We start from the raw sequence: 57,671 nt of genomic DNA, 5'->3' as shown, positions 1-57,671 counted from the left end.
GCGCGCGGACCGAGCAGGCGTCGGCCAGCCTGCAGCAGACGGCGGCGTCGATGGAGCAGATGAGCGCCACCGTGCGCAGCAACGCCGACGCGGCGCGCCAGGCCGAAGACCTGGCGCAAGGCGCGAGCGCGGCGGCGGCGCAGGGCGGCGAGGTGGTGCGCAACGTCAACGAGACGATGGTGGGCATCACGACGTCGAGCAAGCGGATCGGCGACATCATCGGCGTCATCGACGGGATCGCGTTCCAGACCAACATCCTGGCGTTGAATGCGGCGGTCGAAGCCGCGCGGGCCGGCGAGCAGGGACGCGGATTCGCGGTGGTCGCGAGTGAAGTGCGATCGCTGGCGCAACGCAGCGCGGCGGCGGCCAAGGAGATCAAGCAATTGATCGGGGAAAGCGTCGAACGCGTGGAGGCCGGCGGACGTCAGGTCGACGAGGCCAGCAAGGCGATGCAGGAGATCGTCGAGCAGGTGCGGCGCGTGTCGGCGCTGATCTCCACGATCGGCAACGCGACGCGCGAGCAGGCGGCAGGGATCTCCCAGGTCAGCCAGGCCGTCAGCGAGCTCGACCGGACGACCCAGCAGAACGCCGCACTGGTGCAGCGGTCCGCCGGGGCGAGCGATTCACTGGAGAAACAGGCCACGCAATTGGTTCAGGCCGTGGCAGTCTTTCGGATGAGCTGAGCGGAGACCGACCGCGGGAAGCCTGGCGCGGGCACTCCACGTCGCAGGGGGCATCCCTCCGGGAACCCCCAGCAACATTCCGGCCCCACCCGCACTCTGTGCCTGCGGGCCTTGGGACTTAGGACTCCGTCAGAAGAATCCCAGCTTCTTCTGCGAGTAGCTCACCAGCAGGTTCTTGGTCTGCTGGTAGTGGTCCAGCATCATCTTGTGGGTCTCGCGACCGATGCCGGATTCCTTGTAGCCGCCGAAGGTCGCGTGCGCCGGATAGGCGTGATAGCAATTGGTCCACACGCGGCCGGCCTTGATGCCCTTGCCCATCCGGAAGGCCGTGTTGATGTCGCGCGACCACACGCCCGCACCCAGCCCGTACGGCGTGTCATTGGCGATGCGCAGCGCCTCCTCTTCGGTCTTGAAGGTCGTCACGGCGAGCACCGGCCCGAAGATCTCCTCGCGGAAGATCCGCATGTCGTTGGTGCCCTTGAACAAGGTCGGCTCGATGTAGTAGCCGCCCGCCAGGTCGCCGCCCAGCTGCGCGCGTCCGCCGCCGATGAGGCACTGCGCACCCTCCTGCTTGCCGATCTCCAGGTAGGACAGGATCTTGTCCAGCTGCATCGACGAGGCCTGCGCGCCCATCATCGTGTCGGTGTCCAGCGGGTTGCCCTGCTTGATGGCCTTCACACGGTCGATCGCACGCGCGATGAACTTGTCGTAGATCGATTCATGGATCAGCGCCCGCGACGGGCAGGTGCAGACCTCGCCCTGGTTGAACGCGAAGAGCACCAGTCCTTCGATCGCCTTGTCGAACAGGTCGTCGTCCTGCGCGGCGATGTCGGGGAAGAAGACGTTCGGACTCTTGCCGCCGAGCTCCAGCGTGGCCGGAATCAGATTCGTCGCCGCCGCCTGCGCGATGACGCGGCCCGTCACGGTCGAGCCCGTGAACGCGATCTTGGCGATGCGCTTGCTCTGCGCCAGCGGCATGCCGGCTTCCTTGCCGTAGCCGTTGACGATGTTGAGCACCCCGGGCGGCAGCAGGTCGGCGATGAGCTCGGCCAGGACCAGGATGCTGACGGGCGTCGATTCGGCCGGCTTGAGCACGACCGCGTTGCCCGCGCCCAGCGCGGGAGCGAGCTTCCACGCCGCCATCAGGATCGGGAAGTTCCACGGAATGATCTGGCCGACGACACCCAGCGGCTCATGGAAGTGATACGCGATGGTGTTGGCGTCGATCTCGCTGAGCGCGCCTTCCTGCGCCCGCAGGCAGCCGGCGAAATAGCGGAAATGGTCGACGGCCAGCGGCAGGTCGGCATTCAGCGTCTCGCGCATCGGCTTGCCGTTGTCGACGGTCTCGGCGTAGGCGAGCAGCTCCAGGTTCTGCTCGAGGCGGTCCGCGATGCGCAGCAGCACGTTGCCGCGCTCGGCCGCCGGCGTGGCGCCCCACTTCTCGGCGGCGGCGTGCGCGGCGTCCAGCGCCAGGTCGATGTCGGCGGCGGTCGAGCGCGCCGCCTGCGTGAAGACCTGCCCGGTGATGGGTGTGATCACGTCGAAGTACTGGCCGTCGCGCGGCGCGACCCAGTGGCCGCCGATGAAGTTGTCGTAGCGCTTCTTGAACTGCAACGGCGCGCCGGCCGCGTTGGGCTTGGCGTAGATCATGGTGTTGTCTCCGTGGTTGTTGAAGGCGATGGACGCCGGGACGCTCGTTGCATGGGCCGTGCCAAGGCGGGCTTCGCGCGCAAGACCCTGCTTGCCGGGCGGAAAGCCTCTTCCCATCGCGATCCGTTTTGGTCAGGATCGGTCCAGCCTGGACCACACGCCTCGACGGCGGGACAGGTGTTCCGCAATGGAACACGCAAGGAGACAACGGCATGGTGAAAACCCCGAGCGGCGGCGCCCTGGCGCCGCGACTGCTGCGCGCGGCGCGGCGCGAGCTGCTGGACACCGGGCGGCTCAGCGTCGAGACGCTAGAGGAAGGCCTGAGCCGCAGTTGGCTGCGCAGCCGCGATTTCGGCCTGAGCCCCGTCGGGCGTCCGCCGGGTGCTCCGCACGCTTCGGGCGCGCAGCTTCAACGCGCGCTGGAGCGCCAGCATGAACTGGTCGCCCACGCGCGGCCGGTGATGGAAGACCTCTTCGAGCAGACCCGCGACGGCGACGGGCTCGTGATCCTGGCCGATGCGCAGGGCTTGCTGCTGGGGGCGCTCGGCGATGGGCGCTTCGTCGACCGCGCGCAGCGCGTGGCGCTGCGACCCGGCGCGATCTGGGACGAGCGCTGGCGAGGCACGAACGCGATCGGCACGGCGCTGGCAGAGCAGCGGCCGGTGGCGGTGCTCGGCGGCGAGCATTTCCTGGAGCGCAACGCTTTCCTCAGCTGCACGGCCGCGCCTATCCGCGATCCGCAAGGGCGGGTGCTGGGCGTGCTCGACATTTCCGGCGAGCAGCGCGGCTTCCAGCGGCACACGCTGGCGCTGGTGCGCTCGGCGGCGCGGATGGTGGAGCACCGGTTGTTCCAGACACGGCACGCGGACGGACTGCGTCTGCAGATCCACGTCCAGCCGGAAGGACTGGGGACGCCGACCGAAGGCCTGCTCGCGCTGAGCGAGGACGGCTGGATCCTCGGCTGCAACGCGGCGGCCCAGGCATGGCTGGGGACGGACGCGGCGCGGCCCAGTCCTCTGGAGGCGGTGCTGCCGGTGCGGTGGACCGAGTTGATGGACTGGGCTCGGCAGGGCGGCGAGGGCGCGCGTCTGCTCCACCGCGACGGCGCGCCCGCGCTGTGGTTGCGGATCGATGCGCCGCGCGGCTGGCGACGACCCGCCGCGCCTGCCGCGTCTGGGGCGCCCGGGGCGAATCCGGGCGCCAGCGCGATGTCCGCGTCCGCGATCATCGATGCCGAACGCGTGGCGCCGGTCGAAGACGCCCTGCAGGCGCTGGACCTCGGCGACGCGGCGATGCATCAGGCGGTGCTGCGCGCGCGTCGTGTGCTCGACAAGCCGATCCCGTTGCTGCTGCAGGGCGAGTCAGGCGTCGGCAAGGACCTGTTCGCGCGCGCGGTGCATGACAGTGGACCGCGGCGGGACCGTCCTTACGTGGCCGTGAACTGCGCCGCGTTGCCGGAGACGTTGATCGAGGCGGAACTTTTCGGCTACCGGCCCGGCGCGTTCACGGGGGCGTCCCGCGAGGGCGCGCAAGGTCGGTTGCGCGAAGCGCACGGCGGAACGCTGTTCCTCGACGAGATCGGCGACATGCCGTTGCCGCTGCAGGCGCGGCTGCTGCGGGTGCTGCAGGACCGGCAGGTGCAGCCGCTGGGCGGCGGGCCGACGGTGCAGGTGGATTTCCAGCTGATCGGCGCGAGCCATCGCCCGCTGCGGCCGCTGGTCGCGCAGGGACTGTTCCGCGAAGACCTGTACTACCGGCTGAACGGACTGACCCTGTGCCTGCCCCCGCTGCGCGCGCGCCAGGACTTGCCCGTGCTGGTGGCCCGCCTGCTGACGGCGCTGGAACCGGCGCGGCGCGTGATGCTCGACCCGTCGCTGGCGCGGGAGCTGAGCGCCTACCGCTGGCCCGGCAACGTGCGCCAGCTGGCGCAGGCGCTGCGCATCGCCTGCGCGCTGATGGAGCCCGGCGAATCGGTGATCCGTCGCGGCCATCTGCCGGACGACCTGGTGGAGGAACTCGACCAGAACGAGCCGATGGCCATCCCGGTGCTCGTGCCGCCCCAGGTCCGGATGCCGGCCTCGACCTCGACCTCGACCTCGGCCGCGGTGTCGAGCCGATCGGGCGGATCGAGCGGATCGTCGCGGCGGGCTGCCGCCGCGGAAGCCGCGCCCGAGATGCTGCGGGACCAGTCCCGGGCGCATGCGCGAAGGGTCCTGGACGAGTGCGACGGCAACCACTCCGCGGCGGCGCGGCGGCTGGGCATCGGACGCAACACGCTGTACCGGTTGCTCAAGTCGACCGGCGCGTGAACGAGGAGCAACGGCGCGCGGAGACAGGGAGGGCCGCGTAGGGCATCGCCTCACGCGCGCCTCAGCGATCCGCCGGATCGCCGATGGGGTGAACCCGCCTTTCGGACCCTCCGGACGCTGCGTATTCTTTCGTTCATGCGGTCCAGGGTTTCTTGGTGGTGGATCCGCAGAGGCGCAAGCCGGACGTCAATGGGTAAGGCGGACATTCGAAAGGATGTCCGCCTTCGTCTTTTGGGCCCGCGCCAGCTGCGGATCACCAGTCGTTCCGGGACATTGGCAATGCGCATCAGTTATTCGTCGTCGTTGGGTCAGGGCACCGACCGATACCTGCAGTGGGCAAGGATCCCTATGTTGTCAGGCGCGCCGCCCGACGTATCGGCGTAGCCTTCAGGCCGTCGACTGGGAAAGACGGCAGGACTGACGGCCAGGGATGGCCAGGAGGCGACCTCATGGATGACGCCGGAAAAGACGCCAGGCAGGAACCCACCTCCGCGGCGGCGGCCGCGATGCTCGGGCAGATGAAGCGGGCGGTCTTCGACGGCTCGCGGATCGCCGTGATCCAGCGGGATCTGGCCAACAACGTCCTCTACGCCAACGACGCCGCGCTGACGATGAGCGGGGTCGGGCATGTCGACCAGCTGCGCCTGGACCGGCTCTTCGCCGGCGAGGCCGGCCGCGTGCTCGACGAGGAGACCCGCGGACGCCGCAACCGCGAGCTCGGCGCCTACCGCGTCACGCTGACCTGCCAGGACGATCCCGGGCGGCAGGTCGCCGTCGAGGTCACCGGTCTGCCGCTGATGGATGACCACGGCACCGTCGTCGGCTCGCTGGGCTTCTTCCGCAGCCTGCAGCATCAGGTGCTGACCGACCAGGTGCGCGCGCTGACCTTGAGCCACGCCGGCCGCGCGGACCTGCTGCCGCTGGTGGCCGAGGCGTTGCGCCGCGAGCTGCCCTTCGACCTGATGCTGGTGTCGCGCGTCGTCGAGGACGACAGCGCCTGGGAGTCGGAGATCGTCTTCAACCATCCGCCGTTCCGGCAGGACGTGCCGACCGCGTGGTACGAGCTGAACGCCGCGCAGCGGGCCTTCATGGAGGGCCAGTGCGGCGGCTTCCATGACTTCGAGACGGTGATGAGCCAGCCGCCGTGGTCCGACATGGTCGAGGAGCCGATGAGCCGGCAGATGCACGCCATGGACCTCAAGTCCAGTATGTGGCGACGCATCACGCGCGGCGAGGGCGAGGACGAGCGGACCGTCGCGATCATGACGCTGCTCAGCCGGAAGCGCGGCGCCTACGGCGAACAGGACCTGGCGCTGTTCAACCAGCTGCCGCTGATCGAGGCGGTGCTGTGCAGCCTGGACCACGACGAACGCAAGCGCGACCGGCGCCAGCTGCGCATGTTCCGGGAGCTCAACCGCTGCGCCGACATCCAGGGCGCCTGCCGCTGCCTGTCCGATGCGCTGGTCGAGATCTTCGGCTGGCAGCACGTGTCGCTGTTCCGGATCGACAGCGCGCGCGACGCGATCGTGCGTGTCGCTTCGGCCCGGCGCGGCGAGGACGGATCCGCCATGGATACCGGCGTGTCCTGGGGCGACTACGCGCAGGGACTCTGCCAGGGCATCCTCGGTCGCGTCGTGCGGACCCAGCAGCCGCAGAAGATCCCCGACGTCACGCGTGACCCCGAATACCTCCGGACGCCCGACGGCGAGCCGATCCGCTCGGAACTGGCGGTGCCGATCGTGTTCTCGGACAGCGAACGGGTGCGCTTCATCGTCAACGTCGACGATCCGCGCGTGAGCGCGTTCTCACGCGAGCACGTGCGGCAGCTCACCGACATCGCCCACGAGGTGGCCGGCGCGATGGAGCGCATCAGCGACCTCACGCTGATGACGGAGTGCGTCAACAACGTGTCCGATCCCATCATCGCGACCGACGCGAAGCTGCGGATCCGCCGCGTCAATCCCGCGGCGGAGACGCTGTTCGGCCTCACGCGCAAGGCGCTGGAAGGCCGCAGCCTGCTGACGCTGTTCCAGAATCCGGAGCCGCTGGCGGCATTGCTCGACGGCACCGAGGCCGGCGACCGCATCGGCGAGATGCGGGTGTGCCGCAGGGGCACCGCCATCGACGAGGCGCCCGACGCTTCCGACGTCTCGCCCGCTGCCGGTTCCGGTTCCGGTCCCGGCTCCGGCTCCGGCTCCGGGGCCGACGCGGGCGGGCTGCCGGTCTTCATCACGCGGCGCGACTTCCCGGGCCAGCTCGGCGGTCACGTCTTCATCGCGCGGGACCTGCGGCCGATCCGGCGCTCGGTGCAGCTGGAGTTCCTGGAAGAGACCGCCTACGAACTGGCGGTCGAGACCCAGGCGCCGCTGGGCATGGCGATGTCCTGCCTGGAGGACCAGCTCGAAGCCGCGTTCAGCTCCGAGACGGCTCGAGAGCAGGCGCGCGGCCGCGAGTTGCAGACCGTGCTCCGCCAGCTCGGTCGCGTGAAGCACGCCTTCACGCGGCTGGCCATGTACAACCGTGAGGCCCGCGTCTCCGCGCGCGTCGCCAGCACGATCCGGCTCGACGGCGAGATCGATGCGCTGCTCGCCAGTCTCGCGGCGTCGGAGCGCCGCAAGGTGGTGTTCGAGACGGCAGGCCGCAAGGTCGAGGTCGAGGCCGACCACATGCAGCTGCACATCGTCGTGGAGAGCCTGCTGTCCGTCCTGCTGCGCGCGGCGCCGGCGACGGCGATCGTGCGACTCACCCTGGTGCCCGACGACGAACTCGTGTTCCTGCGCCTGCGCGGTCGCCTGCCGCCGGCGCGCCGGCACGGCGAGCGCTTCGCCGCGCCCGAAGCCGCCCAGGCGGACCTGCGCCTGGCCAATCCGCTGCTCTGCAAGCTGATGAAGAACCAGGGCGGCGCGCTCAAGGCCAGCGTGCTGCCGGACGGCGACACCGAGTTCGTGCTGAGCTTCCCGCGCCGGAGGTCCCATGGCTGACATCCTCCTCATGCTCAGCCCCCAGCAGCAGGGCAGTCTCGGCCCGCAGATCAAGAAGCAGCTGCGGCAGCTCGGCCGTCACACCATCCAGGAGGAGACCAACCGGGAGACCGGACTGGAGCTGCTCACCGGTCAGCCCTTCGACTACATCATCGTGGGCAGCCAGCTGGCCGACGACGCGGGCGCGGTCGTCGCCGAGGATGGCGGCCTGGCGTTCTGCCGCGAGGTGCGCGTGCTCGGCAACACGCCGATGATGCTGCTGGCGCCGGCGATGACCACCGAACTGAACATGGCCTGCATCCGGCTGCGGGTCACGCTGCATGCGGACCCGGCGTCGGCGGGCAGCTTCGCGCTGGAGCTGCTCGGTCTGGAATCGCCGGACGCAGACGATGCCGTGGCGGGCGGCCCGGGCAACGACGCGCCGATGAGCCGCGGCGGCCGGGCGCGCGCGGCCGTGGTGAACCCGTGCCTGGACATCCGCGTCTCCGCCATCGCCGACAACTGGCGCTTCGAGATGCACGGCATCGATTTCCAGTTCCAGGGCGCGGGTCCGTTGACGGTGAGCAAGTCGGCGCGGCTCGACTGGCAGGCGCAGTACATGCACGAGCCGGACTGGTACAAGGAGTTCTCCCGCATCGGCAAGAGCATCCGCATCGCGCTGTGCGAGGACCAGGAGAGCTTCCGCCTGCAGCGCGAGAACGCGCGGCTCAAGGCCTTCCAGCAGCTCGGCGATGCGGGCAGGGAGGTGACGGACCGCATCACCTTCGAGGTCTCGGAGGACTGCTATCCGCTGCTGCTCGAAGCGATGTTCGAGCCCTCGCAGGAAGTGCCGTGGCTGGCGAAGGCGGCCTCGATGTCGCGTCGGCTCGCGGCCTCGAAGGAGAGCCAGAGCAGCCTGTTCGCCGGCCCGGTGGCGGCTCGCCGCGCGCTGCTGATCTGCGCCGACACGCACGGCACGGCCTACGACGACCAGCTCAAGGGCGGCGCGCTGCAACTGGCGCCGCTGACGGCGGTGCGGCGCGAATGCGCCCGGGTGAAGAAGCTGCTCACCCGGCCGGACCCGCGCAGCGGGCAGCCGCTCTTCCACGAGCGCAACGTCGCCGTGATCGGACTCGACGGGCCGCTCAGCCGCGAGAGCCTGGTGGCGGCGCTGGGCGACGGCGGCTGGGACCTGATCCACTTCGCCGGCCACACCTGTTTCCAGCCGGCCGGCGCGCGGCAATTGGGCGGCACGGGTTTCCTGTTCGTCGGGCCGAAGGACGAGCCGCAGTGCGTCGACTTCGGCGACATCCTCGGCTATCTGCGCGACACGCGTTTCGTCTACCTGAGCAGCTGCGAGAGCGGCAACTCCGGCTTCGCGACGCTGGCCGCGGAGGCCGGCATCCATGCCGTGCTCGGTTATCGGTGCCGGGTGAACGACCGCACGGCGGCGGTGCAGGCGCTGCTGTTCTATCGCATGCTGCAGCGCAGCCGCTCGCTGGACGCCGCCTTCGGTCACGCGCGGCGGCGTCTCTATCGCCGCTACGAAGGCCAGGACAACGCCTGGGCCTCGGCGATGCTGGTCACGTCGGGTGTCCAGTCATGAGGTCGAGCGACATTCCCGCCGCGGCGTCGGTCGGGTAGAAGGCCTGGTGGCCGTGCGCGGCGCGCAGGGCGGGCTCGTCCCACGGCGCCGTGCGCGCCGACCGGTAGTTGAAGAGCAGCCGGGCGCCCGGCACGTGCCGCACGACGGTGTGAAGCGCCTCGTCGTCGGGGTGGTTGAAGATGCTGCCGTCGGTCGAGATCAGCCAGGTCGCGCAGTCGATCCGGCTCAGGAAGTCCTCGCTCAGGTTGGCGGCCGACCCGTGATGCGCCATCTTGACCGCGTCGAGCCGCAGGCGCGGTTCGCCCGCGGCGCCCGCGAGGCGTCGCAGCGCGGCGGTCAGCGTCGGTGCGTGGGCGTCGCCGAGCAGCGCGATGCGACGGCCCTGGTACTCGGCGATCACCGCGATGCTGGAACCGTTGGCCACCGCGTTGTCGATGGGCCCGAGCGCCAGCGCGGTCGAGGACAGCATCTCCTCGGGTCTGGGCCGTCGGCGCAGTCCGCCGGAGCGGAAGGCCGCGCGACCTTCGAGGCGCGCGCCGAGCGCGCCTTCATCGCTGGCGTCCAGCTCGGCGCGTTCCAGCGCGCGATCCCACGCGGCGCGCAGCTTCTCGAGCTTGGCCAGCGTCGGCGACAGCAGCGTCAGGCGCAGCCCGCCGGGCAGCTCGCGCACCGGCAGCGGACCGATCGCCGGCACGAAGATCGGCGCGCCCTGGAAGGCCGCGTTCCATTGCCGGTCCTCGATGCGGACGCTGATCATCGAACCCTGCAGCGCGCTGCGTTGGGCGTTCACGTCCGCACCCGCCCCGTTCGGTCCATTCGCCGCGCCCGGCATGCCCGTCGCGTTGTTGGCGTTGGTCGCGCCGGCCCTGGGCGGAGGCGGCTCCTTCAGCGGCTGCGCGATGTGCGGCCAACCGTTGAACCAGATGTCGCGGAAGGTCGCCAGCTCGCGGTGGTTGAGCAGCTTGAGGCAGCCCTCGATGTGATCGCCGTCGACGTGCGTGATGACGAGCAGCTCCAGCTCGCGCTGGTTGGCGGGCAGCGCGGCCAGCCGCTGCGACAGCGCACCGTAGGCGCCGATCGGGCCGCCGTCGATCAACACCCGATGGGGGCGGGCGGCGTGGCCGTACTCCAGCAGCAGGCAGTCGCCGTGGCGCGCCGGCAGCAGTTCGATGCGGAAGATGTCGGTCATCGCGAGGTGCCCGGGAACGACGGCCGTGGGGCGGCTTCAGTTCAGCGCGTGCTTCGGATACGGCCAGGCCGGCGACTGATGTCGCGTGGCCACGTGCGGCGCGCGTGAACGCACCGCCGCGTCGCTGACCGCGTAGCCCCAGTTGATGAGCTCGCACTGTTCCTGGTCCTTGAAGCGGTCGAGCCGGGTTCGGATCGCCGCCAGGTCCGCGACGCGCGCCGCGGCGACGGGCAGCGTCGCCTCTTCGGTCGCGGGATAGTCGGCCATGTCCGTGTCGATCGCCCAGAACGCGCCCTTCGCGTCGCCGCGGGCGTAAGCCGCGATCAGCATGCGCTTGCGCAGCGCCAGCGCCTGGTTCAGGCCGATGTCCATCGTGCGCATCAGCTGGCGCGGCGCCATGGTGCCGATACCGGCGTCGATGTCGAAGGGCTTGCCGGCGTCGCTGACCAGCACCGTCTCGTAACGGCCCCAGACCGTCTCCAATCCCAGGTTGTCGTAGACGCCGCCGTCCGCCAGCATGAGGCGGCGGCGATAGTCGACCTGGTCGTAGAGATCGGCGCCGTCGACCTTCGTGAAGTCCTCGGGCCGGACCTCCAGCTCGATCGGTGCCAGCACCGGCGGAAAGGCGCTGGAGCAGGCGACTGCCGTCGCCACGTCGAAGCGCGGTTTCGGGATCAGGCCGATGCGGTAGTCGCCCGCGTAGGGCTTGGAGAAGCGGAAGCTGACGCCGGTCGCATAGTTGGTCGCGTTGAACACGAAGCGCGGATCGTCCGGCAGCGATTGCAGCGACGCGTCGAGGCCCAGGCGCTTGCGGTACTCGTCGGCGACGGCTTCGCCCGCGGAGCGGAAGGGATTGAACGCGCCCGACAACACCGAAGCGACATCGATGTTGCGCGCGCAGAACTCGCGCAGCGGGGCGGCGACTTCGGCCTCGAACAGCGCGGAGCGGCCGTCCTCGCCGAACGCGAGTCGCGGCCAGCGCACGGCCAGCAGTCCCGAGGTGATGGAGCCGCCCGACACGCTGGAGATCCGCGCCAGCTTGCCCAGCGCGCCGAGCTCGTTGAGTCGCCACAGCACGCCGACGTGGAACAGCACGGCGCGGAAGCCGCCGCCCGAGAGTGCCAGCGCGATGCCGCTGGTGCGTGCGGTCTGGTCGAAGGGCATGGCGGGTCTCCCGCTGTGTGGAGCGCTTAGCCTAGGCTCGGCGCGGGCCGGTCGCAATCTGTCAAGTTGGGGATGACGGAGGAAATGAAGGGGACGCGTGGCGAAGATTTCAAACTTGTAATGTGGCTGTGCGTTTCGCGTGGGAGCCCGATTTCTACAGTGCATTCCAAGCAGTCGGCACCAGGCCGCTGCGGATGCACCCCACGTCCAGGACGCCGCCGGCGTCCCCCTCCACGCGAAAGAGCCTCATGAACCGCAAGACCTTCCTCGGCCAGCTGATGGCCACCGCCTTCGTCGCCACCGCCGCCTTCGCCTCCGTCGGTGCTGCATACGCCGAGACGGACGCCGCGCCGTCTGCCCCGCCATCGACGGCCGTCACGGCCAAGTCCGCGCCGGTCGCCGTCCGCAACGTCGTGCTGGTGCACGGCCTGTACGCCGACGGTTCCAGCTGGGGCAAGGTGATCCCGTTGCTGCAGGCCAAGGGCCTGCACGTGACCTCGGTGCAGAACCCGCTGACCAGCCTGCAGGACGACGCCGACGCCGTGAAGCGCGCGCTGGCGCAGCAGGACGGACCGACGCTGCTGGTCGGCCATTCCTACGCTGGCATGGTGATCTCCGAGGCCGGCGCCGACCCCAAGGTCAGCGGCCTGGTCTACATCGCGGCCCGCGCCCCGGACGCCGGTGAGGACTACCCCGCGCTGACCCGCAAGTTCCCGACTGCGCCGGCCGCCGCCGGCCTGAAGTGGAACGGCGACTGGGGCAGCCTGTCGCAGGACGCCTTCCTGAAGGACTTCGCCGGCGACCTGCCGTCCGCCGAGGCGCTCAGCTACTTCGCCGTGCAGCAGCCCTTCGCCCGCGCCGTGGCCAGCGGCAAGACGACGACCGCCGCCTGGCGCGTGAAGCCGAGCTGGTACGCCGTGTCCACGCAGGACCGGACCATCAACCCCGACCTGCAGCGCTTCCTGGCGCAGCGCATGGGCGCCGCGACGATCGAGCTGAACGCCAGCCACGTCTCGCTGCTGTCGCAGCCGCAGGCGGTCGCCGACCTGATCGTCAAGGCCGCGCAGGGCCAGCGCTGAGTTGCTGCCGATAATCCGCCCCGTGGTGCCCGCGCCGCCTCGGGACCTCGAGTCTGCGGGCGGCGCCCAAGGAGCAGAGATGCGTGTCCTCGTCGTCGAAGATGAACCGAAGCTGGCCGGCTACCTCCGCAAGGGGCTGACGGAGAACGGCTACGTCGTCGACGTGGCCGCCGACGGCATCGACGGCCGTCACCTGGCGCTGAACGGCGAGTACGACCTGATCGTGCTCGACGTGATGCTGCCGGGCATCGACGGCTTCAGCGTGCTGAAGGCGATCAAGGCGGAGAAGGACGTCGCCGTGCTGATGCTGACCGCGCGCGACGGCGTCGAGGATCGCGTCCATGGACTGCAGGAAGGCGCGGACGACTACCTCGTCAAGCCCTTCGCGTTCTCGGAGCTGCTCGCGCGGCTGACCGCGCTGCGGCGACGCGGCGTGCGTTCGGGATCGGGCGCGAGCAGCGGCAGCGGAGGCGCTTCGGAAACGATGCTGACGCTCGGCGACCTGCAGCTTGATCTCGCGCGCCGGAAGGCGTTCCGCGGCGGGCAGTCCATCGATCTGACCAACAAGGAATTCCTCCTGCTCGCGCTGCTGATGCGCCGTCGCGGCGAGGTGCTGTCGCGCACCGTGCTCGCGGAGCAGGTCTGGGACATGAACTTCGACAGCGACACCAACGTCGTCGACGTCGCGGTGCGGCGGTTGCGCGCGAAGGTCGACGACCCCTTCGAGACCAAGATGCTGCGCACCGTGCGCGGCATGGGCTACGTGCTGGAAGCGCCGTCGCCATGAGAAGGTCGATGGTGTCGAGCCTGCCGATGAGAGCGTCGCGATGAGCGCGGGTCGGCTCGGGTCCATCTCCGCGCGGCTGGTGCTGATGCTGGCGCTGGTGGCGGTGGTGGTGTTCTCCGCCGCCGGCTTCCTGCTGCACAAGGCGCTGGAGCAGGTGCTGATCGCCGACGAGCGCGCCGACCTGCTCGGCAAGACGGAGGTGGTGAAGCACTTCATCGGCGAGGCGCGCTCGATGGACGACCTGCCGATGCTGCGCCGTCATCTGGCGGCGACCAGCGTCGGCGGGCGCTTCCGCTGGAACGTGTGGCTGGTCGGGCGAGACGGCGCGCTGCTGTACGGCGCGGAGCCGATGCCGCCGTCGGTGCAACGCGACGGCGACAAGGTCTGGCTGCGCCGCAAGGACGGCGTGGCGCTGCGCGGCGCACATTTCCTGCTGCCGGACCACGCGGCCTTCCCCGACGCGCAGGTCCTGATCGGGATGGATCCGCGGCCGCGCCAGCAGATGCTGGCGACCTACGACGACGCGGGGCTGATGGTCGGTATTGCCGGCGTGCTGTGCACCATCGCGCTGGCCTGGCTGGCGACGCGCCGCGGGCTGAGCGCGTTGTCGGCGTTGTCGCGCGAGGCCGAGGCGATCCAGCCCGGCGCGTTGTCGCGCCGTCTTACCCTGCCGGAGGACAGCGCCGAGCTGATGCCGCTGGCGCAGCGCTTCAACGACGTGCTGTCGCGGATGGAGGAAGCCTGGCACCAGCTCGAAGGCTTCAATGCCAACGTGGCGCATGAGCTGCGCACGCCGCTGGCGATCATGATCAGCGGCGCGGAGGTGGTGCTGTCGCGGGATCGGCCGGAAGCCGAGATGCGCGATGTGCTGGAATCCCACCTGGAGGAGCTGCGCGGCATGGCGTCGATGATCAACGACATGCTGTTCCTCGCGCGCGCGGACCAGGGCGACGCGGCGGCCGATCTGCTCGAGCGCTCGCTGCGCGACGAGGCGCTGGGCGTGGGCGAGTTCCTCGAGATCCTGCTTGAGGAAAGGCATCAATGCATGACCGTCGAAGGCGACCATCGGTTGCCGGTCAACCGCGCGTTGTTGCGCCGCGCGCTGGTGAATCTGCTGACCAACGCGTCGCGGCATGCGCCGGAGGGGGCGACGCTGACGGTGCGGATCGAGGCGGATCCGCGGGGGCAGGGGCTGCGCGCCGGCGGCAGCGAAGGCGCCAGCGGCGGCGCGAAGCTGACCGTGGTCAACCCGGGGGATCCGATCCCCGAGGACATCCGGCGCCGCATGTTCGACCGCTTCTGGCGCGGCGAGTCTTCGCGCTCGAAGGCCGGGGACCGGTTCGGTCTCGGCTTGGCGATCGTGCGCGCCGTGGCCCGCATGCATGGGGGCGCGACCTTCGCCGAATCGCGTGATGGCGTGACCGAAATCGGTTTCACGCTCGGCTCGCCCAACCGTGCGGTTGTGACGGATAACGCCGTGCGTTAGCGCCGACCCGGATTCACCCGAAGGGGGAACTGGCCGATAAACCCGGATGGCCCGTTCGGGCTATCCCGTCCGCCGTGCGCGGCCGCCAGCCTTCCACACGCCCCCCATGAAACTCCGAACCCGAATCCTCTTCCTGTGTCTCGCCGCGCTGATCGGCATGGTCGTCCTGGCCGCGGTGTCGCTGACGACGTTGCGTCAGACGATGATGAAGGAGCGCACCGCGCAGTTGTCGACGCTGGTGGTGCTGGCGCAGTCCGCGCTGGAGAAGCTGCATGAGCAGGAGACCGCCGGCAAGATCACGCGCGAGGAAGCGCAGAAGCAGGGCAAGCTGATCATCGGCAGCTTCCGCAAGGACGAGCTCTACTTCTTCGTCCGCGGCTACAGCGACGACGTCAACCTCGTGCATCCGAACCCGAAGCGCGTCGGCATCGTCGACGCCAAGGGCGGCAAGGAAGCCGGCGTGCGTTATCGCACCGCGCTCGAAGGCAAGCAGATCGGCACCGTGATCGCGCTCGGCACGCGGCCCAACACCAAGGACGAGGTCGAGAAGCTCTACGCCGTCGTGCACTTCAAGCCCTGGGACTGGATCATCGGTTTCGGCGACTACATCGACGACATCGACAAGGCCTTCTGGCGCAGCGCCGTCGTGCTGCTGTCGATCGGCCTGGCGCTGATGGCGGTGGTGGGCGTGCTGGGCTGGCGCCTGGCGGGCAGCATCTACCGTCAGCTCGGCGGCGAGCCGGCGTATGCGGCGGACATCGTCCACCGCATCGGCGCGGGCGACCTGAACGTGGCGGTCGACCTGCGCGACGCGCATGCCGACAGCCTGCTGTCCGCGATGGACCGCATGCAGCGCAGCCTGTCGACGACGGTGGGCCAGATCCGCGGCTCGACCGACACGATCGCGACGGCCGCCGGCGAGATCGCCGCCGGCAACCGTGACCTCTCGTCGCGCACCGAATCGCAGGCGAGCGCGCTGGAAGAGACGGCGGCCTCGATGGAGGAGCTGACCGCCACGGTCAAGCAGAGCGCCGACAACGCGCGCCAGGCCAACCAGCTGGCGATGTCCGCGTCGGAGATCGCGGTGCAGGGCGGCAAGGTCGTCGACGAGGTGGTGGCGACCATGGCGTCGATCAGCAGCTCGTCCAACAAGATCGTCGACATCATCGGCACGATCGACGGGATCGCGTTCCAGACCAACATCCTGGCGTTGAACGCGGCCGTCGAAGCGGCCCGTGCCGGCGAGCAGGGCCGCGGTTTCGCGGTGGTGGCGGCCGAAGTGCGCACGCTGGCGCAGCGCAGCGCGACGGCGGCCAAGGAGATCAAGGCGCTGATCGGCGATTCGGTGCAGAAGGTCGAAGCGGGCGGCGCGCTGGTCGGTCAGGCGGGGGCGACGATGTCGCAGATCGTCGGCAGCGTGAAGCGGGTCACCGACATCGTCGGCGAGATCTCCAGCGCCAGCCAGGAACAGACCGCCGGCATCGAGCAGATCAACCAGGCCATCGCGCAGATGGACCAGGCGACGCAGCAGAACGCGGCGCTGGTGGAACAGGCGTCCGCAGCGGCGGAATCGCTGGAGCAGCAGTCGCAGGTGCTGGTCACCGCGGTCGGCGTGTTCTCCTGAGTGACGCCCCCTGCCGCCTACGACGGTCGAAATGCAGCAGCCTTGCTCCCTCTCCCGCTTGCGGGGGAGGGAGTGAGAATGCACCGAGCTGATCGGGCGGGGCTTATGCTGCGGCTTGCTGGCTGAACTGCGTATAGCCCTCGGCGCCGCCGCCGAAGTACGCCGACTGCGGCGCCTCGAATAGCGGCAGATTGCCCTTCAGACGGTCGACCAGATCCGGATTCCCGATGAAGGGCTTCCCGAAGGCGACCATGTCCGCGTGGCCCGACGACGTCGCATTCAACGCGCGCTGACGGTCATAGCCGTTGTTGGCGATGTACGCGCCGCCGAAGGCGTAGCGCAGCGCTTCGACATCGAAGGCGTCGGCCCCGTTGCCGGCGTGCAGCTGGCCTTCCACCACATGCAGATACGCCAGGCCGCGCTCGCCGAGCTTGCGGGCCAGGTAGCCGTGCGTCTGCGCCGGCGTGCTGTCGATCGGCGTGTCGCCGATCGCGGTCGACAGCGGCGACAGGCGCAGGCCGACGCGATCAGCGCCCCAGACCTCGGTCACGGCGTCGACCACCTCCAGCACGAAGCGCGCGCGGTTCTCGATCGAACCGCCGTACTGGTCCGTCCGGCGGTTGGTGCTGTCGCGCAGGAACTGTTCCAGCAGATAGCCGTTGGCGGCGTGGATCTCGACGCCGTCGAAGCCGGCGACCTTCGCGTTGACTGCGGCGCGGCGGTAGTCCTCGACCAGACCGGGCAGCTCCGACAGTTCCAGCGCGCGGGGCGCCGACGGCGGCTCGAAGCCGGCCTCGGTGAAGACGACCGTGCCCGCCTGCAGGGCGGACGGTGCGACCGGCGCGGCCCCGTCCTTCTGCAGGCTCACATGCGACATGCGGCCCACATGCCACAGCTGCAGCACGATCTTGCCGCCCTCGGCATGGACCGCGTCGGTGACGCGCTTCCAGGCGTCGACCTGCTCGGGCGTGTAGATGCCCGGCGTCCAGGCGTAGCCGCGGCCTTGGCGGGAGATGTTGGTCGCCTCGGCCACGATCAGCCCGGCGGAGGCGCGCTGCCGGTAGTACTCGACGGCCAGCGGCGACGGCACGCCGTCGGCGCTCGCGCGGGAGCGGGTCAGCGGCGCCATCGCGACGCGGTTGCGGACCTCGATCGCGCCGATGCGGCCGGGGGTGAAGAGGGTCTGATCTGCGGCGGTGTGAGCGGACATGGCGGTTGCTTCCTGGGGATGACAGGACGAAGTCTGGACATCGGCGCCACATTCATCCAATTTATCCGTTGAACAACAGATATGCGTCGGGCAACATGGCTGGATGCGATACGACCTGAACCTGCTGCCGGTCTTCCTGGCGGTGATGGAGGAGCGCAGCGTGACCCGCGCGGCGCAGCGGCTGGGCATCACGCAGCCAGCGCTGTCCAACGCGCTGACGCGGCTGCGGGCGATGCTGATGGATCCGCTGTTCATCCGCGAGCGCTACGGCATGCAGCCGACGCAGAAGGCGGAGGAGCTGGCGCCCATCATTGCCGCCGCGCTGGCGAGCCTGGACACCGCGATCCTCGGTCAGCGGGACTTCGATCCGGCGAAGTCGACGCAGCTGGTGACGCTGGCGCCGAACAGCTATGTGGAGCTGGTGCTGGTGCCGGCGATCGTCGCGCGGCTGCGGGAGCAGGCGCCGAACATGGCGGTGCGGCTGACGCCGTTCGGCACCGACCTGGCGGAGACGGGCGTGATCTCGGGCTCGACGGCGATGGTGCTCGGGCGGGCGGTCGATCCGCCGGACAACCTCGTCGTGCAGCACGTGATGGACGACGGCCTCGCCTGCATCGTGCGGCGCGGGCATCCGACGGTGGACCGGAAGATGACGCGCAAGCAGTACGAGCAGCTCAAGCACGTGAACGTGCTGCCGCCCGGGCGGCTGCGCGTGGGGCTGTTCCAGGCGCTGGAGAAACAGGGGCTGAAGCGCGACGTCGCGGTGTCGGTGACGCACTTCCTCGCGGTGCCGGAGGTGGTCGCGGTCACCGATTACTGCGCGACGCTGCCGGCGCAGATCTGCCGGAAGCTGGCATCGGACAAGCGATTGAAGGTGCTGCCCTCACCGGTGGACCTGGGCACCTTCCCGGTGGAGATCGCGTGGCACGTCAGATACCGGGACGATCCGGCGCATCGCTGGCTGCGTGCGTTGGTCTCCGAGGTGGCCGCCGAAGTGGCGGCTCAAGGCGAGATCCCTTCGCCGAAGAAGGCGTGAGCCGCGGCTAGGATGCCGGCATGTCTGCACTCGTCCCGACTCCCACCGCCTTCATGCTCGACCTCGACGGCACGCTCGTCGACACCTTGGGCGACTTCGTCGCGGTGCTGAACCGCGTGATGGCCGACATGGCCTTGCCTGCCGTCCAGCGCGATTTCGTCGAGCACACGATCGGGCAGGGCAGCGAACACCTGATCCGCAGCGTGCTCGCCGAAGTCGGCGCTCCCCAGGCGCACTACGAGCAGGCCTGGGCGCTCTACCAGCGCCACTACGAGGTGCTCAACGGCGAGCACGCCGATGTCTTCCCGGGCGTGATCGAAGGATTGGACGCGCTGAAGGCGCTCGGCCTGCCGATGGCCTGCCTGACCAACAAGCCGGCCGCGTTCGCGCGGGAACTGCTCAAGCGCAAGGGCTTGGACCGCTACTTCGACCGCGTCTTCGGCGGCGACGACTTCGAGCGCAAGAAGCCCGATCCGATGCCGCTGCTCAAGACCTGCGAGGCGCTCGGCTCAGCGCCAGCGACGACCTGGATGATCGGCGACTCCAGCAACGACGCGCGCGCCGCGCATGCCGCCGGCTGCCCGATCGCGCTCGTCAGTTACGGCTACAACCATGGTCAGCCGATCCGCGAGGTGCCCGCGGAGCGCTACATCGCCCGGCTCGACGAACTGCTCGGCTGAAAACGACGATGCGCCGTCTGCATCACGCGGAACGGCGCATCGGCGGGTGCCGGCCCTGAGGTCCTCAGCGGCTGCTGCCCGCCGCGTTGCGGTTGCTGGTCACCGGCGCCGCCTTGCCGCCGCCCAGCAGCGCGACCTTCAGGTCGCTGTCGGCCGGCGACTTGCCCAGCCAGATCTTCAGCAGCACGTTGAAGAAGTCCTCGCCCTTGATCGGCTCGCCCGGGATCAACTGCCCGTTGACGAAGACCACCGTGCCCGTCCCGGGGATGTAGTCCACGCCGAAGCTCTCGCCCGTCTTGAGCTTCTTCTTCTGCACGAAGATCTCCGACATGCGCAGCACGCCGACGATCGAGCGCCCGAATTCCTCGCGCGTCGCGTTCTGTTCCATGCCCTTGGTGAAGAGCTTGCCCAGCTCCTCGCCGTCGATGTCGCGCAGCATCTGGATGTGCATGCGCTTGGGGCCCGTGTTCGCCAGCACCGCTTCCGGCGTGGTCGCCTTCGCGTTCATGTACAGGCCGGCCGTGTAGACCTTGAAGATGGCCTTGTAACGGATCCCCGCGCCGTTGAGCTGCAGCCTCTGGCCGGCCACCTCGGCGGTGCCGTCGTACTTGACGCCGGCGAGTTCGACAGGCGCCGTGACGGCCCCGGAAGCCGCCGCGGGCGTGGACTGGGCCGACGCCGCGATCGGCGTCGACAACGCGGCCGCGAGCAGAGCCGCGGTCATCAGGACGTTGCGCTTGGACATGTGTCTCCATTCCCTCCGGAAGGATCGGTCGACTCCACGGTCGACTCTGAGGCGAAGTATCCGACAGCGATGCGAAGCCGGGCCTCCGGGAATCCTCCTGCTGGATCCTGCTGATACACTGATCCGCACCATGTTTATCACGCGCAAGCACATCAAGGGGTCGAACGACCGGGGAGCCTGGCCCTGGCGATCCTGGTTCGACTTCACCTGAAGCCGCCTGCTGCTTGCCGCCCGCCGTCCACCCCTATCCCCCGGACGCGGGACCGTCACACTTCCTCTGCACCCTACCGTACGGGGCAGGTCCAACAGGCGACCTGAGTTACCGCTTGCGCGCGCGTCGTGATGCCCTGCCTCACTGACGACACGCCGCATCCGACAAGAGGTTTGACGACGTGATCACCGAACTGGAATTCCAAAGCCTGGCCGCCGACGGCTACAACCGCATCCCGCTGATCAGCGAGGCCTTTGCGGATCTCGAGACCCCGCTCTCGCTCTATCTGAAGCTCTGCGCCGGCAACGGCCCGGGCCGCCACAGCTTCCTGCTGGAGTCCGTGGTGGGCGGCGAACGCTTCGGCCGCTACTCCTTCATCGGCCTGCCCGCGCGCACCGTGCTGAAGAGCGAAGGCCCGGTCACCCGCGTGATCCGCGACGGCGCCGTGATCGAGACGCACGAGGGCGACCCGCTCGCCTTCATCGAGGCTTACCAGCAGCGCTTCAAGGTCGCGCTGCGGCCCGGGATGCCGCGCTTCTGCGGCGGACTGGCGGGCTACTTCGGCTACGACGCCGTCCGCTACATCGAGCCGCGCCTGGCCGCGTCCACGCCGCAGGGCGGCCTGCCGACGCCCGACGTGATGCTGCTGCAGTGCGAGGAGCTGGCTGTCATCGACAACCTGTCGGGCAAGCTCTACCTGATCGTCTACGCCGACCCCGGCCAGCCCGAGGCGTACTTCAAGGCGAAGAAGCGCCTCACCGAGCTCAAGGACAAGCTGGGCTACTCGGTCGCCGCGCCGCGCGTGGCGCGCGCCCAGGCGCATCCGGTCGAGCGCGAATTCGCCAAGGCCGATTTCCTCGCCTCCGTCGAGAAGGCCAAGGCCTACATCGCCGCCGGAGACTGCATGCAGATCGTCTTCGGCCAGCGGCTGAAGAAGCGCTACACCGAGTCCCCGCTCAGCCTCTACCGCGCGCTGCGGTCGCTGAACCCCAGCCCCTACATGTACTTCTACGACATGGGGGACTTCCAGATCGTCGGCGCCTCGCCGGAGATCCTGGTGCGCCAGGAGCAGACGCCCGAGGGCCGCAAGGTCACGATCCGCCCGCTGGCCGGCACGCGTCCGCGCGGCGGCACGCCGGAGCAGGACCAGGCGCTCGAAGTCGAGCTCAAGGCCGATCCGAAGGAGCGTGCCGAGCACCTGATGCTGATCGACCTGGCCCGCAACGACACCGGCCGCATCGCCCGGATCGGCAGCGTGAAGGTGACGGACGCCTTCGCGGTCGAACGCTACTCGCACGTGATGCACATCGTCAGCAACGTCGAAGGCATCCTGAAACCCGGCGTGGGCAACATGGACGTGTTCCGCGCCAGCTTCCCGGCCGGGACGCTCTCGGGCGCGCCCAAGATCCGCGCGATGGAGATCATCGACCAGCTCGAACCCGTCAAGCGCGGCATCTACGGCGGCGCCTGCGGCTACCTGAGCTTCGGGGGCGACATGGACCTGGCCATCGCGATCCGCACCGGCATCGTCATGGACCAGGTGCTGTACGTGCAGGCGGCGGCGGGCATCGTGGCGGACTCGGTCCCCGAGCTCGAATGGAAGGAGACCGAGGCCAAGGCGCGCGCGCTGCTGCGCGCCGCGGAATTGGTCGAAGAAGGTTTCTGAAGCTGAAGCGACGTGAACGCACAAGGAGCAACGACATGCTGCTGATGATCGACAACTACGACAGCTTCACCTTCAACCTGGTGCAGTACTTCGCCGAACTCGGCGCCGAGGTGAAGACGGTCCGCAACGACCAGATCACGCTCGACGAGATCGCCGCGCTCCATCCGACCCACCTCGTGCTCTCGCCCGGCCCGTGCACGCCCAAGGAAGCCGGCGTCTGCGTGCCGGCGATCCAGCGCTTCATCGGCCAGCTGCCGATCCTCGGCGTGTGTCTCGGGCACCAGAGCATCGGCGCCGCGCTGGGCGGCCGCATCGTCCGCGCCAAGGTGCAGATGCACGGCAAGTCCTCGACGATCACGACCGACACGTCGGGCGTCTTCAGCGGTCTGCCCGAGCGCTTCGACGTGATCCGCTACCACTCGCTGGCGATCGAGGAATCGACGATCCCCGCGGAGCTGGAGATCAGCGCCCGCAGCGAGGACGGCGAGATCATGGGCGTGCGCCACCGCGCGCTGGCCGGCACCCCGACGCCGCTGGAAGGCGTCCAGTTCCATCCCGAATCCATCCTCTCGGAGCACGGCCACGCGATGCTCAAGAACTTCCTGGAGTTGGCACGATGAACACCACGAGCACGGCCTCGAACCACCGCGCAGGCCTCGTCGATCTGCGCAGCGACACCGTCACGCAGCCGACCGCCGGCATGCGCGCGGCGATGGCGTCCGCGCCGCTGGGCGACGACGTCTTCGGCGACGATCCCAGCGTGAACGCGCTGCAGGCGGCGCTGGCGGAGCGGCTCGGCTTCGAGGCGGCGCTGTTCATGCCCACCGGCACGCAGAGCAACCTGTGCGCGCTGATGGCGCACTGCCAGCGCGGTGACGAGTACATCGTCGGCCAGTTCGCCCACACCTACCGCTGGGAAGGCGGCGGCGCCGCGGTGCTGGGCTCGATCCAGCCGCAGCCGTTGAGCCATGCGCCGGACGGCTCGCTGCCGCTGGCCGACATCGAGGCCAACATCAAGCCCGACGACGCGCACTTCGCGCGCACGCGGCTGCTGGCGCTGGAGAACACGATCGGCGGCAAGGTGCTGCCCATGGACTACCTCGCTGCGGCTTCCGAGCTGGCGAAGCGTCACGGCCTGTCGCGCCACCTCGACGGCGCGCGCCTGTTCAACGCGGCGGTCGCGGTCGCCGCGCGCGACGGGAGCGATCCTGACGAAGCGGCGAAGCGCATCTGCGCGCACTTCGACAGCGTCTCGGTCTGCTTCTCCAAGGGCCTGGGCGCGCCGGTCGGCTCGGTGCTGTGCGGTTCGCGCGAACTCATCAAGCGCGCCCACCGCTGGCGCAAGATGCTCGGCGGCGGCATGCGCCAGGCCGGGCTGCTCGCGGCGGCGGCGCACTATGCGCTCGACCACCAGGTGACGCGTCTGGGTGAGGATCACGCGCTGGCCAGGCGCCTCGCCGAAGGCCTGCAAGGACTGCCCGGCCTGACGGTCGAAGCGCCGCAGACCAACATCGTCTTCTGCGACGTTGACAAGGGCATCGCCGCGAAGCTGGTCGAGCATCTGAAGTCCGAGGGCGTGCTCACGACCGGGCTGTACAAGCTGCGCTTCGTGACCCACCTCGACGTGGACGCCGCCGGCGTCGATCGCGCGGTGACGGCGACGCGCCGCTTCTTCAACGCCTGAGCGGGGGATCGTCATGTCCATCACCGACAACGAGGCGCTGACCCGCGTCATCGAGCATCGCGAGATCTTCCACGACGAGATGCTGACGCTCATGCGCCGCATCATGGGCGGAGAGATGTCGCCGGTCACCGCCGCGGCCATCCTCGTCGGCCTGCGCGTGAAGAAGGAAACCATCGGCGAGATCACCGCCGCCGCGCAGGTGATGCGCGAGTTCTCCGTCAAGGTGCCGATCCAGCCGGGGCCGCATCTGGTCGACGTCGTCGGCACGGGGGGCGACGGGGCGCACACCTTCAACATCTCCACCTGCTCGATGTTCGTCGCCGCCGCGGCGGGCGCGCAGGTCGCCAAGCACGGCAACCGCAGCGTGTCGTCCAAGACGGGCAGCGCGGACGTGCTGGAGGCGCTCGGCGTGACGCTGTCGCTGCCGCCGCAGGCGGTGGCCGAGTGCGTGCGCAAGACCGGCATCGGCTTCATGTTCGCACCCAACCACCATCCGGCGATGAAGAACATCGCGCCCGTCCGCAAGGAGCTGGGCGTGCGCACCATCTTCAACATCCTGGGGCCACTGACCAACCCGGCCGACGCGCCCAACATCCTGATGGGCGTGTTCCATCCGGACCTCGTCGGCATCCAGGTCCGCGTGATGCAGCGCCTGGGCGCGCAGCACGCCGTGGTTGTCTATGGCAAGGACAACATGGATGAGATCTCGCTGGGCGCGGCGACGCTGGTCGGCGAGCTGAGGAACGGCGAGATCCGCGAGTACGAGATCCATCCCGAGGACTTCGGCATGCCGATGGTCGCGAGCCGCAACCTGCGCGTCAGCGGGCCGGAGGAGAGCCGCCAGGTGCTGCTGGGCGTGCTGGGCAACGAGCCCGGCGCGGCGCGCGACATCGTGTTGCTGAACGCGGGGGCGACGCTGTATGCGGCCAATGTGGTCGACTCGATCGCCGACGGCATCGCGAAAGCGCGTGGCGCCATCGAGTCCGGCGCCGCCCGCGCGAAGCTGGACCAGTTCGTGGCGGAGACGAAGCAGCAAGCGGCGACGCAGGGCTGAGACCGAACGCGCATAGCGCGCGCTTCGAGAGAATTTCGAGAGAGTCGTATGTCTGACATCCTGGATCGCATCAACGCCGTCAAGCGCGAGGAAGTGGCCGCCGCGTCGGCCCGTGTACCGCTCGCCGCGCTGCGTGCCGAAGCGGAATCGCGGACCGAGCCGGCACGAGGTTTCGTGAACGCGCTGCGCGCGAAGATCGCCGCCGGCCGCAGCGGCGTCATCGCCGAAGTGAAGAAGGCCAGTCCGAGCAAAGGCGTGCTGCGCGAGGACTTCCGTCCCGCCGACATCGCCCGCAGCTACGAGGAGCACGGCGCGGCCTGCCTGAGTGTGCTGACCGATGCGCCGCACTTCCAGGGCTCGGTCGAGTTCCTGAAGCAGGCGCGCGCCGCGTGTGCGCTGCCGGTGCTGCGCAAGGACTTCATGATCGATCCGTACCAGGTCTACGAAGCCCGCGCGATGGGCGCGGACTGCATCCTGCTGATCGCGGCGAGCCTGGACGACGGGCTGATGGCGGAGCTTGAAGCCTGCGCGCTGGGCCTCGGCCTGGACGTGCTGGTCGAGGTGCACGACGGCGCGGAACTGGAGCGCGCGCTGCGCTTGAAGACGCCCATGGTCGGCATCAACAACCGCAACCTCAAGACCTTCGAGGTCACGCTGGACACGACACTCGGGCTGCTGAAGAGCGTGCCGGCGGATCGCCTGCTGGTGACCGAGTCCGGCATCCTCGGACCCGACGACGTGCAGCGCATGCGCGAGGCGCAGGTCAACGCCTTCCTCGTCGGCGAGGCGTTCATGCGTGCGCCGGATCCGGGCGCGGCGCTGTCGGCGCTGTTCCGCTGATGGCTGCGACGCTCAAGGCCCTCGACTGGTCGGCCGGGGACGGCTGGCAGCCGTTGATCGACGCCTGGCGCGCGAGCGCCGACGGGCAGCGCATCGAAGCGCTGCTGAAGACGCGCCTTGCCGAAGGCGCGGTGATCTATCCGCCCGATCCGCTGCGCGCGCTGCGCCTCACGCCGCTCACGAACGTCAAGGTCGTCATCGTCGGCCAGGACCCGTACCACGGACCGGGGCAGGCGGAGGGGCTGTCCTTCTCCGTGCCGATGGGGGAGAAGCTGCCGCCGTCGCTGCGCAACATCTTCAAGGAACTGCAGCGCGACCTGGGTCAGCAGCCGGCGATGTCGGGGCATCTCGGCGCGTGGGCCAGGCGCGGCGTGCTGCTGCTCAACACCAGCCTGACCGTCGAGGACGGCGCCGCCGCCTCGCATGCGAAGAAGGGCTGGGAGTCGCTGACGGATGCGCTCATCAAGGCGACCGCGCAAGACCCGGCACCGAAGGTCTACCTGCTGTGGGGCGCGCATGCGCAGGCGAAGGCGCCGTTGATCGAGGCGGCGGGTCATCGGCACCTTGTGCTGCAGGCCAACCATCCATCGCCGCTGTCGGCCACGCGCGGTCCAGCGCCCTTCATCGGCTGCGGGCATTTCTCGGCCGCAAGCGACTGGCTGAAGGGGCAGGGCGTCGAGCTCGGCTGGTCCTTGGATTGATTGCTCGTAGAGCCATAACTGGTACGTTGGTGGTCATAACCACGCAACCCCTCTGAGCGGGGCTTCGACATCAGGGTTAAGTCCAGTGCGCTACCAATTGACGCTCTGCGTTTTTTGGTACTAAACTGGTATTAATCATGACAAGCCACCCCCTGGCGGACGCCTGGTCCGCTCCTCTGCAACCGCGATTCGCGGGCGTCCGCTTCCTGGTGGGAGTGGATGGCGGAGGCACCGGCACGCGAGTCCGGCTGAGCGATGTCCACGGGCAGCTGCTCGGACAGGGCTGGGCGGGGCCGTCGGCGCTGGGGCAGGGCATCGCCCAGGCTTGGCGTCACATCCAGATGGCCGTCCAGGAAGCGGCCGCCAAGGCGAACATCGAGCGTCTGCCGCTGGGTGAGGCAGCCATCGGCCTCGGGCTCTCCGGCGCCGGCGTCGCGTCGCAAGCACAGGCCTTCGTCGCGCAGCAGCCGGGCTATCTGCACATCGAACTCGTGAACGACGGCACCACGTCCGTCATCGGCGCCCATGCGGGACGGCCCGGCGGCGTGATCGCGGCCGGCACCGGCACGGTGGGCGAGGCGCTGCGCGCCGACGGCTCGCTGGTCTGCGTCAGCGGCTGGGGCTGGATCGGCGGCGATGAAGGCAGCGGCGCGTGGCTCGGCATCCACGCGATGCGCCTTGCGCAGAAGGCCATGGACGGCCGCGTCGAAGCCGGAGCGCTGGCTCGTGCCGTGTGGTCCGCCGCCAACTGCCAGAACGATCAGGATCGCGATGCGATCAACGCCTGGGTTGCCCAGGCCGGCCAGCATGCGTACGCGCAGTTGGCCCCGCTGGTGTTCGAACAGGCGGAATCCGATCCGGCAGCCGCGGCGCTCGTCGCGCAGGCAGTCGCGGAGCTGGAGCAGCTCGCGCTCGCGCTCGATCCGACGCGGCAGCTGCCGCTGTCGCTCGCGGGCAGCGTGGCGCAGCGGCTCGCCGCGCTTTTCTCAGGCAACATTCGGGCCCGTTGCGTGTCGCCCCAGGGCGACTCGGCCGACGGCGCGCTGCGGCTGATCCGCGGCGCTCTCTCCGACCCCCGTTGAAGACGAGAAGCCCGATGAGCACCAAGCTGCCCTTCCAGTTCAAGCCCGATCCCGCCGCCGCCTCGCCGCTTTACATGCAGCTGGCCCACAAGCTGGCGCAAGCGATCCGTGAAGGCCAGTATCAGGCCGACGAGGCCCTGCCGTCGGAACGCGTGCTCTCCGAATCGCTCGACCTCTCGCGCGTCACCGCCCGCAAGGCGATCGACCGCCTCGTCGAACAAGGCCTGATCGTGCGCAAGCGCGGCTCCGGCAACTACATCGCCCCGAAGCTCGAACAGCCGCTGTCGCGCCTGACGAGCTTCTCGGAAGAGCTCCATCAGCGCGGCTTCAAGCCGAGCAGCCGCTGGCTGACGCGCGGCTTCGCCATGGCGGCGCCGGACGAGCAACTGTCGCTCGGGCTCACCACGGGCCAGCGCGTCGCGCGCCTGGAACGCCTGCGTCTGGCGGACGCCGTGGTCATGGCCTATGAGCTCTCGATCCTGCCCGAGGCCGTGCTGCCCGATCCGCAGAAGGTCGAATCCTCGCTCTACGAGCACCTTGCCCAGCACGGCGGCGCGCCGGTGCGCGCGCTGCAGCACATCCGCGCCATCAATGCCGACTCGCGCCTCGCGGGCCTGCTGCAGGTGCCGGTCGGGCAGGCCGTGCTCTTCATCACCCGCGTGGGTTACCTCGACCAGGGTCAGGCCGTGGAGCTCACCCATTCCTACTGCCGCAGCGACTACTACGACTTCGTCGCGGAGATGAGGCGAGACGGATGACGACCCAGCACATCGACGGATTCATATTGACACCCAGCGGGTTCATCCGCGGTGTGCTGGAACATGACAAAGGACGCATCGTCCGGATCGACGGCTGCGTCGCGTCCGAACACGAGGTCCGACACGGCGCGCAGGACCTGCCGATCCTGCTGCCCGGATTCATCGACACCCACGTCCACGGCGGCGCCGGCCGCGACACGATGGAAGGCGGCGATGCCGCCGCGCAGCTCGCCAGGCTGCATGCGAAGCACGGCACCACGTCGCTGCTCGCGACGACGATGACCGCGCCGCTGGACGAGATCCGGCAGGCGATGCGCGGGCTGGCCGAGCTCTGCGTCGTGCGCCCCGAGGGCGGCGCCCGCGTGCTGGGCGTGCACCTCGAAGGCCCGTACATCAATCCCGGCAAGCTCGGCGCGCAGCCGGACTTCGCCAAGGCCGCGTCGATCGCCGAGATCCGCGAGCTGCACGCGATCGCGCCGATCCGCCTGATCACGCTGGCGCCCGAGCTGCCGGGCCATCTCGACCTGGTCACGCAATTGCGCGTCGCCGGCTTCCAGGTGCAGATCGGCCATTCGCTGGGCACCTACGAGGACGGCGTGGCCGCGCTCGGTCGCGGCGCCGGCGGCTTCACCCATCTGTTCAACGCGATGACGGGCCTGCACCACCGCGAGCCCGGCATGGTCGGTGCCGCGCTGGCGCACGCGCAGTACGCCGAGATCATTCCGGACCTGCTGCACGTGCACCCCGGCGCGATCCGCGTGGCGCTGCGCAGCATCCCGCATCTCTTCTGCGTCACCGATTCGACGGCCGCCGCCGGCATGCCCGACGGCGAGTACAGCCTCGGCCGCCACCGCGTCACCAAGTGCCTGGGCGGCGTGCGCCTGCCCGACGGCACGCTGGCCGGATCGACGCTGACGATGGACCAGGCGCTGCGCAACCTGGTGCTGAAACTGGGCCTGCCGATCGAGGACGCGTCAAAGCGCGTTTCGACGAACGCGGCCGACTATCTGGGTCTGGACGATCGGGGCCGGTTGGCGCCGGGCGCCTGGGCGGACTTTGTTGTGATGGACCGTGGCTTGCAGTTGCAGTGCGTGGTCGTTGAAGGAGAAGCAATTGACCTCGCGAATGCTGGATGAGGCGCTGAGCGCGCCGCAGGTGGTGGCCCGTCAACTGGCCGCCGATCAGAACGCCTATGCCGCCCTCGGCGACGCGCTGCGCGAGCAGCCGCCGACCTCGCTGCTGACGATCGCGCGCGGCAGTTCGGACCATGCGTCCCACTACCTCGCCTACCTGGTGATGGCGCGGCTGGGCCGGCTGGTCACCTCGCTGCCGATGTCGCTGATCACGCTCTACCAGAGCAAGATCGAGAGTCAGGGCCTGGTGTCCTTCGCGTTCTCGCAGTCGGGACAGAGCCCGGACCTGGTCTCGCCCACGAAGTACTTCCGCGACAACGGCGCCCGCACCGTGGCCTTCGTGAACGCCGACGGCTCGCCGTTGGAAGCGGCCGCTGAACATGTGTTCCGCCTGCATGCGGGCGTCGAGCAGAGCGTCGCGGCGACCAAGAGCTACATCGCGCAGCTGGTGGCGGGCGCTCGCGTCGTCGCTGCGTGGCAGGGCGACGAGGACCTGTCGGCCGCGCTGCAGACCCTGCCTCAGGCGATGGAGCAGGCGGCGAAGCAGCGCTGGGACGTCGCGGTCGACGTGCTCAAGGGCGCCGACAAGCTGTTCGTCATCGGCCGCGGCACCTCGCTGCCGATCGCGCTGGAAGCGGCGCTCAAGTTCAAGGAAACCTGCGGCATCCAGGCCGAGGCCTTCTCCGGCGCGGAAGTGAAGCACGGCCCGATGGCGCTGGTGGAGGAGGGCTATCCGCTGCTGGTCTTCGCACCGCGCGGTCCCGCGCAGGCAGGCCTGCTGGCGTTGGCCGAGGAGATGCGCGGCCGCGGCGCGCGTGTGCTGCTGGCGGCGCCGGAAGGCACGCCGGGCGCCGAGCTGCCGTTGACCTGCACCGGCAATGAAGACCTCGATCCGATCACGGCGGTGCAGAGCTTCTATCCCATGGTCGAGGCGCTGGCCCAGGCGCGGGGTCTGAACCCCGACCAGCCGCGGCACCTGGCCAAGGTCACCAAGACGCATTGATCGAGCATTGATCGAGCATTGACCGGCGGCCCGGCGCGATCGGGCTTTCATTCCCAGAATTACCCAGCTTCGACCCGCGGGCCAGGCAAAAGAGAGCGACATGAGCGAGACAGCATTCCATCCGGGCCGGCTGGTGATGGTGGACATCCAGGGCAAGACGCTGGACGCGACAACCGCGGCCTTCCTGCGCGACAACAGGATCCGCGCGGTGTGCCTGTTCCGCAAGAACCTGGGCACCGAGGCCGAGGTCCGGCAGCTGACGCGCGACCTGCGCGAGGCGATGGGCGAGGACGCGCTGATCGGGCTCGACCAGGAGGGCGGCTCGGTGGTGCGCGCGACCTTCCTGCCGCAGCCGCCGTCGGCGATGGCGCTGGGCGCGGCGGGCGACGAAGGGCTGGCCGAGCAGGTCGGCGCCGCCGTGGCGCGCGGGCTGCGCGGCATCGGCATCAACTGGAACTTTGCGCCGGTCACCGACATCAACAACAACCCGGCCAACCCGGTCATCGCCGAGCGCAGCTTCGGCGAGACCGCGGACACCGTCACGCGCCTGGCCGGCGCGTGGATGAAGGGCTCGATGGCGGCGGGCGTGGCCTGCTGCATCAAGCACTTCCCGGGGCACGGCGACACGCACATCGACTCGCACCTGGACCTGCCGACGGTCGAGAAGTCTCGCGCCGAGCTGGACGCGCTCGAACTCAAGCCCTTCCAGGCGCTGCGCGACGTGGCGCCGTCGATCATGACGGCGCACATCGTCTATCCGAAGATCGACCCGCAGTACCCGGCGACGCTGTCCAAGACGATCCTCGGCGGCATCCTCCGCGACGAGTACGGCTTTGACGGCGTCGTCATCACCGACGCGCTGATGATGAAGGCCATCGCCGAGCGCTACGGCTATGCGAAGGCGGCGGTGCTGGCGATCAACGCCGGGGCCGACATGATCCTGGCGCAGGGCACGCTGGACGAGCAGGCGCAGGCGATCCATGCGCTGCAGGACGCGCTGTCGCGCGGCGGCCTGAGCGTCGCGCGCGGTCGTCAGGCCGAAGCGCGGCTGGACAAGCTGGCGCGCGATTTCCCCGTCCGTTTCGACGACTACCAGGGCGAGCAGCGCGAGGCCGACGACGTGCTGATGCGTCGCGCCTGGGCCGCGGGCCTGAGCGCGCTGCGCGGCGCGAAGCCGCCGGCGGTCGATCGTCCGATCCGCGTGCTGGTGCAGGATGAAGTGCCGACCGACGGTGTGTCCGAAGCCGGACCCACCGGCGCGCAGGTGCGCGCGCTGTTCGAGGGTTACGGCGACGTCGAGTTCGTTTCCCTCGGCGACATCGCGGCGCTCGACTGGGCGCAGGTGCCGAAGGATGATCGCTTCACGATCGTCGCCTCGACGCACCGGGCGCGCTACGGCGCCAACGCCGCCGCGTGGACGCCCGATCTGCACCTGGTGCTCTGGAATCCGTTCCAGGCGCTGGATGTCTCGGCACCGACGGTGATCAGCTGGGGTTACGCCGACGGCGCGCTGGGCGCGCTCGGCGCCTGGCTGCAAGGCCGCGGCGAGGCCGGCGGCCAGTCGCCGGTCACGCTGGACTGAAGCCGGCTTCCGCCGCCCCCGCCAAGCACTGCATCGCACCGAGGTCCTTCCCCATGAGCTCCTTGAAGACCCCTCCCGCCGCCGACGCGGCGGACACCCGCAGCCCCATCCGCTGGGTGTCCAGCCTGTACTTCGTGCAGGGCATGCAGTTCTTCGTCGTCATGCTCATCGCCGGCCTGATGTTCAAGAACATGGGCGTGGCCAACGACCAGATCGCGCGATGGACCGGACTGCTCGGCCTTGCCTGGGCGTTCAAGCCGCTGTGGAGTCCGTTCCTGGAGCTCGCGCGCAGCAAGAAGCTCATTGTGGTCGCCGGGCAGTACACCGGCGCCGTGGGTCTGGGCCTGATGGTGGTGGCGCTGCAGTTGCCGATGTGGTTTGCGGCCAGCATTGCGGTGCTGTTCCTGCTCGCCTATGCGTCGGCGACGCACGACATCGCCTGCGACGGTCTCTACATGGCCTCGCTCGACGACAAGCAGCAGGCGGCCTACGCCGGCTGGCAGGGCGCGTTCTTCAATGCGTCGAAGTTCCTGACCCTCGGCGGACTGCTCGTGCTGGCGGGGCATCTGGAGCGCGGCATCGGCGTGATGAATGCCTGGTCGGTGATCTTCGCGATGCTGGCGGTGCTGCTCTTCGTGCTGGCGAGCTACAACGCCTATGCCTTGCCGGGCGCGCTCAACACCGATCACGGCGATCTCACCGTCGAAGGCGTCTGGCAGACCCTGCGCGAGGTGATCGCCGATTTCCTCAAGAAGCCCGGCATCTGGCTGATGATCCTGTTCATCGTGATGTTCCGCTTCGCCGAAGGTCAGGTGCAGACGATCGGGCCGCTGTTCCTGATCGAGCCTCGCGAGAAGGGCGGCCTTGGCCTGACGACGGAGCAGGTCGGCGGGATCTACGGCACCGTGGGCACAGCGGCGTTCCTGGTCGGCAGCATCGTCGGCGGCTACTTCACGAGCTGGCTGAGTCTGCGTCGCGCGATGCCGTTCCTGATCGTCGCGATGGCGGTGCCCAACGCGACCTTCTACTACCTGGCTGTCACGATGCCGGCGGACCTATGGCATGTCGGCTTTGCCGTGGCGGTCGAGATGCTGGGATACGGCTTCGGCTTCGTCGGCATGATCCTGTTCATCATGCAGGTCGTGGCCCCGGGCAAGTATCAGACGGCGCATTACGCGCTGGGCTCCGGTGTGATGCAGCTGGGCTTCATCCTCTCGAAGACGATCAGCGGCGACATCCAGATCTCGATGGGTTACGAGCATTTCTTCCTGTGGACGATCGGCTGCGGCGTCCCGGCGCTGGTCCTCCTGCTCTTCGTGCGCATGCCCGGCAAGGCCGACAAGCCGGTTCAAGCCGTGCCGGCACCGGTGGAGAGCGCGACATGAAGCGGCTCCTGCTCGGCGCGCTTGTCGCGCTCGCGTGTTCGGCGCAGGCCGCCACGCCGCAGTTCTTCTTCGACGACTTCAGCTACGCCGATACGACGGCGATGTTCCAGCAAGGCTGGACGGCGCGCAGCGCGGCTGGCCATCCGGGTCTGCCCGGCGCGCGATGGGCGCCGGAGGCCTTGAGCCTCGTCGACGGCAAGTTGCGTCTGCGCGGCACGACCGACGGCACCGGCGCCGGCACGACGCAGGTGCAGGTCTGCCACCAGCGCAAGTACCTGGCCGGCACCTATGCCGCGCGCGTGCGCTTCAGCGACCAGCCGGTGAGTGGTGCTGACGGGGATCCGGTGATCCAGACCTTCTACGCCGTGAGCCCGCTGAAGCACGACTTCGATCCCGAGTTCAGCGAGCTCGACTGGGAATACCTGCCCAACGGCGGCTGGGGCAGCGAGAAGACGCGGATCTACGGCATCACCTGGCAGACGGTGCGGCTGGATCCCTGGCTGGCGTTCAACCAGCAGCATGAGGAATTCGGCGCGTTGGGCGTACCGGGCAAGGACTGGCACACGCTGGTGATGCAAGTCGCGGACGGCCGCACGCACTGGTTTATCGACGGTCGCAAGGTTGACCAGCACGGCGGCCGAAACTATCCGGTGGTGCCGCTGTCGATCAACTTCAACCTGTGGTTCTCCCCGGGAGGGCCGCTGCCGCAGGGACTCGCCGGCGGTCCGCCGCGCGTGTACGAGGAGGACGTCGACTGGGTCTTCCATGCGAAGGACACGGTGTTGAGCCCGGGCGCGGTGGAGGCGCAGGTGAAGCGCTGGCGCGCCGGCGGCGTGACGCGCCTCGACCAGGTGCCGGCCGCCGAGCCGGCGCTCGAGAGCCGCTGCGACTTCTGATCCTTCCGATTTCCTTCCCATGAACGCTCCTTCGAAACGCATCGCGTCCGTCGACGCGCTGCGCGGTCTGGCCGTGGCCGCGATGCTGCTGGTCAACAACCCCGGCGACTGGGGCTACGTCTATGCGCCGCTGGAGCACGCCGCCTGGAACGGCTGGACGCCGACGGACCTCGTGTTTCCGTTCTTCCTGTTCATCGTGGGCGTGTCGCTGTCCCTCGCGATGGGCGCGCGGATCGAGGCCGGCGGCGGCGATGCGCTGCGCGGCACGGTGATCAAGCGCGGGTTGCGCATCCTGGCGCTCGGGCTGGTGCTGCATGCGCTGGCCTGGTGGCTGATGGGCAAGCCGGCCTTGCGCATTCCCGGCGTGCTGCAGCGCATCGGGCTGTGCTTCGCCTTCGCCGGATTGATCGCGATCCAGTGGCGGGCGACCGGCCAGCGCATGTGGCTGGCGGCGCTGCTCGCCGGGTACGGCGCGCTGCTGCTGTGGGGCGGTCCGCTCGACAAGGCCGGCAACATCGCCAGCCGCATCGATGCCTGGCTGCTCGGTTCCCATGGCTATGAATGGAACGCGACCACCGGCGCCGGCCACGACCCCGAAGGCATCGTGTCGACGCTCGGCGCGCTGGCGACGACACTGCTCGGCTGGCGCTGCGGCGAAGCCCTGCGCGCCGGGGCGCTGAAACGGCTCGCGGCCATCGGCCTGACGGCCGCTGCGGCCGGGTTCGCGCTCGATGCCATCGGCATGATGCCCATCAACAAGAACCTTTGGACGCCATCCTTCGTGCTGTTCACCGGCGGGCTCGCCGCGCTGGCACTGCTCGGTGCGCACGCCTTGATCGACCGCCTCGGCTGGCCGCCGCTGTTCCGCAGTTTCGGCGTCAACGCGATCGCCGCCTACGCCGGCGCGTGGATGAGCACTGTGTTCCTCGAGAGCTTCGGTGGGATGGGCCCGCTCTATGCGCATGGCTTCGGCTGGCTGGAGCCGCTCATCGGACCGTACGGGCGCTCGCTCGCTTTCGCGCTGGTGTTCGTCGCCGTCTGGTGGGCGATCGTGCGCGTGCTCGACGCGCGTCGCCTCTACATCAAGGTGTGAACCCCGACGCGCCGTCCGGCGCGTGGACGGAGAATCGGGCGATGAGCTTTTCCATCCGCATGCCGCCCGACGTGCAGTCGCTCACCGTCGGCGGCCATCAGGTCCTCCTGATCGACGACTTTCTCGAGGATCCGCAGGCGCTCGTGCAGGCCGCCTGCGACAGCGCGTTCGAGCTCTGCCCCGGCGCGACGGAGGGCAAAGGCTATCCCGGCATGCGCGCGAACGCGCCCGAGGCCTATTCGCAGGAACTGGTGTCCCTGCTGGATCCGCTCATCAGGATCAACTTTGGTATCGACGACAGTCTGCCGCTGCGCAAGACGCCGTGCATGTTCTCGCTTACCACCTTGCCGCCGGAGCGGCTGGGCCCGCTGCAGCGGGTGCCGCATTTCGACTCCAGTGCGCCGAATTACATGGCGGCCCTGTTGTACCTCTGCGACGGCCGCCACGGCGGCACGGGGTTCTATCGGCACAAGGCCACCGGGCTTCAGCAGATCACCGCCGACGACACCGAACGCTACGGCGCATCAGTGCGCGAGCAGATCGGGCGCCTGGCACCGCCGCCGCGCTACTTCGACGCCGGCGATGAGCACTTCGAATTCCTCGGCAGGCTGCCGGCGAAGTTCAACCGGCTGGTCGTCTACTCGGGCGGGCTCATCCACACCGCCTGCGTGAACCCCACGCTCAGCATCAGTGACGACCCGCGCCACGGGCGGCTCACGGTCAATACCTTCGTCGACTTCTGATCCGGAAACAAAAAAGCCCGGCACGAGCCGGGCTTGAAGAGGGCCGGGAGACCCTCGGAGATGTTCCTGAATCAGAACTTGGCGTTCAGGCCGATGCGGTAGGTCGTCTCGCCCATGAAGGACCAGGCCGGGTAACCGCCCTTGAGCGACTGGCGCAGCGTGGTGCTCGAACCCGCGGCGCCGTACTGCACGTCGTCTTCCTTGGTCAGGTTGATCGCCTCGAAGCTCAGGCGCAGGTTCTTCGTGACGTTCCAACCCAGGCTCAGGTCCAGCGTGCCGTAGTCGTCATGCATGCGGTTGCCGTAGTAGCCGGTCTCGCGAACCATGTACTTCGAGCGCCAGTTGTAAGCCAGACGCGCGCTGTAGACATCGGTTTCGTAGAAGCCCACCAGGTTCCAGTTGTGGCGCGAGGACAGCGTGAACATGTTCAGCTCGTCCTGGTAGCTCGTCTTGGGCGCCTTCGCGTCGGTGAACGTGTAGTTCGCGATCACGCCGAAGCCGTTGTCGAACGAATGGTTCAGCTGCGCTTCGATGCCGTTGATCTTGCCGCCGCCCGCGTTGATGTAGCGGTTGATCGTCCAGTTGTCGAGGCCGGTGTCCGGGCTCACCAGACCGATCTGCTGGTTGATCTGCGTCGTCGTGGTGATGAAGTTGTCGATCTTCTTGTGGAAGACCGCCAGCGACATCAGGTTGCCGCGGCCGTAGTAGTACTCGATGCCCAGGTCGACCTGCTTGGACGACTGCGGCTTCAGCGCCGGGGTGCCGTAGTTGACCGTCTCGTTGTTCTGGACCTGGTCGTTCCAGCCCAACGTGGCGCCGGCGAACATGTTGTCGTAGTTCGGACGCGTGATCGCCTTCGACGCGGCGAAGCGCAGCAGCGTGTTGCGGTTCAGGTCGTACACCACGTTCAGGCTGGGCAGCCAGTCGTGGTAGGACGAGCTCTGCTGCGCCTTGGTGGTGCTCCAGCCGATGTTCTGCGCGACGTCGCCGGCCGCCAGCGGCGTGCCGTCGAACACGTAGGCGTCGTTGCTCGCCTTCGTGCGGATGTAGCGCAGGCCGAAGTTGCCGTGCAGCGCGTCTTTCTCGAAGTTGAACATGCCGTACAGGGCGGTGTTCTTCTCCTCGATCTCGCCGTAGCCGCCGCGCGACTGGGTCCAGCTCGCCACGTTCGCGTTGGCCAGCGCGAACATCGCGCCCAGGTTGGGCTTGGGCACGCTCCAGCCCGGCGTGCCCATCGGAATGGTGCCGCTGAACAGGGAGTCGGTGCTGGCGCTGACCGGCGTGGTCACCATCGTCGGACGGTATTCGTCCTTCGTGAAGGTGTGCTTGGTGGCGCGGACGCCGGCCTTGAACGCGGTCAGGAAGCTGTAGTCCAGATCGATGGTCACGTCGGCCTGGGCGAAGTCTTCCTTGTCCTTGTTGGGACCGCGCGCGGTCGCCCAGGACTCCGGCGTGGAGGTCGCGCCCAGCGCGCTCAGCGGCACGGTCATGTCCTGGCCGGGGGAGATCGAGATCTTCTTGCCGGTCGCGTCCGTCGTGCCCCACCACTTCGGCAGGCCCGGCGCGTTGCCCCAGCCCAGGTAGCTGTAGTTCGTCGTCAGCGAGGTGCCGCCGTCGGCCTTGGTCGTGCCGGCCGAGCCTTCAACCTTGAAGTTGCTGCCCTTGAACGAGCCTTCCGCGACCACGGTGTCCGAGGTCATCTTGGCGGCGCGCGCCCAGGTCTGCAGGAAGGTGCTGGTCGCGTCCGCCTGGGAAATGCTGGTCTTCTGGCACAGCAGCGCCGGATCCGGGCTCGGCTGCACACAGGCGTTGGTGTTGGCGTAACCCTTGCCCGGATCCTGCAGCGTGTACAGGTAGTGGGTGGTGTTGGACGCGTCGGCGTCGTACTCCAGGCGGGTGTAGTTCAGGCCCAGGTCGATGCTCTTGGTCGGACGCGCCTGCAGGCTGACGTTGAACGCCTTGCGCTCGCGTTCCTGCACGAAGGTGCCCGGCGTCACGTCGCCGGACCAGCGACCGTCGGCCTCGATGCCACGGCGCATGTAGTCGCCGCGCTCCAGTGCGCCCGACACCAGCACGCCGAACATCTTGCCGCTGTCGCGCCAGCTGTACAGGCCGGACACTTCCTTGGTCCAGTCCTTGCTGACCGTGCCCTTGCCGCCCTTGACGCTGACGAACACCGCGTTCGGGTCCAGGTCCAGGGGCTTGCGGGTCTTGACGATCACGGTGCCGCCGATGCCGCCTTCGGTCAGGTCGGCCTGGGAGGACTTGTAGACCTCCATGCCGCCGATCAGCTCCGGCGGCAGCAGCGAGTAGTTGAATGAGCGGTCGATCGCCTTCTGGTCGTACCAGCCGGTCGACGCGACGCTGTGGCCGTTCAGGGTGGTCAGCGTCATCTGTGGGTCGGTGCCGCGGATCGACACCGAGGCGCCGACGCCGAAATCACGTCCGACCGAGATGCCGGGGATGCGGCCGAGGGCCTGGCCGACGTCGGAATCAGGCAGCTTGCCCACGTCTTCGGCCGACACGGCATCCACCACCGCGTTGGCGTTCTTCTTGATGTTGGCAGCCGTCTGCAGCGATGCGCGGATGCCGGTGACCACCACCTGGTCCAGCTGCGTGTTTTCTTCTTTCTTCTGTTCCTGCGCCTGCACGGCGAACGCCGCGCTCAGCAGCGCCAGCGTCACCGCCGCCGCGATTGGGGTCTTGTTGACCTTCATGATGAACTGCTCCTCGAGTGGCCAGGGAGTTGTGGCCGTGATGAAGACTTGGCACCTGAAATCACGACACCCTTCGGCGGAGTGGCATGCAGCTGGCGCCCCCGATACACCTCAATGCAACCAATGCCATGCCACTATAACGAGCGGTAAAGCCACTTTGCTACCAGTTTCAGGCCGGTGTTTTCCCTGCTGTGGCATCGCCGCGACCCGCATGGACAGCGGTGTCCGGGTGTCCAAGGTCAGGGTCTGCGCCGCGCTGCGGCGGGGTGGCTTTATGAGACCACTTGGTCGCAAATTGGTATTAGGAGTGGTCCGCGTCACCGCGTGCCGGAGTGTGTGCTGGGGCACATTCAGGGCGGCTGCGTGGCGGGCTGGAAGTCGGGCAGAGTCTCTCTTGCCGGAGAGCGTCAATCGCACGCACGCAGTTCCCGGTGGAATTTTTGTTTGCGCCAAAAAATAACGGTGCTATAGTCGTGGGCTTGCCTCGGAGGGGTGGCCGAGTGGTTAAAGGCAGCAGACTGTAAATCTGCCCGCTAACGCGTACGCTGGTTCGAATCCAGCCTCCTCCACCAAGGCAGACCAATGCAAGAGCAACGAGACGGGTGATCGCCACCCGTTTCGCGGTTCGAGCGGTTGGGATTGGAAAACTCCCGGGCGGGAGTAGTTCAATGGTAGAACCTTAGCCTTCCAAGCTAATGACACGGGTTCGATTCCCGTTTCCCGCTCCATCGGAAGTTGAAGGTGTCGTGTCGAGAGATCGACACAGGTTTGCTGATAAGGTCATCAATCCTGTGTCGATGCCCATGTGGCTCAGTGGTAGAGCACTCCCTTGGTAAGGGAGAGGTCGCGCGTTCGATCCGCGCCATGGGCACCACCTCTCTTCTATCCGTTTCTTGATTGATCTGATCGCCAGGAGCGCATGATGGCAAAAGGCAAGTTTGAACGTACCAAGCCGCACGTGAACGTGGGCACGATTGGCCACGTTGACCATGGCAAGACCACGCTGACGGCCGCGATCGCGACCGTGCTGTCGAAGAAGTTCGGCGGCGAAGCCAAGGCGTACGACCAGATCGACGCGGCGCCGGAAGAAAAGGCGCGTGGCATCACGATCAACACGGCGCACGTCGAGTACGAGACGGCCAACCGCCACTACGCGCACGTTGACTGCCCGGGGCACGCTGACTATGTGAAGAACATGATCACGGGCGCGGCACAGATGGACGGCGCGATCCTGGTGTGCTCGGCCGCTGACGGCCCGATGCCCCAGACCCGCGAGCACATCCTGCTGGCACGTCAGGTCGGTGTGAAGTTCATCATCGTCTTCCTGAACAAGTGCGACATGGTGGACGACGCCGAGCTGCTGGAGCTGGTGGAAATGGAAGTCCGCGAGCTGCTGAGCAAGTACGACTTCCCGGGCGACGACACGCCGATCATCAAGGGCTCGGCCAAGCTGGCGCTGGAAGGCGACACGGGCGACCTGGGCGAACAGGCCATCATGCGCCTGGCTGATGCGCTGGACACCTACATCCCCCAACCGGACCGTGCCGTTGACGGCGCGTTCCTGCTGCCGGTGGAAGACGTGTTCTCGATCTCGGGCCGCGGCACCGTGGTGACGGGTCGTGTCGAGCGCGGCATCATCAAGGTCGGCGAGGAAATCGAGATCGTCGGTATCCGCGAAGTCCAGAAGACGACCGTGACCGGCGTGGAAATGTTCCGCAAGCTGCTGGACCAGGGTCAAGCCGGCGACAACGTCGGTATCCTGCTGCGCGGCACCAAGCGTGAAGACGTCGAGCGCGGCCAGGTGCTGGCCAAGCCCGGCTCGATCAAGCCGCACACCCACTTCACCGCTGAGATCTATGTTCTGAGCAAGGAAGAGGGCGGCCGTCACACCCCGTTCTTCAACAACTACCGCCCCCAGTTCTACTTCCGCACGACGGACGTGACCGGTGCCGTGGAGCTGCCGAAGGACAAGGAAATGGTCATGCCTGGCGACAACGTCAGCATCACCGTGAAGCTGATCGCTCCGATCGCCATGGAGCAAGGTCTGCGCTTCGCCATCCGTGAAGGCGGTCGTACCGTCGGCTCGGGCGTCGTGGCAACGATCATCGAGTAATTCAAGTCAGAGGCCACAGGGGCATAGCTCAATTGGCAGAGCGTCGGTCTCCAAAACCGAAGGTTGGGGGTTCGAGACCCTCTGCCCCTGCCAACGATCAGCGATAAGCGAACGTTGGTCCTGGTGGTCAAGCCAAGCCCGCGGGAGTCATCTCGGCGGGCTTTGGTGCTGGTGGATCCGCTCAAATGTTTGGGTGGGTGAATGCCGCGACACAGCGTCGTGGCACGGAAGTGAGTTCAATGTCCAATCCTCAAGTCGAAACCGTCACGACGGGCGCCGACAAGGTCAAGCTGGCCGGCGCCGTGGTGCTGCTGGTCGCGGCGATCGTGGCGTTCTATGTGCTGAGCAAGCAAGGCCCGTGGGTGCAGTGGGGCGCCCTGCTGGCGCTGCTGGCTGCCGCCGTGGCCGCGTTCTTCACGTCGGAGTCCGGCAAGTCGCTGATCGCCTACGGTCAGGATTCGATCAAGGAAGTGGGCAAGGTGGTCTGGCCGACCCGCAAGGAAGCCGGCCAGATGACCCTGTATGTGTTCGTGTTCGTCGTGGTGATGGCGCTGTTCCTGTGGCTCACCGACAAGACGCTGGAGTGGGTGTTCTACGACCTGATCCTGGGTTGGAAGCGCTGAGCGAGAACGGATAGGGACCAAGATGAGCGAAGATCAAAACGTCGTTGCGACCGAGTCGACCGCGCCCGCTGGCCCGGCCAAGCGCTGGTACGTCGTCCACGCCTATTCCGGCATGGAGAAGGCGGTCGAACGCAACCTGCGCGAACGCATCGATCGCGCCGGCATGCAGGACAAGTTCGGCCGCATCCTGGTGCCGACCGAAGAAGTCGTCGAGCTGAAGAACGGCAAGAAGGCCGTGACCGAGCGCCGCTTCTTCCCGGGCTACGTCCTGGTCGAGATGTTCATGGATGACGACAGCTGGCACCTGGTCAAGCACACGTCCAAGGTCACTGGCTTCGTCGGTGGCGCAAAGAACCGTCCGGCGCCGATCTCGGAAGCCGAGGTCATGAAGATCGTCAACCAGATGCAAGAGGGCGTGGACAAGCCGCGCCCCAAGGTCGAGTGGATCGTCGGCGAGGTCGTCCGCGTCAAGGAAGGCCCGTTCACCGACTTCAACGGCAGCATCGAGGAAGTCAACTACGACAAGTCGAAGCTGCGCGTCTCGGTCACGATCTTCGGCCGTGCGACGCCCGTCGAACTGGACTTCGCCCAGGTCGAGAAGGTCTGATCGCGCAAGAAGCGACATGGCGGCCTTGGCCGCCATCGGTGGTTTCAGGAATATGAGCTTGAAGGTGCTCGACGGCGCAAGCCGGCACACCCTTCCGTGACCAGTCCGCAACGAGAGGCGGACAAGAGGAGCAAGGGTAAGTCTCTGACCAGCCCCTTGCGTTAGCACTCAGGCGATGCGGCGTGGCCGTCGCGTTGCCATCAGGAGAAAACATGGCCAAGAAGATTGTCGGCTACATCAAGCTGCAAATCCCGGCTGGCAAGGCGAACCCGTCGCCGCCGGTCGGTCCCGCGCTGGGTCAGCGTGGTCTGAACATCATGGAATTCTGCAAGGCGTTCAACGCCCAGACGCAGAGCTATGAGCCGGGCCTCAAGCTGCCCGTCGTGATCACCGCCTTCGCGGACAAGAGCTTCACCTTCATCATCAAGTCGCCCCCGGCGACCGTGCTGATCAAGAAGGCAGCCAAGATCGACAAGGGCTCGCAGCGCCCCCATCTGGACAAGGTCGGCAAGCTGACCCGCGCCCAGCTGGAAGAGATCGCCAAGACCAAGCAGAAGGACCTGACGGCCGCCGACATGGATGCCGCTGTCCGTACCATCGCCGGCTCCGCCCGCTCGATGGGCATCATCGTGGAAGGTGTCTGACATGGCCAAGCTGACCAAGCGTCAACAAGCCCTGCAGGGCAAGGTGGAATCGACCAAGCTGTACGCGTTGTCCGACGCGCTCAACCTGGTCAAGGAATGCGCCACCGCCAAGTTCGATGAAGCCATCGACGTGTCGATCCAGCTGGGCGTCGACGCCAAGAAGTCGGACCAGGTGGTCCGTGGCGCCGTCGTGATGCCCAACGGCATCGGCAAGACCACGCGCGTCGCCGTTTTCGCCCAAGGCGCCAAGGCTGAAGAAGCCAAGGCCGCCGGCGCTGACGTCGTCGGCATGGAAGACCTGGCCGAACGCGTCAAGGCGGGCGACATGCCCTTCGACGTCGTCATCGCCTCGCCGGACACCATGCGTATCGTCGGTACCCTGGGTCAGATCCTGGGCCCGCGCGGCCTGATGCCGAACCCCAAGGTCGGCACCGTGACGCCCGACGTCGCTGGCGCCGTCAAGAACGCCAAGGCCGGTCAGGTGCAGTTCCGCGTCGACAAGGCCGGCATCATCCACGGCACGATCGGCCGTCGCTCGTTCGACACCGACAAGCTGGAAGGCAACCTGCGCGCGCTGGTCGAAGCCCTGAACAAGGCCAAGCCGGCCTCGAGCAAAGGCATCTACCTCCGCAAGATCGCTGTCTCGTCGACGATGGGCGTTGGCGCCCGCGTGGACGTCGGCACGATCAACGCCGCGGCCGCCGCCTAAGCTGCATTCAATTGAGGCGTCGCGCGAGTCTGGCGCGATGCCGATGAATTGGTGGGCTGGCCGGAATCATCCGGTCAGGTCATCCAAGACCGCTGGCGAGAGATCCCGCAGTTCTGGGGAAATTGCTTAATCGGAGGCTTCCGCTTCCGGCCAGCGCAGATGGCGGTCCCGCTGAAAGGATTCGAATCGCGATTCGTCGCGGTGGGTTCCTGACAGGAGGTCGCTGATTCCGGTGCCCGAGACGCGATGCTCAACCATCGCATCGAGGGCGAAATGTGAGGAGTAGACCTTGAGTCTCAATCGCAACGAGAAAGCAGCCGTCGTGTCCGACGTGGCAGCGCAAGCCGCCAAGTCCCAGACGCTGGCGTTGGCTGAGTATCGTGGCCTCACCGTTGAAGCCCTGAACAAGCTGCGCGTCACCGCGCGTGCCCAAGGCGTGTACCTTCATGTCCTGAAGAACACCCTGGCACGTCGTGCTGTCGCCGGCACCTCGTTCGAGGCTGCAACGGACGCCATGGTCGGCCCGCTGATCTACGGCTTTTCCGAAGACGCTGTCGCGGCTGCCAAAGTCATCGCTGACTTTGCCAAGACCAACGACAAGCTCGTCATCAAGGGTGGTGCCTACGGCGGCAAGGCTCTGGACGTCAATGGCGTGAAGGCGCTGGCGGCTGTCCCGAGCAAGGAAGTCCTGCTGTCGCAGATCGCCGGCCTGCTCAAGTCGCCGGTGCAACGCACCGCGGCCGTGCTGGCTGCCCTGGCTCAGCAGAAGGGTGGCGGCGCCGAAGCCGTTGCCGAAGAAGCTGGCGCCGCGGCCTGATCGACGCTGCATTCGCGCATTCAAATCTCTCTGTATTTAGGAACCTATCATGGCATTCGACAAAGACGCTTTCCTGGCTGCCCTGGACAGCATGACCGTTCTGGAACTGAACGACCTGGTCAAGGCGATTGAAGAGAAGTTCGGCGTGTCCGCCGCTTCGATGGCCGCTCCGGCTGCTGGTGGCGCTGCCGCCGGTGGCGCTGCCGCCGCTGAAGAAAAGACCGAGTTCACCGTCGTCCTGACCGACGCCGGCGCTCAGAAGGTCTCGGTCATCAAGGCCGTTCGCGAAATCACCGGCCTGGGCCTGAAGGAAGCCAAGGACCTGGTCGACGGCGCTCCGAAGCCCGTCAAGGAAGGCATCGCCAAGGCCGACGCCGAAGCCGCCAAGAAGAAGCTGGAAGAAGCCGGCGCCAAGGTCGAACTCAAGTAAGACCTTGTGGGGATCCGGTGACCTGTTCACCGGGTTCCGCACCGCGAGAGGGGTGGCCCCATGGGGCCTCCCCTTTCCTCGTTTCAGGGTTTGTCCTGGGGCGGTTTCGGTTGACAAAGTGCAATCGAAAGCATCGTGCTGTATCATGCACGGTTCTTTCGAGTGTTCTCTGATCCGACTGCAGAGAACGGTTTGGTCGGACCGCGGTCAAGCCGTGCGTCACGCGTGGGGTGCAACGCCCTCCGTGCCGCTCGGTGATCGGGGTTGTCCGCCAGCGGTTGGTAGTGGCCAACCACCAAGCTTCGTGGTGCAACGCCCGAACAGCCAGTCGCCGACGCAGCGCGCCTCCAGGCCAGGGGCGCGCTCGACACGGAGTCTTTATGGCGCAAGCAACCCCCTACAGCTACACCGAGCGCAAGCGAATCCGCAAGAGCTTCGGCAAGCGCGTGAGCGTGCTCAACGTTCCGTACCTGCTGACCATGCAGAAGGAGTCGTATGTCGACTTCCTGCAAAAGGATGTCGCGCCCCTGAAGCGCAAACCGGAAGGCCTGCAAGCGGCGTTCCTCTCCACGTTCCCGATCACGTCGCACAACGGGTTCGTGGAAATGAAGTTCCTCGAATTCAACATCGCCAAGCCGCCGTTCGACGTTCGCGAATGCCAGCAGCGCGGTCTGACCTTCGCCGCGGCCGTCCGCGCGAAGCTGCAGATGATCATCTACGACCGGGAAAGCCCGCAGCCGAAGACGGTCAAGGAGATCAAGGAGCAAGAGGTCTACATGGGCGAAGTGCCGCTCATGACCGACTACGGCTCGTTCATCATCAACGGCACCGAGCGCGTCATCGTCTCGCAGCTGCACCGCTCGCCCGGCGTGTTCTTCGAACACGACAAGGGCAAGACCCACTCGTCCGGCAAGCTGCTGTTCTCGGCCCGCATCATTCCGTATCGCGGCTCGTGGCTGGACTTCGAGTTCGACCCGAAGGACATCCTGTACTTCCGCGTCGACCGTCGCCGCAAGATGCCGGTCACGATCCTGCTCAAGGCCATCGGCCTGAATCCCGAGCAGATCCTGGCGCACTTCTTCGTCTTCGACAATTTCCGCCTGATGGACTCGGGCGCCCAGATGGAGTTCGTGGCCGAACGCCTGAAAGGGGAAGTTGCGCGCTTCGACATCACCGACAAGAGCGGCAACGTGCTGGTCGAGAAGGACAAGCGCATCACCGCCCGTCACGTGCGTCAGCTGGAGCAGTCCGGCACGCAGCATGTGACCGTGCCGGAAGACTTCCTGCTCGGCCGCGTGCTGGCCAAGAACATGGTCGACCCGGACACGGGCGAGATCATCGCCAAGGCCAACGATGAGCTGACCGACTCGCTGCTGAAGAAGCTGCGCGGCGCCGGCATCAAGGACATCCAGGCGCTGTTCACGAACGAGCTGGACGAAGGCGCGTACATCAGCCAGACGCTGGCCTCGGACGAGACCGCCGATCAGCTGGCCGCCCGCGTCGCGATCTATCGCATGATGCGCCCCGGCGAGCCGCCGACCGAAGACGCGGTCGAGGCGCTGTTCAACCGCCTGTTCTACAGCGAGGACACGTACGACCTGTCGCGCGTCGGCCGGATGAAGTTCAACGCCCGCGTGGGCCGCGACATCCCGACCGGTGCGATGACGCTGTCGAACGAGGACATCCTCGACGTCGTCAAGATCCTGGTCGAGCTGCGCAATGGCCGCGGCGAGGTCGATGACATCGACCACCTGGGCAACCGTCGCGTCCGCTGCGTCGGCGAACTGGCCGAAAACCAGTACCGCTCGGGTCTGGCCCGTATCGAGAAGGCCGTCAAGGAACGTCTGGGCCAGGCCGAGACCGAAGCCCTGATGCCGCACGACCTGATCAACTCCAAGCCGATCTCCGCGGCGCTGAAGGAGTTCTTCGGTGCGTCGCAGCTGTCGCAGTTCATGGACCAGACCAACCCGCTGTCCGAGATCACGCACAAGCGTCGCGTCTCGGCCCTGGGCCCGGGCGGTCTGACCCGCGAGCGCGCCGGCTTCGAAGTCCGCGACGTGCACCCGACCCACTATGGCCGCGTCTGCCCGATCGAAACGCCGGAAGGCCCGAACATCGGCCTGATCAACTCGCTGGCGCTGTATGCGCGCCTGAACGAGTACGGCTTCCTGGAGACCCCGTACCGCCGCGTGGTGGACTCGAAGGTCACCAACCAGATCGACTACCTGTCGGCCATCGAAGAAGGCAAGTACGTGATCGCCCAGGCGAACGCGTCGCTGAACGAAGGCGGTCAACTGGTCGACGAGCTGGTCTCCGCGCGTGAGAACGGCGAATCGGTGCTGACCTCGCCGGAACGCATCCAGTACATGGACGTGGCGCCGACGCAGATCGTGTCGGTCGCGGCCTCGCTGGTGCCTTTCTTGGAGCACGACGACGCGAACCGCGCGCTGATGGGCGCCAACATGCAGCGTCAGGCCGTTCCGACCCTGCGTCCTGAAAAGGCGTTCGTGGGCACGGGCGTCGAGCGCGTGGCCGCGAAGGACTCGGGCACGGTGGTCGCGGCGCGCCGCGGCGGTGTGGTCGATTACGTCGACACGAACCGCATCGTGATCCGCGTGAACGACGACGAGACCGTGGCCGGTGAAGTTGGTGTCGACATCTACAACCTGATCAAGTATCAGCGTAGCAACCAGAACACCAACATCCACCAGCGTCCGATCGTCAAGCGTGGCGACAAGGTCGGCGCGGAAGACATCATTGCCGACGGCGCATCGACCGACCTGGGTGAGCTGGCGCTGGGCCAGAACATGCTGGTCGCGTTCATGCCGTGGAACGGCTACAACTTCGAAGACTCGATCCTGATCTCCGAACGCGTGGTGGCCGAAGACCGCTACACCTCGATCCACATCGAGGAACTGGTGGTCATGGCCCGTGACACGAAGCTGGGCAGCGAGGAAATCACCCGCGACATCCCGAACCTGAGCGAACAGCAACTGGCTCGTCTGGACGAATCCGGCATCGTGTACATCGGTGCCGAGGTCAACCCGGGCGACGTGCTGGTCGGCAAGGTCACGCCCAAGGGCGAGACCACGCTGACGCCGGAAGAGAAGCTGCTGCGCGCGATCTTCGGCGAGAAGGCTTCGGACGTGAAGGACACGTCGCTGCGCGTGGACCAGGGCACCAACGGCACGGTCATCGACGTGCAGGTGTTCACCCGCGAAGGCATCCAGCGCGACAAGCGCGCCCAGCAGATCATCGACGACGAGCTGAAGCGCTTCCGCCTGGACCTGAACGACCAGCTGCGCATCGTGGAAGCCGACGCGTTCGACCGTGTCGAGAAGCTGCTGGTGAACAAGATCGCCAATGGCGGTCCGAAGAAGATCACCAAGGGCACCGTCATCTCGAAGGACTACCTGGCCGAGGTCGAGAAGTTCCACTGGTTCGACGTCCGTCCCGCCGAGGACGACATCGCCAACCAGCTGGAGTCGATCAAGAACTCGCTGGAGCAGACCCGTCACAGCTTCGACCTCGCCTATGACGAGAAGCGCAAGAAGCTGACGCAAGGCGACGAGCTGCCGGCCGGCGTGCTGAAGATGGTCAAGGTCTACCTGGCCGTCAAGCGCCGCCTGCAGCCTGGCGACAAGATGGCCGGCCGTCACGGCAACAAGGGCGTCGTGTCCAAGATCACCCCGATCGAGGACATGCCCTACATGGCCGACGGCACGCCTGCCGACATCGTGCTGAACCCGCTGGGCGTCCCGTCGCGGATGAACGTGGGCCAGGTGCTGGAAGTCCATCTGGGCTGGGCCGGCAAGGGCATCGGTCAACGCATCGGCGACATGCTGCAGCGCGAGGCCCGCGTGGCCGAGCTGCGCGACTTCATGGACCAGCTGTTCAACCAGAACGGCGGCAAGTCCGAGGAGCTGGCGCAACTGAGCGACGACGAGATCCTCGGCATGGCCCAGAACCTGCAGCACGGCGCCACCTTCGCGACCCCCGTCTTCGACGGCGCGAAGGAAAGCGAGATCCGCGCGATGCTGAAGCTGGCCTACCCGGACGACATCGCCGCGAAGAAGGGGCTCACGCCTACCCGCACGCAGGCCTTCCTGTATGACGGCCGCACCGGCGAGCAGTTCGAGCGTCCCACGACGATCGGCTACATGCACGTGCTGAAGCTGCATCACCTGGTCGACGACAAGATGCATGCCCGCTCCACCGGCCCGTACTCGCTGGTCACGCAGCAGCCGCTGGGCGGCAAGGCGCAGTTCGGCGGACAGCGTTTCGGCGAGATGGAAGTGTGGGCGCTGGAAGCCTACGGCGCTTCGTACATCCTGCAGGAAATGCTGACGGTCAAGTCCGACGACGTGAACGGCCGTACGAAGGTGTACGAGTCCATCGTCAAGGGCGAGCACTCGATCGAAGCCGGCATGCCCGAGTCGTTCAATGTGCTGGTGAAGGAAATTCGTTCGCTGGGCATCGACATCGAGCTCGAGCGCAACTAAAGAGAACAGGAGAATCGTATGAAGGGTTTGTTGGACCTGTTCAAGCAATTCACGCCGGACGAACATTTCGACGCGATCAAGATCGGGCTGGCCTCGCCCGAGAAGATCCGCTCGTGGTCGTTCGGTGAAGTGAAGAAGCCCGAGACCATCAACTACCGGACGTTCAAGCCGGAACGTGATGGCCTGTTCTGCGCCAAGATCTTCGGCCCGATCAAGGACTACGAGTGCCTGTGCGGCAAGTACAAGCGCCTGAAGCACCGTGGCGTGATCTGCGAGAAGTGCGGCGTCGAAGTCACCCAGACCAAGGTGCGCCGTGAGCGCATGGGCCACATCGAGCTGGCCGCTCCTTGCGCGCACATCTGGTTCCTGAAGTCGCTGCCGTCGCGTCTGGGCCTGGTGCTCGACATGACGCTGCGCGACATCGAGCGCGTGCTGTACTTCGAAGCGTACGTCGTGGTGGATCCGGGCATGACCCCGCTGAAGAAGTTCAGCATCATGTCCGAGGACGACTACGACGCGAAGCGCATCGAGTTCGGTGACGAGTTCATCGCGCTGATGGGCGCCGAAGGCATCCAGAAGCTGCTGGCGGAAATGGATCTCGACGTCGAGATCGACCGCCTGCGCAACGACATGACCGGCTCCGAGCTGAAGATCAAGAAGAACTCCAAGCGCCTCAAGGTGATGGAGGCCTTCAAGCGCTCGGGCATCAAGCCGAACTGGATGGTGCTGGAAGTGCTGCCGGTGCTGCCGCCGGACCTGCGTCCGCTGGTGCCGCTGGATGGCGGCCGCTTCGCGACGTCGGACCTGAACGACCTGTACCGCCGCGTCATCAACCGCAACAACCGTCTGGCCCGTCTGCTCGAGCTGAAGGCGCCTGAGATCATCGTGCGCAACGAAAAGCGCATGCTGCAGGAAGCCGTCGACTCGCTGCTGGACAACGGTCGCCGCGGCAAGGCGATGACCGGCGCGAACAAGCGTGCCCTCAAGTCGCTGGCCGACATGATCAAGGGCAAGAGCGGTCGCTTCCGTCAGAACCTGCTGGGCAAGCGCGTCGACTACTCGGGCCGTTCGGTCATCACCGTGGGCCCGACGCTCAAGCTGCACCAGTGCGGCCTGCCGAAGCTGATGGCGCTGGAGCTGTTCAAGCCCTTCATCTTCTCGCGCCTGGAAGCGATGGGCATCGCGACCACGATCAAGGCCGCGAAGAAGGAAGTCGAGAGCGGCACCCCCGTTGTCTGGGACATCCTGGAAGAGGTCATCAAGGAGCACCCGGTCCTGCTGAACCGTGCGCCGACGCTGCACCGCCTGGGCATCCAGGCGTTCGAGCCGGTGCTGATCGAAGGCAAGGCGATCCAGCTGCACCCGTTGGTCTGCGCTGCGTTCAACGCCGACTTCGACGGTGACCAGATGGCTGTCCACGTGCCGCTGTCGATCGAAGCGCAGATGGAAGCCCGCGTGCTGATGCTGGCGTCGAACAACGTGCTGTTCCCCGCGTCGGGCGAGCCGTCGATCGTGCCGTCGCAGGACGTGGTGCTGGGTCTGTACTACGCCACCCGCGAACGCACCAACGGCAAGGGCGAGGGCATGGTCTTCTCGGACATCCCCGAGATGATCCGCGCGCTGGAAAACGGCGCGGTGGAGATCACCGCCAAGATCAGCGTGCGTCTGACCGAGTACGTCAAGGACGGCGAGGAATGGGTCGCCCAGACCAAGCTGACCGACACGACCGTCGGTCGCGCGCTGTTGTCCGAGATCCTGCCCAAGGGCCTTCCCTTCTCCAACATCAACAAGGCGTTGAAGAAGAAGGAAATCTCCAGGCTGATCAACACGTCCTTCCGCAAGTGCGGCCTGAAGGAAACCGTGGTGCTGGCAGACAAGCTGCTGCAGTCCGGTTTCAAGCTGGCCACGCGCGCGGGCATCTCGATCGCCATCGACGACATGCTCGTGCCCAAGCAGAAGGCCGAGCTGATCGACCGCGCCGAGAAGGAAGTCAAGGAGATCGAGCAGCAGTACGTCTCGGGTCTCGTGACGGCCGGCGAGCGCTACAACAAGGTCGTCGACATCTGGGGCAAGACCGGTGACGAGGTCGGCAAGGTCATGATGTCGCAGCTGTCCAAGGAAAAGATCCTGGACCGCAACGGCAAGGAAGTCGAGCAGGAATCGTTTAACTCGATCTACATGATGGCCGACTCGGGCGCGCGGGGTTCCGCGGCGCAGATCCGTCAGCTGGCCGGCATGCGTGGCCTGATGGCGAAGCCGGACGGCTCCATCATCGAGACGCCGATCACGGCGAACTTCCGCGAAGGCCTGAACGTTCTGCAGTACTTCATCTCCACCCACGGTGCTCGTAAGGGCCTGGCGGACACGGCGCTGAAGACCGCGAACTCGGGTTACCTGACCCGTCGTCTGGTCGACGTGACGCAGGATCTGGTCGTGACCGAGACCGATTGCGGCACGGACAACGGCATCAACATGCGCGCGCTGGTGGAAGGCGGTGAGGTGATCGAGTCCCTGCGTGACCGCATCCTGGGTCGTGTGGCTGCGATCGACGTCGTGCATCCTGAAACGCAAGGCGTTCTGCTGACCGCCGGCAACATGCTGGACGAAGACATCCTGGACATGCTGGAAGCTGCCGGCGTGGACGAGGTCAAGGTCCGCACCCCGCTGACCTGTGCCACGCGCTTCGGTCTCTGCGCCAAGTGCTACGGCCGTGACCTGGGTCGCGGCGGCATGGTGAATACCGGCGAAGCAGTGGGCGTCATCGCCGCGCAGTCGATCGGCGAACCTGGCACCCAGCTGACGATGCGGACCTTCCACATCGGTGGCGCGGCGTCGCGTGCGGCGGTGGCCTCCAGCGTGGAAGCGAAGTCGGACGGCATCATCGGTTTCAACGCCACGATGCGCTATGTGACGAACGGCAAGGGCGAGCTGGTGGTGATTTCGCGTTCCGGCGAAATCGTCATCTCGGATCCGCACGGCCGTGAGCGCGAGCGTCACAAGGTGCCGTACGGCGCATTGCTGAACATCAAGGCTGACCAGACCGTCAAGGCCGGCCTGATCCTGGCCACCTGGGATCCGCTGACCCGCCCGATTATCACGGAATTCGCCGGCCAGGCGAAGTTCGAGAACGTCGAGGAAGGTGTCACCGTGGCCAAGCAGGTCGACGAAGTGACGGGCCTCTCCACGCTGGTCGTGATCGACCCGAAGCGCCGCGGCGCTGCCAAGGTCATCCGCCCGCAGGTCAAGCTGCTGGACGCCAACGGCCAGGAAGTGAAGATCCCCGCCACCGATCACTCGGTGACGATCGGCTTCCAGGTCGGCTCGCTGGTCCAGATCCGCGACGGACAGGAACTGGCGCCTGGTGAAGTGCTGGCACGTATCCCGGTGGAAGGTCAGAAGACTCGCGACATTACCGGCGGTCTGCCGCGCGTGGCCGAGCTCTTCGAAGCCCGCTCGCCGAAGGATGCCGGCTTCCTGGCGGAACAGACCGGTACGGTCTCGTTCGGCAAGGAGACCAAGGGCAAGGTCCGCCTCGAGATCACCGATCCGGAAGGTCGCAAGCACGAGCTGCTGGTGCCCAAGGAAAAGAACATCCTGGTGCACGAAGGCCAGGTGGTGAACCGCGGCGAACTGGTGGTCGACGGCCCGGCCGATCCGCAGGACATCCTGCGTCTGTTGGGTATCGAAGAACTGGCGCGCTACATCGTCGACGAAGTGCAGGACGTGTACCGTCTGCAGGGCGTGAAGATCAACGACAAGCACATCGAGGTGATCGTTCGCCAGATGCTGCGTCGCGTGCAGATCGTCAACCCGGGCGACTCGGCCTACATCGCCGGCGAGCAGGTCGAGCGTTCGGAACTGTTGGACACCAACGACCGCCTGCGCAGCGAGGGCAAGCTGACGGTCACGCATGCCGACGTGCTGCTGGGTATCACGAAGGCTTCTCTGTCGACGGACTCGTTCATCTCCGCGGCGTCGTTCCAGGAAACGACCCGCGTGCTGACCGAAGCCGCGATCATGGGCAAGCGCGACGAACTCCGTGGTCTGAAGGAGAACGTCATCGTGGGTCGCCTGATCCCCGCCGGTACCGGCATGGCCTTCCACCAGGCGCGTCGCGCCAAGGAAGAGATGGACGATGCCGAGCGCCGTTCCATCGCCATCCAGGAGGCCGAGGAAATGGCGGCCGTGCAGCTGTCCGCGCTTGACGCGGCCAGCGACGCCGGCGCCAGCGAGTAAGCGCAAGGACATCGAGCCGCTCGCGGCTTGATCCGAAGGCTGCCGTCCCGAAAGGGCGGCAGCCTTTTTCTTTGGCGCACCGGAATCAGCTGGAAGACGTCGCGGCGTTCAGCTTCAGCCAGGCAGCGGGAGACAAAATGGGAAGTCCAAGCTTCGCCGCGCGTTTGGCTACCTTGAGGACGGCCCTATCGCGGGAGATGAGGCTCGTCGGGCGCGAGGCGGCCAAGGCCAGGCCGAGATCGATGAACTTCTGGTCGTCGGTGTCACTACAGCGCGGGCGCGCGATGCCGAGTTCCGGCTCGTTCACGAAGCGGCAATGCTGTTGGAAGGCGTCATCGATGCGAGCGGGATCGGGTGCATAGCGCGCGGCCACGCCGCGGCCGATCACATGGAGAAGCTCCGCCTTCATGGCCAGCGTGGCGGTCCAATGTAAGCGCCGGCTTACTACGGCCGCGATCAAGGGCGCCAGGGTGGTTTCGTCGAAAACCAGCCAGTCCATCACGATCTGCGTGTCCAGGATGACCAGTGGCGCAGGGGTGTCGGCGTTGTCCGGAAGCAGCGGAAAAGCAGTGGAAGCGGCGTCGTTCATAGGGTCCGGGAGCATAGCGCCTTGTGTGTTCGGGATGAACTCGCCTACAATCGCCGGCTCTCCAGCATGTCTTGATGCGTCCCGAGTCCAGGTTTCGAACCGGACCGGGGTTGATTCGAGCGTGGTGCCGCAAGGCGCTGCGCTTTTGTCGCTTGTGGAAGGCCCTCGATATCGCGGGTTTCCGGAAGGCCAGGGTGCGCTGGGGTTGTGACTTCAAACGGGAACAAGTTACTTATGCCAACCATCAATCAGCTCGTTCGCCACGGTCGTGAGACCGAGGTGACGAAATCCAAGTCGCCGGCCATGCAGTCGTGCCCGCAACGTCGTGGCGTCTGCACCCGCGTGTACACCACCACCCCGAAGAAGCCGAACTCGGCGCTTCGTAAGGTCGCCAAGGTGCGCCTGACCAACGGTTTCGAGGTCATCTCGTACATCGGCGGTGAAGGCCACAACCTGCAAGAGCACAGCGTCGTGCTCGTGCGCGGCGGCCGGGTCAAGGACTTGCCGGGTGTGCGTTACCACATCGTGCGCGGTTCGCTCGACCTGCAAGGCGTCAAGGATCGCAAGCAGTCGCGTTCCAAGTACGGCGCGAAGCGTCCGAAGAAGTAAGGCTCAACAGCCAAGGTCTTGGTGGCCGAGAGGTCATCGAATTTTTGCGGCCCGAGTGCCTGTGCACCGGCAGCCGAGTAAGTGGATCCCCCCAGATGTCGGTGGAGATCCCCGGCGGGGCGAAGGCCCTGACCAACTGAAGCATTGAAGGAAGAATCCATGCCACGTCGTCGCGAAGTACCCAAGCGCGAGATCCTCCCGGACCCGAAGTTCGGTAGCGTTGATCTGTCCAAGTTCATGAACGTCATCATGGAATCGGGCAAGAAGGCTGTCGCAGAGCGCATCATTTACGGTGCCCTGGAACAGGTCGAGAACAAGTCCGGCAAGGACCCGCTCGAGATCTTCATGATCGCGATCAACAACGTGAAGCCCATGGTCGAAGTGAAGTCCCGCCGCGTTGGCGGTGCGAACTACCAAGTTCCCGTGGAAGTTCGCCCCGTCCGCCGTCTGGCCCTCGCCATGCGCTGGTTGAAGGAATCCGCGCGCAAGCGCGGTGAGAAGTCGATGGCCCAACGTCTGGCCAACGAACTGCTGGAGGCCTCCGAAGGCCGTGGTGGCGCGATGAAGAAGCGCGATGAAGTCCACCGCATGGCAGACGCCAACAAGGCGTTCTCGCACTTCCGCTTCTAATCAAGACCTCTCTGGCCGCCTCGGGTTACTACTGACCCGATGGCGGCTCCATGCATTTGGAGTGACACCATGTCCCGCAAGACCCCCATCGAGCGCTACCGCAACATCGGTATCTCGGCGCACATCGATGCCGGCAAGACCACCACGACGGAACGCATCCTGTATTACACCGGTGTGAACCACAAGATCGGTGAAGTGCACGACGGCGCTGCCACGATGGACTGGATGGAGCAGGAACAAGAGCGCGGCATCACGATCACGTCGGCCGCGACGACCTGCTTCTGGAAGGGCATGGACATGTCCTACCCTGAGCATCGCTTCAACATCATCGACACCCCCGGACACGTCGACTTCACGATTGAAGTCGAGCGTTCGATGCGCGTCCTGGACGGCGCCTGCATGGTGTACTGCGCCGTCGGTGGCGTGCAGCCCCAGTCGGAAACCGTCTGGCGCCAAGCCAACAAGTACAAGGTGCCCCGCCTGGCGTTCGTCAACAAGATGGACCGCACCGGCGCGAACTTCTTCAAGGTCGTCGACCAGATGAAGACCCGCCTGAAGGCCAATCCCGTGCCCGTGGTCATCCCCATCGGCGCGGAAGAAAACTTCAAGGGCGTGGTGGACCTCTTCAAGATGAAGGCCATCATCTGGGACGAAGCGTCCCAGGGCATGAAGTTCACCTTCGAAGACATCCCCGCTGACCTGGTCGAAGTCGCCCAGGAATGGCGCGAGAAGATGGTCGAGGCCGCTGCCGAAGCCACCGAAGAGCTGATGAACAAGTACCTCGAGACGGGCGACCTGACCGAGGAAGAGATCAAGCTCGCGATCCGCAAGCGGACCATCGCGACCGAGATCCAGCCGATGCTGTGCGGCACCGCGTTCAAGAACAAGGGCGTGCAGCGCATGCTGGACGCCGTCATCGACTTCCTGCCGTCGCCGCTGGACATCCCGCCGGTGGCTGGCACGGACGAAGATGATCAGCCGATCACGCGTCAACGCACCGACGAAGAGAAGTTCTCGGCGCTGGCCTTCAAGCTGATGACCGACCCGTACGTCGGCCAACTGACTTTCGTGCGCGTCTATTCGGGCGTGCTGCAGTCGGGCGCGACCGTCTACAACCCGGTCCGCGGCAAGAAGGAACGTATCGGCCGGATCCTGCAGATGCACGCCAACCAGCGTGAAGAAATCAAGGAAATTCTGGCGGGCGACATCGCGGCTTGCGTGGGCCTGAAGGACGTCACGACGGGTGAAACCCTGTGCGATCCGGACAGCATCATCACGCTGGAGCGCATGGTCTTCCCGGAGCCGGTGATCTCGCAGGCTGTCGAGCCGAAGACCAAGGCTGACCAGGAAAAGATGGGCATCGCGCTGGGTCGCCTGGCTGCCGAAGATCCGTCCTTCCGCCTGCGCACCGACGAAGAATCGGGCCAGACCATCATTTCCGGCATGGGCGAGCTCCACCTGGAAATCATCGTCGACCGCATGAAGCGCGAATTCGGTGTTGAAGCCAACGTGGGCAAGCCGCAGGTGGCTTACCGCGAAACCGTCCGCAAGCCGGTGACCGACGTCGAAGGCAAGTTCGTGCGTCAGTCGGGCGGCAAGGGCCAGTACGGCCACGTCGTGTTCTCGCTGGAACCGCAAGAAGCCGGCAAGGGCTTCGAGTTCGTCGACGCCATCAAGGGCGGCGTGGTGCCGCGCGAGTTCATCCCCGCGGTCGAGAAGGGTGTCATCGACAGCCTGCCGAACGGCGTGCTGGCCGGCTACCCGGTCGTGGACGTGAAGGTCACGCTGACCTTCGGTTCGTACCACGATGTGGACTCGAACGAAAACGCGTTCAAGATGGCCGCCTCGATGGGCTTCAAGGAAGCCTGCCGTCGCGCCAGCCCGGTCATCCTCGAGCCGATGATGGCCGTGGAAGTCGAAACGCCGGAAGACTATGCTGGTACGGTGATGGGTGACCTGTCCAGCCGTCGCGGCATGGTGCAGGGCATGGACGACATGGTCGGTGGCGGCAAGATCATCAAGGCGGAAGTTCCGCTGTCCGAGATGTTCGGCTACTCGACCTCGCTGCGTTCGGCCACGCAAGGCCGTGCGACGTACACGATGGAGTTCAAGCACTACAGCGAAGCTCCTAAGAACGTCGCCGACGCGATCGTCACTGCTCGCGCGAAGTGATGACCTGAGCCGGTGCTTTCGAGTGCCGGCTCGCTTCGTTCTCGATATCGAATCGTCTTCGCAGTGATTCCTCCCGGTTGCCGGTCGCCGGGGTTCCAGGACACTGCGGAAACGCTAAACCAACAGACCGGACAGATGCTCTTTTTGGAGAATTGAAATGGCAAAAGGCAAGTTTGAACGTACCAAGCCGCACGTGAACGTGGGCACGATTGGCCACGTTGACCATGGCAAGAC

The 57,671-nt window shown here is 67.0% G+C and carries 44 protein-coding genes, 4 tRNA genes and 1 pseudogene (1 of these 49 running past the window's edge); 42 read left to right on the top strand and 7 right to left on the bottom strand.

Features of this window, described 5'->3' with window-relative positions:
* Positions 1 to 683 carry the final stretch of a methyl-accepting chemotaxis protein gene (locus PV762_RS12325; RefSeq protein ID WP_421035302.1) on the top strand. 868 nt of this gene lie to the left of the window's left edge, so 683 of the gene's 1,551 nt are visible here — the last part of the coding sequence; its start codon lies off the left edge, out of view; it ends in the stop codon at positions 681 to 683.
* 129 nt (positions 684 to 812) lie between these two features.
* Here PV762_RS12325 and adh read toward each other — a convergent pair whose 3' ends face one another.
* Positions 813 to 2,333, bottom strand: a complete 1,521-nt coding sequence (adh, locus tag PV762_RS12320) for an aldehyde dehydrogenase (protein ID WP_421035301.1) — start codon at positions 2,331 to 2,333, stop codon at positions 813 to 815.
* 212 nt (positions 2,334 to 2,545) lie between these two features.
* Here adh and PV762_RS12315 point away from each other — a divergent pair, with 212 nt between their 5' ends.
* The 3 genes from PV762_RS12315 (at position 2,546) to PV762_RS12305 (ending at position 9,208) form a co-directional block, all read left to right on the top strand.
* Positions 2,546 to 4,642, top strand: a complete 2,097-nt coding sequence (locus PV762_RS12315) for a sigma-54-dependent Fis family transcriptional regulator (protein ID WP_421035300.1) — start codon at positions 2,546 to 2,548, stop codon at positions 4,640 to 4,642.
* A gap of 449 nt (positions 4,643 to 5,091) precedes the next feature.
* Positions 5,092 to 7,623, top strand: coding sequence for a GAF domain-containing protein (locus PV762_RS12310; RefSeq protein ID WP_421035299.1), 2,532 nt, complete (start codon positions 5,092 to 5,094; stop codon positions 7,621 to 7,623).
* Complete coding sequence (locus PV762_RS12305) at positions 7,616 to 9,208, top strand: CHAT domain-containing protein (protein ID WP_421035298.1); 1,593 nt, start codon at positions 7,616 to 7,618, stop codon at positions 9,206 to 9,208. Before PV762_RS12310 ends, PV762_RS12305 begins: the two co-directional genes overlap by 8 nt.
* On the opposite strand, the gene PV762_RS12300 is transcribed toward PV762_RS12305, so the two are convergent.
* Together PV762_RS12300 and PV762_RS12295 are read right to left on the bottom strand one after the other, a co-directional pair.
* Positions 9,186 to 10,397, bottom strand: a complete 1,212-nt coding sequence (locus tag PV762_RS12300) for a hypothetical protein (RefSeq protein WP_421035297.1) — start codon at positions 10,395 to 10,397, stop codon at positions 9,186 to 9,188. The two genes, PV762_RS12305 and PV762_RS12300, sit on opposite strands and share 23 nt — an antisense overlap.
* 36 nt (positions 10,398 to 10,433) lie before the next feature.
* Positions 10,434 to 11,561, bottom strand: coding sequence for a patatin-like phospholipase family protein (locus PV762_RS12295; RefSeq protein WP_421035296.1), 1,128 nt, complete (start codon positions 11,559 to 11,561; stop codon positions 10,434 to 10,436).
* Positions 11,562 to 11,809: 248 nt separating this feature from the next.
* Between PV762_RS12295 and PV762_RS12290 the strand changes: the two genes are divergently transcribed.
* From PV762_RS12290 to PV762_RS12275, 4 genes are all read left to right on the top strand, one after another.
* The gene (locus PV762_RS12290; protein WP_421035294.1) at positions 11,810 to 12,640 is read left to right on the top strand and encodes an alpha/beta fold hydrolase; all 831 of its coding nucleotides are present in this window, start codon (positions 11,810 to 11,812) and stop codon (positions 12,638 to 12,640) included.
* Between the two features lie 79 nt (positions 12,641 to 12,719).
* Positions 12,720 to 13,427: a heavy metal response regulator transcription factor gene (locus PV762_RS12285; protein ID WP_421035292.1), complete on the top strand. Its 708-nt coding sequence runs from the start codon at positions 12,720 to 12,722 to the stop codon at positions 13,425 to 13,427.
* Between the two features lie 40 nt (positions 13,428 to 13,467).
* Positions 13,468 to 14,913 (top strand): heavy metal sensor histidine kinase, encoded by a 1,446-nt coding sequence (locus tag PV762_RS12280; RefSeq protein ID WP_421035291.1) that lies wholly within the window; start codon positions 13,468 to 13,470, stop codon positions 14,911 to 14,913.
* A 106-nt stretch (positions 14,914 to 15,019) separates the two neighbouring features.
* A complete protein-coding gene (locus PV762_RS12275; protein ID WP_421035290.1) occupies positions 15,020 to 16,537 on the top strand; it encodes a methyl-accepting chemotaxis protein in 1,518 nt (505 codons plus the stop codon).
* 103 nt (positions 16,538 to 16,640) lie between these two features.
* On the opposite strand, the gene PV762_RS12270 is transcribed toward PV762_RS12275, so the two are convergent.
* A complete protein-coding gene (locus PV762_RS12270; protein WP_421035289.1) occupies positions 16,641 to 17,747 on the bottom strand; it encodes an alkene reductase in 1,107 nt (368 codons plus the stop codon).
* A gap of 103 nt (positions 17,748 to 17,850) precedes the next feature.
* On the opposite strand from PV762_RS12270, the gene PV762_RS12265 reads away from it, so the two are divergent.
* The gene (locus tag PV762_RS12265) at positions 17,851 to 18,783 is read left to right on the top strand and encodes a LysR family transcriptional regulator (protein WP_421035288.1); all 933 of its coding nucleotides are present in this window, start codon (positions 17,851 to 17,853) and stop codon (positions 18,781 to 18,783) included.
* Positions 18,784 to 18,803: 20 nt separating this feature from the next.
* Positions 18,804 to 19,463 (top strand): phosphoglycolate phosphatase, encoded by a 660-nt coding sequence (gene gph / locus PV762_RS12260; RefSeq protein WP_421035287.1) that lies wholly within the window; start codon positions 18,804 to 18,806, stop codon positions 19,461 to 19,463.
* 64 nt (positions 19,464 to 19,527) lie between these two features.
* Here gph and PV762_RS12255 read toward each other — a convergent pair whose 3' ends face one another.
* Complete coding sequence (locus PV762_RS12255) at positions 19,528 to 20,208, bottom strand: chalcone isomerase family protein (protein WP_421035286.1); 681 nt, start codon at positions 20,206 to 20,208, stop codon at positions 19,528 to 19,530.
* Between the two features lie 392 nt (positions 20,209 to 20,600).
* Between PV762_RS12255 and trpE the strand changes: the two genes are divergently transcribed.
* The 15 genes from trpE to PV762_RS12180 all read left to right on the top strand — a co-directional run bounded on the left by trpE (position 20,601) and on the right by PV762_RS12180 (position 36,039).
* Positions 20,601 to 22,085, top strand: a complete 1,485-nt coding sequence (trpE, locus tag PV762_RS12250) for an anthranilate synthase component I (RefSeq protein WP_421035285.1) — start codon at positions 20,601 to 20,603, stop codon at positions 22,083 to 22,085.
* A gap of 35 nt (positions 22,086 to 22,120) precedes the next feature.
* Positions 22,121 to 22,705, top strand: a complete 585-nt coding sequence (locus PV762_RS12245; RefSeq protein ID WP_421035284.1) for an anthranilate synthase component II — start codon at positions 22,121 to 22,123, stop codon at positions 22,703 to 22,705.
* Entirely contained in the window at positions 22,702 to 23,769 is a 1,068-nt protein-coding gene (gene ltaE / locus PV762_RS12240; RefSeq protein WP_421035283.1) for a low-specificity L-threonine aldolase, read from the top strand. Before PV762_RS12245 ends, ltaE begins: the two co-directional genes overlap by 4 nt.
* Positions 23,770 to 23,782: 13 nt before the next feature.
* Complete coding sequence (gene trpD, locus PV762_RS12235) at positions 23,783 to 24,823, top strand: anthranilate phosphoribosyltransferase (RefSeq protein WP_421035282.1); 1,041 nt, start codon at positions 23,783 to 23,785, stop codon at positions 24,821 to 24,823.
* A 48-nt stretch (positions 24,824 to 24,871) separates the two neighbouring features.
* Complete coding sequence (trpC, locus tag PV762_RS12230; protein WP_421035281.1) at positions 24,872 to 25,663, top strand: indole-3-glycerol phosphate synthase TrpC; 792 nt, start codon at positions 24,872 to 24,874, stop codon at positions 25,661 to 25,663.
* Positions 25,663 to 26,364, top strand: coding sequence for a uracil-DNA glycosylase (locus tag PV762_RS12225; protein WP_421035279.1), 702 nt, complete (start codon positions 25,663 to 25,665; stop codon positions 26,362 to 26,364). The genes trpC and PV762_RS12225 overlap by 1 nt, the downstream gene beginning before the upstream one ends.
* A 137-nt stretch (positions 26,365 to 26,501) precedes the next feature.
* Positions 26,502 to 27,446 (top strand): BadF/BadG/BcrA/BcrD ATPase family protein, encoded by a 945-nt coding sequence (locus PV762_RS12220; protein ID WP_421035278.1) that lies wholly within the window; start codon positions 26,502 to 26,504, stop codon positions 27,444 to 27,446.
* A 14-nt stretch (positions 27,447 to 27,460) separates the two neighbouring features.
* On the top strand, positions 27,461 to 28,204 hold the full coding sequence (locus PV762_RS12215) for a GntR family transcriptional regulator (RefSeq protein WP_088405999.1): 744 nt from the start codon (positions 27,461 to 27,463) through the stop codon (positions 28,202 to 28,204).
* Positions 28,201 to 29,340: an N-acetylglucosamine-6-phosphate deacetylase gene (gene nagA, locus PV762_RS12210; protein WP_421035277.1), complete on the top strand. Its 1,140-nt coding sequence runs from the start codon at positions 28,201 to 28,203 to the stop codon at positions 29,338 to 29,340. The genes PV762_RS12215 and nagA overlap by 4 nt, the downstream gene beginning before the upstream one ends.
* On the top strand, positions 29,330 to 30,340 hold the full coding sequence (locus tag PV762_RS12205; protein ID WP_421035360.1) for an SIS domain-containing protein: 1,011 nt from the start codon (positions 29,330 to 29,332) through the stop codon (positions 30,338 to 30,340). The genes nagA and PV762_RS12205 overlap by 11 nt, the downstream gene beginning before the upstream one ends.
* Positions 30,341 to 30,440: 100 nt before the next feature.
* Complete coding sequence (gene nagZ / locus PV762_RS12200; RefSeq protein WP_421035276.1) at positions 30,441 to 31,922, top strand: beta-N-acetylhexosaminidase; 1,482 nt, start codon at positions 30,441 to 30,443, stop codon at positions 31,920 to 31,922.
* Positions 31,923 to 31,975: 53 nt separating this feature from the next.
* A complete protein-coding gene (locus PV762_RS12195) occupies positions 31,976 to 33,307 on the top strand; it encodes an MFS transporter (protein WP_421035275.1) in 1,332 nt (443 codons plus the stop codon).
* Positions 33,304 to 34,203 (top strand): glycoside hydrolase family 16 protein, encoded by a 900-nt coding sequence (locus PV762_RS12190; RefSeq protein WP_421035274.1) that lies wholly within the window; start codon positions 33,304 to 33,306, stop codon positions 34,201 to 34,203. The genes PV762_RS12195 and PV762_RS12190 overlap by 4 nt, the downstream gene beginning before the upstream one ends.
* 19 nt (positions 34,204 to 34,222) lie before the next feature.
* The gene (locus PV762_RS12185; protein WP_421035273.1) at positions 34,223 to 35,296 is read left to right on the top strand and encodes an acyltransferase family protein; all 1,074 of its coding nucleotides are present in this window, start codon (positions 34,223 to 34,225) and stop codon (positions 35,294 to 35,296) included.
* Between the two features lie 41 nt (positions 35,297 to 35,337).
* Positions 35,338 to 36,039, top strand: coding sequence for a DUF6445 family protein (locus PV762_RS12180; RefSeq protein ID WP_421035272.1), 702 nt, complete (start codon positions 35,338 to 35,340; stop codon positions 36,037 to 36,039).
* Positions 36,040 to 36,110: 71 nt separating this feature from the next.
* Here the strand turns inward: PV762_RS12180 and PV762_RS12175 are convergent, their stop codons facing one another.
* Positions 36,111 to 38,756: a TonB-dependent receptor gene (locus PV762_RS12175; RefSeq protein ID WP_421035271.1), complete on the bottom strand. Its 2,646-nt coding sequence runs from the start codon at positions 38,754 to 38,756 to the stop codon at positions 36,111 to 36,113.
* 486 nt (positions 38,757 to 39,242) lie between these two features.
* Here PV762_RS12175 and PV762_RS12170 point away from each other — a divergent pair.
* The 13 genes from PV762_RS12170 to rpoC all read left to right on the top strand — a co-directional run bounded on the left by PV762_RS12170 (position 39,243) and on the right by rpoC (position 53,437).
* A tRNA-Tyr gene (locus PV762_RS12170) sits at positions 39,243 to 39,328 on the top strand.
* Positions 39,329 to 39,410: 82 nt separating this feature from the next.
* Positions 39,411 to 39,484 (top strand) — tRNA-Gly (locus PV762_RS12165).
* A gap of 71 nt (positions 39,485 to 39,555) precedes the next feature.
* Positions 39,556 to 39,630 (top strand) — tRNA-Thr (locus PV762_RS12160).
* 48 nt (positions 39,631 to 39,678) lie between these two features.
* The gene (tuf, locus tag PV762_RS12155; protein WP_377158110.1) at positions 39,679 to 40,869 is read left to right on the top strand and encodes an elongation factor Tu; all 1,191 of its coding nucleotides are present in this window, start codon (positions 39,679 to 39,681) and stop codon (positions 40,867 to 40,869) included.
* Positions 40,870 to 40,886: 17 nt separating this feature from the next.
* Positions 40,887 to 40,962: transfer RNA gene (locus PV762_RS12150), tRNA-Trp, on the top strand.
* 146 nt (positions 40,963 to 41,108) lie between these two features.
* The gene (gene secE / locus PV762_RS12145; protein ID WP_088409115.1) at positions 41,109 to 41,492 is read left to right on the top strand and encodes a preprotein translocase subunit SecE; all 384 of its coding nucleotides are present in this window, start codon (positions 41,109 to 41,111) and stop codon (positions 41,490 to 41,492) included.
* 22 nt (positions 41,493 to 41,514) lie between these two features.
* A complete protein-coding gene (gene nusG / locus PV762_RS12140) occupies positions 41,515 to 42,099 on the top strand; it encodes a transcription termination/antitermination protein NusG (protein ID WP_088409116.1) in 585 nt (194 codons plus the stop codon).
* A gap of 212 nt (positions 42,100 to 42,311) precedes the next feature.
* Positions 42,312 to 42,743, top strand: a complete 432-nt coding sequence (gene rplK, locus PV762_RS12135) for a 50S ribosomal protein L11 (protein WP_088409117.1) — start codon at positions 42,312 to 42,314, stop codon at positions 42,741 to 42,743.
* Position 42,744: 1 nt separating this feature from the next.
* Positions 42,745 to 43,452, top strand: coding sequence for a 50S ribosomal protein L1 (rplA, locus tag PV762_RS12130; RefSeq protein WP_421035269.1), 708 nt, complete (start codon positions 42,745 to 42,747; stop codon positions 43,450 to 43,452).
* Positions 43,453 to 43,741: 289 nt separating this feature from the next.
* Positions 43,742 to 44,269, top strand: a complete 528-nt coding sequence (rplJ, locus tag PV762_RS12125; RefSeq protein ID WP_421035268.1) for a 50S ribosomal protein L10 — start codon at positions 43,742 to 43,744, stop codon at positions 44,267 to 44,269.
* Between the two features lie 49 nt (positions 44,270 to 44,318).
* Positions 44,319 to 44,699, top strand: a complete 381-nt coding sequence (gene rplL / locus PV762_RS12120) for a 50S ribosomal protein L7/L12 (RefSeq protein WP_067278882.1) — start codon at positions 44,319 to 44,321, stop codon at positions 44,697 to 44,699.
* 380 nt (positions 44,700 to 45,079) lie between these two features.
* A complete protein-coding gene (gene rpoB / locus PV762_RS12115) occupies positions 45,080 to 49,201 on the top strand; it encodes a DNA-directed RNA polymerase subunit beta (RefSeq protein ID WP_088409120.1) in 4,122 nt (1,373 codons plus the stop codon).
* A gap of 18 nt (positions 49,202 to 49,219) precedes the next feature.
* The gene (gene rpoC, locus PV762_RS12110; RefSeq protein ID WP_421035267.1) at positions 49,220 to 53,437 is read left to right on the top strand and encodes a DNA-directed RNA polymerase subunit beta'; all 4,218 of its coding nucleotides are present in this window, start codon (positions 49,220 to 49,222) and stop codon (positions 53,435 to 53,437) included.
* Between the two features lie 85 nt (positions 53,438 to 53,522).
* On the opposite strand, the gene PV762_RS12105 is transcribed toward rpoC, so the two are convergent.
* The gene (locus PV762_RS12105) at positions 53,523 to 54,026 is read right to left on the bottom strand and encodes a PIN domain-containing protein (protein ID WP_421035265.1); all 504 of its coding nucleotides are present in this window, start codon (positions 54,024 to 54,026) and stop codon (positions 53,523 to 53,525) included.
* A gap of 234 nt (positions 54,027 to 54,260) precedes the next feature.
* Between PV762_RS12105 and rpsL the strand changes: the two genes are divergently transcribed.
* From rpsL to PV762_RS12085, 4 genes and pseudogenes are all read left to right on the top strand, one after another.
* Positions 54,261 to 54,635, top strand: coding sequence for a 30S ribosomal protein S12 (gene rpsL, locus PV762_RS12100; protein WP_067278874.1), 375 nt, complete (start codon positions 54,261 to 54,263; stop codon positions 54,633 to 54,635).
* Between the two features lie 159 nt (positions 54,636 to 54,794).
* On the top strand, positions 54,795 to 55,265 hold the full coding sequence (rpsG, locus tag PV762_RS12095) for a 30S ribosomal protein S7 (protein WP_088409123.1): 471 nt from the start codon (positions 54,795 to 54,797) through the stop codon (positions 55,263 to 55,265).
* Between the two features lie 69 nt (positions 55,266 to 55,334).
* Complete coding sequence (gene fusA / locus PV762_RS12090; protein WP_088409124.1) at positions 55,335 to 57,437, top strand: elongation factor G; 2,103 nt, start codon at positions 55,335 to 55,337, stop codon at positions 57,435 to 57,437.
* A 157-nt stretch (positions 57,438 to 57,594) separates the two neighbouring features.
* Positions 57,595 to 57,671, top strand: a pseudogene (locus tag PV762_RS12085) (elongation factor Tu); the annotation flags it as partial.

This window comes from Mitsuaria sp. CC2 (assembly GCF_048957715.1).
Classification (GTDB): Bacteria; Pseudomonadota; Gammaproteobacteria; order Burkholderiales; family Burkholderiaceae_C; genus Roseateles.
This window is presented reverse-complemented; position numbering and strand designations above follow the sequence as displayed.

Bases quoted from the DNA above. Each gene is read 5' to 3' on its own strand.
- PV762_RS12295 (WP_421035296.1), bottom strand. From the start codon at position 11,561: ATGCCCTTCGACCAGACCGCACGCACCAGCGGCATCGCGCTGGCACTC.
- nagA (WP_421035277.1), top strand. From the start codon at position 28,201: ATGACGACCCAGCACATCGACGGATTCATATTGACACCCAGCGGGTTC.
- rpoC (WP_421035267.1), top strand. From the start codon at position 49,220: ATGAAGGGTTTGTTGGACCTGTTCAAGCAATTCACGCCGGACGAACAT.
- PV762_RS12205 (WP_421035360.1), top strand. From the start codon at position 29,330: ATGCTGGATGAGGCGCTGAGCGCGCCGCAGGTGGTGGCCCGTCAACTG.
- rpoB (WP_088409120.1), top strand. From the start codon at position 45,080: ATGGCGCAAGCAACCCCCTACAGCTACACCGAGCGCAAGCGAATCCGC.
- PV762_RS12275 (WP_421035290.1), top strand. From the start codon at position 15,020: ATGAAACTCCGAACCCGAATCCTCTTCCTGTGTCTCGCCGCGCTGATC.
- PV762_RS12290 (WP_421035294.1), top strand. From the start codon at position 11,810: ATGAACCGCAAGACCTTCCTCGGCCAGCTGATGGCCACCGCCTTCGTC.
- secE (WP_088409115.1), top strand. From the start codon at position 41,109: ATGTCCAATCCTCAAGTCGAAACCGTCACGACGGGCGCCGACAAGGTC.
- PV762_RS12195 (WP_421035275.1), top strand. From the start codon at position 31,976: ATGAGCTCCTTGAAGACCCCTCCCGCCGCCGACGCGGCGGACACCCGC.
- fusA (WP_088409124.1), top strand. From the start codon at position 55,335: ATGTCCCGCAAGACCCCCATCGAGCGCTACCGCAACATCGGTATCTCG.
- PV762_RS12315 (WP_421035300.1), top strand. From the start codon at position 2,546: ATGGTGAAAACCCCGAGCGGCGGCGCCCTGGCGCCGCGACTGCTGCGC.
- PV762_RS12305 (WP_421035298.1), top strand. From the start codon at position 7,616: ATGGCTGACATCCTCCTCATGCTCAGCCCCCAGCAGCAGGGCAGTCTC.
- trpD (WP_421035282.1), top strand. From the start codon at position 23,783: ATGTCCATCACCGACAACGAGGCGCTGACCCGCGTCATCGAGCATCGC.
- PV762_RS12300 (WP_421035297.1), bottom strand. From the start codon at position 10,397: ATGACCGACATCTTCCGCATCGAACTGCTGCCGGCGCGCCACGGCGAC.
- ltaE (WP_421035283.1), top strand. From the start codon at position 22,702: ATGAACACCACGAGCACGGCCTCGAACCACCGCGCAGGCCTCGTCGAT.
- PV762_RS12255 (WP_421035286.1), bottom strand. From the start codon at position 20,208: ATGTCCAAGCGCAACGTCCTGATGACCGCGGCTCTGCTCGCGGCCGCG.
- rplK (WP_088409117.1), top strand. From the start codon at position 42,312: ATGGCCAAGAAGATTGTCGGCTACATCAAGCTGCAAATCCCGGCTGGC.
- PV762_RS12175 (WP_421035271.1), bottom strand. From the start codon at position 38,756: ATGAAGGTCAACAAGACCCCAATCGCGGCGGCGGTGACGCTGGCGCTG.
- rpsL (WP_067278874.1), top strand. From the start codon at position 54,261: ATGCCAACCATCAATCAGCTCGTTCGCCACGGTCGTGAGACCGAGGTG.
- PV762_RS12265 (WP_421035288.1), top strand. From the start codon at position 17,851: ATGCGATACGACCTGAACCTGCTGCCGGTCTTCCTGGCGGTGATGGAG.
- gph (WP_421035287.1), top strand. From the start codon at position 18,804: ATGTCTGCACTCGTCCCGACTCCCACCGCCTTCATGCTCGACCTCGAC.
- PV762_RS12180 (WP_421035272.1), top strand. From the start codon at position 35,338: ATGAGCTTTTCCATCCGCATGCCGCCCGACGTGCAGTCGCTCACCGTC.
- PV762_RS12310 (WP_421035299.1), top strand. From the start codon at position 5,092: ATGGATGACGCCGGAAAAGACGCCAGGCAGGAACCCACCTCCGCGGCG.
- rpsG (WP_088409123.1), top strand. From the start codon at position 54,795: ATGCCACGTCGTCGCGAAGTACCCAAGCGCGAGATCCTCCCGGACCCG.
- PV762_RS12105 (WP_421035265.1), bottom strand. From the start codon at position 54,026: ATGAACGACGCCGCTTCCACTGCTTTTCCGCTGCTTCCGGACAACGCC.
- PV762_RS12280 (WP_421035291.1), top strand. From the start codon at position 13,468: ATGAGCGCGGGTCGGCTCGGGTCCATCTCCGCGCGGCTGGTGCTGATG.
- PV762_RS12270 (WP_421035289.1), bottom strand. From the start codon at position 17,747: ATGTCCGCTCACACCGCCGCAGATCAGACCCTCTTCACCCCCGGCCGC.
- nusG (WP_088409116.1), top strand. From the start codon at position 41,515: ATGAGCGAAGATCAAAACGTCGTTGCGACCGAGTCGACCGCGCCCGCT.
- PV762_RS12220 (WP_421035278.1), top strand. From the start codon at position 26,502: ATGACAAGCCACCCCCTGGCGGACGCCTGGTCCGCTCCTCTGCAACCG.
- PV762_RS12215 (WP_088405999.1), top strand. From the start codon at position 27,461: ATGAGCACCAAGCTGCCCTTCCAGTTCAAGCCCGATCCCGCCGCCGCC.
- PV762_RS12225 (WP_421035279.1), top strand. From the start codon at position 25,663: ATGGCTGCGACGCTCAAGGCCCTCGACTGGTCGGCCGGGGACGGCTGG.
- adh (WP_421035301.1), bottom strand. From the start codon at position 2,333: ATGATCTACGCCAAGCCCAACGCGGCCGGCGCGCCGTTGCAGTTCAAG.
- trpC (WP_421035281.1), top strand. From the start codon at position 24,872: ATGTCTGACATCCTGGATCGCATCAACGCCGTCAAGCGCGAGGAAGTG.
- tuf (WP_377158110.1), top strand. From the start codon at position 39,679: ATGGCAAAAGGCAAGTTTGAACGTACCAAGCCGCACGTGAACGTGGGC.
- PV762_RS12245 (WP_421035284.1), top strand. From the start codon at position 22,121: ATGCTGCTGATGATCGACAACTACGACAGCTTCACCTTCAACCTGGTG.
- PV762_RS12285 (WP_421035292.1), top strand. From the start codon at position 12,720: ATGCGTGTCCTCGTCGTCGAAGATGAACCGAAGCTGGCCGGCTACCTC.
- nagZ (WP_421035276.1), top strand. From the start codon at position 30,441: ATGAGCGAGACAGCATTCCATCCGGGCCGGCTGGTGATGGTGGACATC.
- PV762_RS12185 (WP_421035273.1), top strand. From the start codon at position 34,223: ATGAACGCTCCTTCGAAACGCATCGCGTCCGTCGACGCGCTGCGCGGT.
- rplL (WP_067278882.1), top strand. From the start codon at position 44,319: ATGGCATTCGACAAAGACGCTTTCCTGGCTGCCCTGGACAGCATGACC.
- PV762_RS12190 (WP_421035274.1), top strand. From the start codon at position 33,304: ATGAAGCGGCTCCTGCTCGGCGCGCTTGTCGCGCTCGCGTGTTCGGCG.
- rplA (WP_421035269.1), top strand. From the start codon at position 42,745: ATGGCCAAGCTGACCAAGCGTCAACAAGCCCTGCAGGGCAAGGTGGAA.